This is a genomic window from Rhizobium esperanzae (assembly GCF_002204185.1).
GTDB lineage: Bacteria > Pseudomonadota > Alphaproteobacteria > Rhizobiales > Rhizobiaceae > Rhizobium > Rhizobium esperanzae.
Genome location: NZ_MXPU01000020.1, coordinates 56951 through 112207, shown reverse-complemented (window position 1 = coordinate 112207; position 55257 = coordinate 56951). Strand labels below are relative to the sequence as shown.

Here is a 55257-nt window from a genome sequence, read left to right as displayed (position 1 = left end):
TCGAAATTCCGCTGGCTGCTCGACCGTATTCCGGCCGGGCGATCGGTGCGGCTCGGCACGATCGACAGCTGGCTCGTCCACTGCCTGACGGGTGGGCGCCGGCACGCCTGCGACGCCTCGAATGCCGCCAGGAGCCAGTTGTTCGATCTCAGGGAGCAGAGATGGAGCGAGGAACTCGGCGAGATATTCGGCGCGGATATCGCGCTGCTGCCCGAGGTGCTCGACAGCTCCGCCGATTTCGGCAGAACGCAAGGATTGCCGGGGGTACCGAATGGCACTCCGATCGTGGCCGCGATCGGCGACAGCCACGCCGCCCTGTTCGGCCATGGGGCATTCGAACCCGGCGACGGCAAGGTGACCTTCGGGACCGGCTCTTCGGTCATGACGACGCTTTCGCAATTCATTCCTCCACGCAACGGCGTCACGACCACAGTCGCATGGCGTATCGGGGGAAAGCCGACTTTCGCGTTTGAAGGCAATATTCTCGTTTGCGCCGCCAGTCTTCCCTGGATGGCCGATATTCTCGGCCTTGCGGATGTGGCGGCCCTCGTCGAGCTTGCGGCGAGCGCCGAGCCGGGCGGACCCGGCTTCGTGCCGGCATTCGTGGGGCTGGGGGCGCCTTACTGGAATGCCGATGCCCGCGCCCTGTTCTCCCAGATCAACTTTAATACGACACGCGCGCAAATGGCCCGGTCGGTGACCGATTCCATCGCTTTCCAGGTGCATGACGTAATCGCGGCCATGCGGACGCAGAGCGGCGGCGAACTCGGCGCGCTCTATGTGGATGGCGGACCGAGCCAGAACCGCTTCCTGATGCAGTGTGTCTCGAACCTTATCGAACATCCCGTGATCCAATGCGAAGCACCCGAGGCATCGGCTTTGGGCGCTGCCTATCTGGCGGGGCTGTCACTCGGCTTGTGGAGCGATCTCGAAATTGTCGCGGCATTGCCGCGAAACACGCAAACCATCGAGCCGCAACCGGTGGATCGTGGGGTGCTTCTCGATACCTGGAATGATGCGCTCGCCCGCTCGACGTCCCGCGAAACAAAGGCTAAAGGTGAATAAAAATTCATTCTGGGATTAGCGATGACTCGCCTCAACGAACTCCGCCTCATTTCAAGGGTCGCCCAGATGTACCACATAGAGGGACGGCGGCAGGCGGAGATCGCAGAGCACCTTCGCCTGTCGCAGGCGACGGTGTCGCGCATGCTGAAGCGTGCCGAAGCTGAAGATATCGTGCGAACCAGCGTGATCCCGCCGGTCGGAACCTATAGCGAGCTCGAGGGCGCGCTTCGCGAAAAATACGGTCTGCCGGAGGCGATCGTCGTCGAATGCACCGAAGATCGGGACGGCGCCATCATGGCCCGCATCGGAGAGGCAGCGGCTCATCTCCTGGAGGTGACGCTTGCGCCGGGGGAGATCATCGGCGTTTCGAGCTGGAGCCAGACCATTTTCAAGATGGTCGAGAACATTCATCCCCAGAAGAGCGCTCAGGCGAAGTATGTCGTCCAGACCCTTGGAGGCATGGGCGATCCTTCCGTGCAGACGCATGCGACGCAGCTGACCACGCGGCTTGCACGGCTGACCGGGGCCGAGCCGAAACTGCTCCCCGTGCAGGGCGTGACGACGTCAAGGGAAGCAAAGCTTCTGATGCAGGCCGACCCGTTCGTCCGTGAGACGATGGACCTCTTCGGCAGCATAACGCTTGCAATCGTCGGCATCGGCGCCGTTGAACCGTCCGAACTTCTCGCACGCTCCGGCAACATCTTTTCCTCCCGCGAACTCTCCGATCTCGCGGAAGCAGGCGCCGTCGGCGATATCTCGCTTCGCTTCTTCGATAAGAACGGCAAGCCGGTCAAGACGCCGCTGGACGACCGCGTCATAGGCTTGCCGCTCGAGGATCTGGAGCGGGTGGACCGGGTGATTGCCCTTGCCGGTGGGGCCAAGAAGACCGACGCGATTGCCGGCGCGCTCCGCGTCGGGGTGATCGATATGCTTGTGACCGACAAGTTTACCGCGCAGCGACTGATTGACTGAGCCAGGCTGATTTTGCCGGCCTCAATGCGCCGTCCCATCGACGATCACATGATCGTGGTCCAGCGAGCATTTCTCCACCCGGGCTTCGACTCTGTAGATTTCCCGCAGCATTTCGGCGGTAACGACATCTCTTGGCGCTCCGCAGGCGCGCATGCGGCCGTTGGCGATGACCAGCACCTTGTCGGCGAAGCGCAGGGCCTGGTTGAGGTCGTGGATGGCGATCAGGACGAGCATGCCTTTGGCGCGGACCCGACGGCGCATGAAATCGAGGACTTCGATCTGGCGGTGGAGGTCGAGGGCGCTTGTGGGTTCGTCCATCAGCATGATTTCGGGTTCGCGGACGAGTGCCTGGGCGATCGAGACGAGCTGGCGCTGGCCGCCGGAGAGGGCGCCGAGATCGCGGAAGGCCAGCGCGGTGATATCGATCGCCGCCATGATCTCGTCGATCAAGCGTAGGTCGCTGTCGCCGACGGCCCAGGACTGGCCCTGTTTACGGGCGAGCAGGATGGACTCGTAGACGGTCAGCACCGCGTTTGCTGATGTATCCTGCGGCATATAGCTGATGGCGTTCTTCGCCTTCGAACCTTCGACGACGACATCACCCGGGCCCTTGAGCAGGCCGGTGATGCGTTTGAACAGTGTCGACTTGCCTGCAGCGTTTGGGCCGATGACCGCGATGATCTCACCCGATTTCATCACCGGCGTCGTCACGTTCTCGACGAAGAGCTTGCGGCCGTGATAGGCGCCGACCGATTGTAACTGAAGGGCTACCATGACCGGCTCCTGTTCGAGAGGATGAGCGAGAAGAAGAAGGGCACGCCGACCAGCGCGGTGATGATGCCGATCGGGAAGACGACGCCGGGAATGATCGACTTCGAGACGATCGAGGTCAGTGACAGCAGCAGCGCGCCCGAGAGAATCGAGCCCGGCAGGAAGAAGCGCTGATCCTCGCCGAGGATCATGCGTGCGATATGGGGACCAACGAGGCCGACGAAACCGATGGTGCCGACAAAGCTGACGGGGACTGCGGCAAGCAGCGAGACGACGAGCATGGTTTCCAGCCGGATGCGGCGGACATTGACGCCGAAGCTTGCGGCCTTGTCCTCGCCGAGTCGGATGGCGGTCAGCGCCCAGGCATTGCGGGCGAAGAGCGGAAGGGCAATCAGCAGAACGGTGAGCGTCACCCAGATCTTCGGCCAGGTGGCCTTGGTGAGGCTGCCCATCGTCCAGAAGACAACGGCCGAGAGCGCCTGTTCGGAGGCGAGATATTGCAGGAAGGCGAGCAGCGCATTGAAGGTGAAGACCAGGGCGATGCCGAGCAGCACCACCGTCTGCACCGAGACGCCGCGCGCCTGCGAGATGAAATGAATGAAGAGCGTGGCGATCAGCGCCATGATGAAGGCATTGACCGGCACGAGCAGGCCGGCTGCGACGGGCAGAAGCGGAACGCTGGTGACGATCGCCAACGCCGCGCCGAAACTTGCGGCCGCCGAGATGCCGAGCGTGAAGGGACTGGCCAGCGGATTGGCGAGGATCGTCTGCATTTGCGCCCCGGCGACGGAGAGCGAGGCGCCGACGACGATCGCCATGACGGCGACCGGCATGCGGATGTTCCAGACGACTGCCCGCACCTGATCGGAAACGGAGGAGGGGTCGAGGAGGGCGGCGATGACCTCAGCGAGGCTGTAGCGGGCGGGCCCCCAGGCGAGATCAACGGCGAAGGACAGACAAAGTGCTGCTGTGATGGCGAAAAGGATCAGCAGCTTGCGCCGGGCGAGGGCGCGGTAGCGCTCCCGCCCGGCTTCGGCTTCGATCGATATGGCGGCGATCTCGGCCATCGCGGATTACTTGCCCGCCTTGGCGTCGACCCAATAGCCCGGCTGATAGGCGACCGGCAGGAACTTCTCGTGGAATTCCTTGAAGGTGGCGTCCGGGTCGAGATCGGCAAACAGGTTGGGATGGAACCACTTCGCCAGCTGCTGGACGGCGACAAACTGGTAGGGGCTGGTGTAGAACTGGTGCCAGATCGCATGGACATTGCCGCCGGCCACTGCCTTGGAGCCAGTGAAGGCCGGGTTTTCCATCAGCGTGTTGAGCGCCTTGCGGCTGTCGCCGAGGGTGGCTGCGGCATTCGGGCCGACATTGACGAAATCCTTGGCATCCTTGGTCTGGCTCCAGTTGGAACCGGTGACGACGATGACCTCCGGATTAGAAGCGACGACCTGTTCGGCATTGATGGAGCCGGTGTAACCCGGCAGGAAATCGGAGCCGAGATTGTGGCCGCCGGCCAAATCGACCATCAGGCCGAAATTATCGGGACCGAAGGTGCCGCAGCATTCGACCAGGCCTGCGGCGCGATACATGAAAACGTTCGGCTTCGGCGGGTTGGCGGCCTTTAGCCTGTCGGTGACGCGCGCCATCTGCTCCTTCCAGAAGCTGGCGACGGCCTCGGCGCGGTCCTCATGGCCGAAGAGCTTGCCGAGAATCTTCAGGCTCGGCTCGGTGTTGGCGAGAATATGTTCGCGGAAATCGATGTAGACGATCTTGACGCCGATGCCATTCAGCATCTCTTCGAGCTTCACTTCGTCGGCGGCCGTCTTGTTGCCGATCGGCAGCAGCAGCACGTCCGGGTGCAGCTTGACGACCGTTTCGGTCTGCAGCGTGCCGTCGGTCAAGTTGCCGAGGAAGGGCAGGTCCTTGCCCTTCGGAAACCTCTCGACATAGGCGTTGAACCCATCCTTGTCGGTGGCCCAGAGGTCGTTGCGCCAGCCGACGATCTTGGCAAAGGGGTCTTCCTTCTCGATCGGCGCGACGGCGTAGAGCATGCGGCCTTCCCCGAGGATCACACGCTCGACTGGCTTGTCGAAGGCCACTTCGCGGCCGGCGACATCCTTGATGGTGAAGGACTGCGCCCAGGCCGAAAGCGGCATCGAACCGGCAATCGCAGCTGCGGACACTGCGAGCATTTTCACGAAACTCATCTGGAAATTCCCCTGACGTCTGAATAATGTCCGCAGGCATAAGAAATATGACTTTGTGAATCAAGTTATATGTTTTAGAGCATTTCCAAACTGATCCGACGCCGGGGCACTTGAGATGAATTCGATGAATGCAAATTATTCCATCCGCGATGAAATCCGCGATTTCTGGTCGGAAAGGGCGGCGACGTTCGACCAGAGCGTCGGCCATGAAATCTTCTCCGAAGCGGAGCGGAAGGGCTGGCAGCGGCTGATCCGAAAGCATCTCGGCGAGGGGCAGGGGCGTGCGGCGCTCGATCTCGCCTGCGGCACGGCCGTCATCTCGCATCTGATGAACGATGCCGGCTTCAAGGTGACGGGGCTCGACTGGTCGGATGCGATGCTGGCGCAGGCGCGCGCCAAGGCGAAGAAGCGCGGCACCGATATCCGCTTCGTTTCCGGCGACGCCGAGAATACCATGGAGCCGCGGGACAGCTACGACGCCATCACCAACCGCCATCTCGTCTGGACGCTGGTGGACCCGGCTTCGGCTTTCAAGGAATGGTTTTCAGTGCTGAAGCCGGGCGGCAAGGTGCTGATCCTCGACGGCAATATGGGCAAGGAGACGTGGGTCAAGGGCCTGCAGAAGCTCTGGACGAAAATTACGGGCAAGCCGCCGACGAGCCACATGTCGCCTGAAATGATGGCGCGCCATCAGAACATCCGCTCACGCGTGCACTTCGCCAAGGAGATGCCGGCCGAAGCAGTGGTCGATCTTCTCAGCAAGGCCGGCTTTACGGATATCGTGGTCGATCGCAAGCTCGCGGATATCCACTGGGCGCAGGCGCGCAAGATGCCGTTCCTGCGGGGGCTGGAGCGCATGGTGCAGGAGCGGTTTGCGATTTGCGCGCGTAAGCCTGGCTGATGGGTTGGAGCAACACCGGGTGGCTAGGCGCTGACCGTCGTGCCGTGAGGCTCTCGCAGGTGTTGCTGGACACTTCTGGATACTTGTGGAGTTTGGCGCTCCGGCCCTTCGCTTGGGCTCAGGGCGTTGGCTCCCCTGCAATGATCACTGGATCGATCGCTCCCCGCTTTGCGCAGACCGGGCCTCACCCGCCGGTGACGCTCATATGCCGCGCCACGGCCGGCCTGTTATGCGTCCGGTCGATGATGAAGTCGTGGCCTTTCGGTTTGCGGGTGATGGCCTCGTCGATGGCGGCATGGAGGAGGGCGTCGTCTTCGGTGGCGCGGAGTGCGGCGCGGAGATCGGCGGCGTCGTTCTGGCCGAGGCACATATAGAGCGTGCCGGTGCAGGTGAGGCGCACGCGGTTGCAGCTCTCGCAGAAATTATGGGTCATCGGCGTGATGAAGCCGAGGCGGCCGCCGGTCTCGGTAACCCTGACGTAACGCGCCGGGCCGCCGGTCTGGTAATCTATGTCGGTTAGCGTGAACTGACGTTCGAGATCGGCGCGCAGCTCGGAGAGCGGCAGATATTGATCGGTGCGGTCCTCGTCGATCTCGCCCATCGGCATGGTCTCGATGACGGTAAGGTCCATGCCGCGGCCATGGGCGAAGCGCAGGAGATGGGGTATCTCGGCGTCGTTGAAATCCTTGAGCGCCACGGCGTTGAGCTTGATCTTGATGCCGGCCTTCTGCGCCGCGTCGATGCCTTCCATGACCTTGGCGAAATCGCCCCAGCGGGTGACCTTGCGGAACTTGTCGGGATCGAGCGTATCGAGCGAGACGTTGATGCGGCGCACGCCGCACTCATAGAGTTCTTCGGCATGGCGCGACAGCTGTGAGCCATTGGTGGTCAGCGTCAGCTCGTCGAGGCCGGCGCCGATCTTTTCGCCGAGCTTGCGCACCAGATACATGATGTTCTTGCGCACCAGCGGCTCGCCGCCGGTCAACCTGATCTTCCTCACGCCCTTGGCGACGAAGGCGGAACAGAGCCGGTCCAGCTCTTCGAGCGTCAGCAGATCCTTCTTCGGCAAGAAGGTCATGTTCTCGGCCATGCAATAGGCGCAGCGGAAATCGCAGCGGTCGGTAACGGAGACGCGCAGATAGGTGACCGCCCGGCCGAAAGGGTCGATCATCGGATGTGCATCTGCCGCGAGCGGCGATGCGTTACCTATCGTTCCCACTCTCGTATTCACCAATTCCTCCGCGGCGGGATTTGAAGCTCGCCAAGCGGGATACCCCCGTTTTCAAGCGACATCTTTCTATTTGTGCATATGTGATTGCCGCGTCAAGGGAAACGGATTTTGCACACGCTAATTTGCGCTTGCCTCGAAAAAGCCGAACGCCTACTTCTCCAGGGGAAAGAGGGTGATTGAGATGAGCGATATCTGGCCGAGCGAACTTCGCGTTTCGAAAGACCGGCAGCGGCTGGTGGTGACCTTCAATGACGGCCAGAGCTTCGATCTGTCGGCCGAGCTGCTGCGAGTGCTCTCGCCCTCGGCCGAGGTGCAGGGCCACGGGCCGGGGCAGAAGGTGACGGTATCAGGCAAACGCAATGTCGCGATTATCTCGATGACGCCAACCGGCAATTACGCGGTGCGGATCGGTTTCGACGACATGCACGACACTGGCATCTACACCTGGACTTATCTGCGCGAACTCGGCGAACGGGGGGCGGAGCTGTTTTCGGCCTATGAGGACGAGCTCCGGGAAAAGGGCATGAACCGCGACACGTCGGAAAAGCCGCGCTGAATTTCAATCCATGGCCATCGGGGGACACATGGCGAAAGCGAATAGCAAGAACTGGCTGCGCGCCAAGGGCAGCGCCGCCGGCAGCAAGGTGACCTTCCTCGAACTGTTCTTCGACTTGGTCTTCGTCTTTTCGATCTCGCAGCTTTCGCATGCGCTTGCCGCCCATTATACGCCGCTGGGTGCTGCCGAAGCGGCGCTGATGACCTTCGCCGTCTGGTGGGTGTGGATCTTCACCGCCTGGGTGACGAACTGGCTCGATCCCGAAAAAATGCCGGTGCGCGGCATGCTGGTGGCGCTGATGATGCTCGGGCTGCTGCTGTCGGCCTCCATTCCCGAAGCCTTCGACAAGGGGCTGCTGTTTGCCGGCGCCTACGTGGCGATGCAGGTCGGGCGTTCGCTGTTTACGACCTATGCGATGACGCGCGTCGACCGGGCCAATACGCTGAATTTCGTGCGCATCACAAGTTGGCTTGCGGTCGCCGCCGTCTTCTGGATCGCCGGCGGGCTCATGGAGCATGAAGCCCGGCTGATTGCCTGGGTGATCGCACTTGTCATCGAATATGCCGGGCCAGCCGCAGGCTTTGCAGTGCCCGGGCTCGGCCGTTCGCTTCCAAGCGATTGGGACGTGTCCGGCGCGCATATGGCCGAGCGTTGCGCGCTCTTCGTTATCATCTGCCTTGGCGAAGCGATTCTCGTTTCCGGCCGTACCTTTTCCGAACTGCCGATCTCGGGACTGACGAGCATCGTCTTCGTCACCGGCTTCGTCGGCACGGTCGCCATGTGGTGGCTCTATTTCCACTTCGGCCACGGGCGCGCCGCCCATCGCATCGAACATGAGGAGACGCCGGGTGCCTTGGCGCGCCAGGCCTTCACCTATGGGCATATCCCGATCCTGGCCGGCATCATCGTGCATGCGGTGGCGGTTGAATTCATGTTCTCGCATCCGCACGAGACGGGCGATGTCGGCATCGCCGCAGCGGTGCTCGGCGGCTCCGGCCTATTCCTCGTCGGCAATCTCTGGTTCAAGGGCGCGACCAGCGGCCAGATGCCGCTGTCGCATCTTGCCGGCCTCGTGCTGGTGGTTCTGCTGGCCTTCGCGGCCCCCTTCATCGAGGTCTATCTGCTCGGCATCCTCGCGACGCTGGTGCTGATCATCGTCGCCGCCTGGGAATATCGCTCGCTGACCGGCACACCGACGGCGCCGTCGCTGCATTGATCAATCGTCGTCGCGCAGATCTTTCAGTAGTACGGCGATGATGCGCTCCATCGAGGTGGCGGTCGCCATGCATTGCTCGATCGGCTCCTCCGAGAGCGTGCGTTCGATGAGGTCGGTCTGGATCGCCATCGCTGCCTCGGTTACTTTGCGGCCTTCTCCGGTGAGATAAAGGCGCAGCACCCGCTTGTCACGCTCGTCGCCGCGCCGCTCGATCAGACCCCGTTGCTCCATCTGCGGCAAGAGCATGCTCATATTGGAGCGGCCGACGAGGAGCTTGCGCGCCAGCTCCTGCTGCGAGATGGCCTCGAAACGGTAGAGATTGACGAGGATATCGAGATGCGGCGGCTTGATGTCGAGATCGGCAAGCGAGCGCGCCAGGGACTGTTGCATGAGCTGGCAGGCGCGAGCCACCGCGATCCAGCTGCGAAAACGCGGATGATCCCAGGGTAGGGATTGATTTTTGTTCATCGTTGTACTTTATTGTTCAGTGTTGAACAGTCTTTTGGATTCCCACTATGGCAAATTTCGCGCTTGAGGTCACCCGCCTCGGATTTCGGCTTCTGCAGGTAATTTCGCAGCGGCTGGCGGGCAGGGTTGCATTCCGGCTGTTCTGCCGCACACCATCGCCGCGGCCGAAGGGCGAGAAAGCGAAGGCGGCGCATGTGGCGGGCGCGGCACGGCTTGCCGGCGCCGAGCGCTTCGTCCTCAGGCTTGCCGGCGGCGCCAAAGCACATGCCTACCGGTTGAACGGCGGGGCGCTCGGTCAGCGCAAGCGCTATCTCGTCACGCATGGCTGGGGCTCGAGCGCCGTCTACATGGCCGATCTCGTTTCGATGCTGGCGGCGACGGGTGCCGAGGTGATAGCGCTCGATTTTCCCGGCCACGGGTGCGCGGGCGGACGCTTCCTGCATATGGGGCTCGCGGTCGAGGCGATCGCGGCGGCAGGCGAGCGGTTCGGTGCATTCGATGCGGCGATCGGCCATTCCTTCGGGGGCGCGGCGCTGATGGTTTCGGCGGCGGGCCTGATCCCGGATGCGGTGCCCGTTACCGGCGAGCGACTGGTGCTGATTGGCTCGCCGAGCGAGATGGCCTGGCTCTTTACCGATTTCGGCCGGATGATCGGCCTTCGCCCCGTTGCCCAGGCCGCGCTGGAGGATGAGGTTCATCGTGTCACTGGACGGAGACTCGGGGATTTCGACGCGAGCAATACGGCGGGCTCGATCGGCCGGCCGGTTCTGGTGATCCATGCCGAGGACGACAAGGAGGTGTCAGCGGACCATGCCCGGCGTTACGGCGCGGCGGGAAATAGAGTGCGGCTGTTCTGGGCAAACGGATTCGGTCACCGGCGCATCATCGGAGCGGCTCCCGTGCTTGGCGCGATCGCAGCCTTTCTCGCAGGCAGCGCAGGCGAGGAAGCCGGCGAAAGCATCAAAAAAGATGCGGAGATCATTCCATTTTTTGAGCTTCCGGCGAGGCGCGCGGCATTGTAGCGTCCACCGCAAGATCAAGCCGCTGCGGAACGCCTCATGAAAATCATCGACAGCATCGAAGAGCTCAATACGATCTATGGCGCCGGCCTATCGCAGGCCTCTGTCGACAAGGTGACCAAGCGGCTGACGCCGCTCTATCGCGAGATGATCGAGATCTCGCCCTTTGCCGCGCTTGCGACCGTCGGGCCGGAAGGGCTCGATTGTTCGCCGCGCGGCGATCTCGGCGGCGTGGTGCGAGTCGTCGACGACGAGACGCTGTATCTGCCGGACTGGCGCGGCAACAACCGCGTCGATTCGCTCTCCAACATCGTGCGCGACCCCAGGCTTGCGCTGATGTTCCTGATCCCCGGCTCGAATACGACGATGCGCATCAACGGCCGCGGCGTCGTCTCCAACGACGAAGCGCTGCTTTCTAGCTTCGAGATGGACGGCAAACATCCCCGCACCGTCATCGTCATTTCGATCGACGAGGTCTATTTCCAGTGTGCGCGTGCGGTGATGCGAGCCGAACTCTGGAATGCCGAGCACTTTGCCGATCTCGCGGCGCTGCCGACGCCGGGCCAGATGCTGAAGGCCGCGGTCGGTGATTTCGATCAGGAAACCTACGACCGGGAATGGCCGGGACGGGCGGCGAAGACGATGTGGTAGGGATGCCGAGAGGCCGTGATGGCGAGAGGTGGCCACCCATCTCTCCTCCCGCTCCTGATATCGAAAAAGTAATATCGGTGGAGTGAACCGGACAACAGCTGATGCCGTCACCTGATGGCGACAGCGTGCTTATCATGAGGGGTCCGCGTCAGGCCTTGTATATCAGCCAGCTCTTGCTGAAGTCCTTTTGCATGCCGTCCTGATAAAGGACGATGCAGTTGCGGCCGGCGTTCTTGGCGCCGTAAAGGGCGATGTCGGTCTTGCTGTAGAGCTCGCCGGCATCCTCCGCATTCGAGGCCATGCAGATGCCGATCGAAACGGTGATCGGGCCGTAATTCACCCGGGTGCGGGAATTCTTGAACGGCGTGGTTTCGAGGGTGCGGCGGATGCGTTCGGCGATCGCCGTCACTTCCTCGGCTGTGTTGCCCTCGATGATCAGGGCAAATTCCTCGCCGCCGGCACGGGCGACGAAGACGTCTCGCCGAACATTGCCGCGGATGACGGAGGCGACAGTGGCGAGGATCTTGTCGCCGACGGGATGGCCGTAGGTGTCGTTTATCTTCTTGAAGTTGTCGATGTCGGCGAGCAGCAGGGCCGTCACCGGCCGCATGCCGGGATTGTTGAAGACCGCTGCCAAGCGGTCGTCGAAGGCGCGGCGGTTAGAAAGGCGCGTCAGCGAATCGGTGTTGGCGATGCGCTTGTATTCGTCGAGTTCCTTGCGGACCTGATCCATCTCCTGCGAACGCTGGACGACGTCCTCGACGGTGCGTTCGCCATGCGCCATGGTGTCGCCAGTCGCCTGGCTCAAAAGTTCGATGGCGCTTTCGATCAGTTCGACGCTGGCATTGCTTTTGGAGGTGATGCGCTTATGGGTCTCGCCGAGCAGCCTTGTGTAGCTTTCGAGTGAACTTTGCTCCTGCCTCAGAATCCGCAGCAGACCGTCGAGTTCGCCTGATATGCGCGAATGGGCATCGTCGAAGACGCGTGCGGGGCTGCCGGTGAAATACTGCGCGCCCAGCGCATCGAGTTCGGCCTGTGTGGCTTGGCTGCCAAGGGCTGCGAGTTCGCGGGTGAGGGCGGGATTGGAGCCGATATAAGCCTCGTAGAAGAGTTCGTAATTGCGCGGTATTGGCGCAACGCCCATCGAGCGCATGGCATAGGTGATCTGACCCGCGACGTCGGGAACCTGCACCTTGGGCGCGACAGCCGTATTCATCCGGCGAACTCCTCATATATTCAAAGGCAATATTTTAGTTGTTAGCTTAAATTTGTTGGGAAAAGATTAAAGCGACATATACCAAAGATTACATATGAAAGCTCAGAAGTGGGGCAATACATTGGGCATGCCTATGATTTTCCATAAAAAAATTTATCTTCTGTGGAGTAGTCCTACCCGCTTTGCGGGAATGGTGTTTAAAAAACTACAGTTCTTTTTCTCGCTGGAGATCGTATTCATCTTGTCGACATGAGCTTTTGGTCGTCTCCTATTTCAGCGTGAATGTTTCGGAAAGATATTTTCAGCACTAAACCCGACTGCTGCCAGAAAACCACGGCGTAAGATCATGGAAAGGCCCCGCGCCATTTCTTTCGCCCTTGTCGTTTTCTCCATCCTCGCAGGCGGCGCCTTGCCGCTGGAGCACACCGGCCTTTTTTCCGGCGCATTCCGGACGGAGATCCTGGCGAGGGTGGATGATGAGGACGTGGTAAGCGCTGCAGATATTCAGTAATGGTGCAGGTATCGGAAGGGGGTGCCGTGCGGCCCCCTCATCTGCCCGCCGGCATCTTCTCGCCGCTGGGGAGAAGGCACTCGTGGCAGCGCCTCACTTCCATTGAGACCTTTACGATAGGAAACGATGGACGGCGGCTTGCACCCTCTTCTTCCCTGCGGGCAGAAGGTGGCCCGAAGGGTTGGATGAGGGGGCTGCACGGCACGCCGTTGATTGCCCTTCACCTCAATGACCACATCACCCAGTCACCCCAGATTCAACTCCTGGAAGAAATCATTGCCCTTGTCGTCGATGACGATGAAGGCGGGGAAGTCTTCGACCTCGATCTTCCAGACCGCTTCCATGCCGAGCTCGGGATATTCGAGTACTTCGACCTTGCGGATGCAGTCCTGGGCGAGACGGGCGGCGGGGCCGCCGATCGAGCCGAGATAGAAACCGCCGTGTTTTTTGCAGGCCTCGCGCACGGCGCGCGAGCGGTTGCCCTTGGCAAGCATCACCATCGAGCCGCCGAAGGACTGGAACTGGTCGACATAACTGTCCATGCGGCCGGCCGTCGTCGGGCCGAAGGAGCCGGAGGCATAGCCGGCCGGCGTTTTGGCGGGGCCGGCATAGTAGACCGGATGATTCTTCAGGTAATCGGGCATGCCCTCGCCCTTTTCCAGCCGTTCGCGGATCTTGGCATGAGCGAGGTCGCGAGCGACGATGATGGTGCCGGTCAATGAAAGGCGCGTTTTGACGGGATGCCGGGAGAGTTCGGCGAGCACTTCGGCCATCGGCTTGTTGAGATCGATATGCACGGTCGATTCCGACAGTTTCGCCTCATCGATCTCGGGCATGTATCTCGACGGATCGGTTTCGAGCTGCTCTACGAAAACGCCGTCGCGGGTGATCTTGCCCTTGGCCTGGCGGTCGGCGGAACAGGAGACGCCCAGGCCGATCGGCAGCGAGGCGCCGTGGCGGGGCAGGCGGATGACCCGCACGTCATGACAGAAATACTTGCCGCCGAACTGAGCGCCGACGCCCATCTGCTGCGTCAGCTTGTGGATTTCCTTTTCCATTTCGATGTCGCGGAAGGCATGGCCGCTCTCGGAGCCTTCGGTCGGCAACTCGTCGAGGTAGCGGGTCGAGGCAAGTTTGACCGTTTTCAGGTTCATCTCCGCCGAGGTGCCGCCGATGACGATCGCCAGATGGTAGGGAGGACAGGCTGCCGTCCCCAACGTCAGGATCTTCTCCTTAAGGAAGTCGATCATCCGGTCATGCGTCAGGAGCGAGGGCGTACCCTGGTAGAGGAAGGTCTTGTTGGCTGAACCGCCGCCCTTGGCGACGAAGAGGAAGTCGTAAGAGTCGGTGCCTTCCTCATAGATATCGATCTGTGCCGGCAGATTGTTCTTTGTATTCTTCTCCTCGAACATTTTTATGGGCGCAAGCTGCGAATAGCGCAGGTTCTTCTTCTCATAAGCGTCGAGAACGCCTTTGGAGAGTGCTGCCGTATCCTCACCCTCGGTCCAGACCCGGCGGCCCTTTTTGCCCATGATGATCGCCGTGCCGGTGTCTTGGCACATGGGGAGCACGCCGCCGGCGGCGATATTGGCATTCTTCAGCAGATCGTAGGCGACGAAACGATCGTTGTCGGTCGCTTCAGGGTCGTCGAGGATGGCGGCAAGCTGCTTCAGATGGGCGGGGCGCAGCAGGTGATTGATGTCGGCAAAGGCGGTTTCGGCAAGCAGCCGGATACCCTCAGGATCGATCGTCAGGATTTGCTGGCCCTTGAAACTGTCGACCGAGACGTAGTCGCTGCTGATCTTGCGGTAGGGGGTGGCATCCTCGCCAAGGGGGAAGAGATCGTCAGCCATCCAAGTGACCTTTCTGCTGGGCGTGCGTCGCTAAAATTGGAACCGGTCTAAATCTGCTGCGAAGCAAATGCAATTGGGAACGGCGGAGTCTGGAGCTGGGGCTATGTCGTGCCACATTTGCAACCCGCCTGGCACACGCAATAAGGGAGCAGAAGTCGACATTTGTCGCGAAACGGCCGACTTCAGGTTGCTTTCAACTCGAGCCCAGTTCATATTTCCGGCAGCGTTAACCTGCCGGGGCTTCCAATGACAAATGCAAAGCCAACTGCTGTCGACGACCTTCTCGTTTTTTTCGAACATGACTGGATCAGGGGCGATCTGCTGCGCCTTGCCAGCGATCCCGAAGGAGCGGACATGTATGTTCGCTTCGTCAATGGCGTCCGCATCGACGCCAAACATGGGCCTGACCACGAAACGATCATTCAGGGCGAGTACGGAATCTTCAAAGTGAAACCTGATGGTCACTTCACATATGAGCTGGATTATACGCTCGACGTGGTGAAGAATTTGGGGAAGTACGATCAGCTCATCGAAAAGCTGAGTTACAAGATGTCCGACGGCTGGGGAGGCACGGATCTCGGCGTGCTGACGCTGGCGATCGACGGCGTCAACGAAGGCGAAAAATATCACGAAGTCCTGGATTTCGATGATATGGGCGTCTTATCGAGGGCGGATAATTTCTCTCTCCCCAATTACCGGGGCTTTGCGCTCTCGGTGAACGGCAGCCACGATGTGACGCTTCTGAACGGCATCGTCTATGATAGCATCCCGGGCGTCGACGCCATTACCGAAGACGGTTTCAGCGATACCGTTCTATCCCCCGGTTCTGCCCCCGTAAGCTTGAAACTGCTCGATGGCGGGGAGTTCACCTTTCAGAGCGTCTCGATCGCCGAATTGTCGGCATCGCCCTTTCACCTGACGCTCACAGCCCTGAATGACGGCCAGATCGTCTATCAGCAGGAGCTCGAGGTCACCGGCCCCAGTCTCGAGGTCGATATCGAAGACATCGAAGAAATCCGGTTCGACTTCATGGGCAATTCTGTCGTGATGGACAATTTTTCGTTGCTGGCTTGACATTGCTCCCCTGTCTGCACCAGGCAGACGAAGATCGCCCCTCACCCTAACCCTCTCCCCGTAAAGACGGGGCGAGGGGACGTGCCCTGCGAGAGGTTGGCGAGGGACGGCAGGCGGATCAGAGGCTGCGTATCGCGGCTCTTTTATTTCGGCCCGATCATCGTTTCCGGGCGCACGATCGCGTCATATTCTTCCGATGTCACCAGGCCGCTGGCAAGCGCCTCTTCCTTCAGCGTTGTACCGTTCTTGTGAGCCGTCTTGGCGATCTTGGCGGCGGCGTCGTAGCCGATCTTGGGGGCGAGGGCGGTGACCAGCATCAGTGAGCGTTCGAGGCCGGCTTTGATGTTGTCCTCGCGCGCCTCGATGCCGACGACGCAATTGTCGGTGAAGGAAACGGCGGCGTCGGCCAGCAACTGCACCGACTGCAGGAAGTTGTATGCCATCATCGGGTTGTAGACGTTGAGCTCGAAATGGCCCTGGCTATCGGCGAAAGTGAGCGCGGCGTGGTTGCCGAAGATGTGGATGCAAACCTGCGTCAGCGCTTCGCATTGGGTGGGGTTGACCTTGCCGGGCATGATCGAGGAGCCGGGTTCATTCTCCGGCAGCGCCAGTTCGCCGAGACCGGCGCGGGGGCCGGAGCCGAGCAGGCGGATGTCGTTGGCAATCTTGAAGAGAGCGGCAGCCGCCGCATTGATGGCTCCATGCGAAAAGACCATGCTGTCATGCGAGGCAAGCGCCTCGAACTTGTTCGGCGCGGTGACGAAGGGCATGCCTGTGATATCAGCGATCTCGTCCGCGACCTTCTCCGCAAAACCGACCGGTGCGTTGAGGCCTGTGCCGACGGCGGTGCCGCCCTGGGCGAGTTCGCAGAGGCCGGGCAGGGTCATCTCGATGCGTTTGATGGCGGAGCCAAGCTGGGCGGCATAGCCGGAAAATTCCTGGCCAAGCGTCAACGGCGTCGCGTCCTGGGTATGGGTACGGCCGATCTTGATGATGTGGCTGAATTCGGTGACCTTCATGTCCAGGGCGGCATGCAGGTGCTTCAGCGACGGCAGCAGGTGATGGGCGATCCGTTCGGCGCAGGCAATATGCATGGCCGTCGGATAGGTGTCGTTCGACGACTGGCTCATATTGACGTGATCGTTCGGGTGCACCGGCTTCTTGGAACCCATGACCCCGCCGAGCATTTCTATGGCACGATTGGAGATCACCTCGTTGGCATTCATGTTGGACTGCGTGCCGGAACCGGTCTGCCAGACGACCAGTGGAAAGTGCTCGTCGAGCTTGCCGTCGATCACTTCCTGGGCGGCGTCGACGATGGCCTTGCCCAGCGCCGGATCGAGCTGGCCGAGCGACATGTTGGCGCGGGCGGCCGCCTGTTTGACGATGCCGAGGGCGCGGACGATCGACAGCGGCTGCTTTTCCCAGCCGATCTTGAAATTGCCGAGCGAACGCTGCGCCTGGGCGCCCCAATATCGGTCGGCGGCGACGTCGATGGGGCCAAAAGTATCGGTTTCGGTGCGGGTTGCGGTCATGAGCCTTGCCTTCCTATCACATGCTGTTTTCTGGCATCTTCGAAAGATGTGGTCTTATAGGTTGGAAACCAGGGCAAGAAAACCGGATGCGGTGCGAAATATTGATGATCACAGTCATGTTTGTGCCTGCCAGGCGGCGTGCTTTTTCGGCCACGTTGGAAATTTTATGCATCGGCACGTTTTTGCCGTACTGGCCCGGCGGCGAAAATTCGGTAAAAAATTAACTAATAATTTCATAATTTTGTGTGAACTGCTGTGCGGCGCCGCGCAGGATTCCTCTCACATGAAATTAGTCCGCCGGCGCTGGCGGCGAAGGCCGGTTTCTGATCAATGAGGCCCTACGCTGCTTGAGTTTCGCGGGATTTGAGCTGAGAACAGCATGACATCGGGACTGGAATATATATGACGTTCGTTTTGAAAAGCGCGGTATCCGCATTGGCAGTTTCTTGCGGCCTGGCAATGATGGCCGCTCCCGCGCATGCCTATACGCTGATGGATATGCTGCGTGGCGACAGGCAGCGGACTCAGAGCACCATTTTCATGGATCAGATGCCGCCCGGGCGTGTGGCGCCGCGTGGCGGCGAAGGCGGATCGCTTGGCGGGCTTGACCCGGAGGCGCCGCTGCCGAAGGTCAGCGGTCCGCGTTATTACACCTACAAGACCGAAGCCCTGCAGTTCGTCGATACCAGCAAGTTCGCCGATCCCATCGTCACGGGTGCGGTTGCTGAGGTTTCGCCTGGGAGCGATTCCGAACCGGTGGTGCAGCGCCGCTTCCTGGCGCAGGCCAAGGTTCGCGCCAATGTCGACGTCGCCAAGGCGCTGGAAACCTATTATAGCGATAGCCGCAATCCGCTCGTCTGGGTCGACGGCAACCAGATCAACGAGCGCGCCCAGTCGGCAATGGCGGCGCTGGCCGATGCGGCTTCCGTGGGCCTCGACCCTGCCGATTACGCCGTGCAGGCGCCGGCGGTCGATCCGGCCAATCCCGATCCTGCCGCGCGCGACCGAGCGCTGACGCAGTTCGAGCTGGAACTTTCGGCCAAGGTGCTTGCCTTCGTGCAGGACACGGTCCGCGGCCGCATCGATCCGAACAAGATTTCTGGCTATCACGATTTCCAGCGCAAGGTCGTCAATCTGGCACCGGTGCTGAAGCTTGCGCGCATGAGCCCGAATGCCGGCGCCTATATCGCCAGCCGTTCGCCCGATAGCCCGCAGTTCGAGGCGCTGAAGGCGGAGCTTGCCAAGCTTCGCGCCGCCGACAGCAATGAGGAGCAGATCGTCATTTCGCTCCAAGGGCTGCTCAAACCCGGCGACAGCTCGTCCGAGATCGCCAATATCGTCAAGGCGCTGCAGAAGCACGGGTCCGAGACGCTGACGACCGATCATGCGGCGACGTTTGCAGCCTACGCGGGCGGCAGCGACTATTCGCCCGACATCGTCTCGCTGGTGGAGGACTTCCAGAAGGAGCACGGTCTGAAGCCCGATGGTGTCATCGGCCAGGCGACGGTGCGCGCCATGACCGGCGGTGACACCAATGCCTCGAAGATCGACAAGCTCGTCGTCGCCATGGAACAGGTGCGCTGGCTGCCGGAAGATCTGGGTTCCCGCTACGTCATGATCAATCAGCCGGCCTACATGGCCTACTACCATAATGACGGTAAGGAACAGCTGTCGATGCGCGTGGTGGTCGGCGGCAAGAACAACCAGACCTATTTCTTCAACGACGAGATCGAGACGGTGGAGTTCAACCCGTTCTGGGGCGTGCCACAGTCGATCATCATCAACGAAATGCTGCCGAAGCTGCGGTCGGATCCGAACTACCTCGATCAGCTCGGTTACGAGGTTGAGGTGAATGGCCATGCCGTCGCCTCGTCCAGCGTCGACTGGTACGGCTCGACCGCAAATGTTTCGGTGCGCCAGCCGCCAAGCAGCGATAACGCCCTCGGCGAACTGAAGATCCTGTTCCCGAACAGCCACGCGATCTACATGCACGATACGCCCTCGAAGAGCTTCTTCAAGCGCGACATGCGGGCGCTCAGCCACGGTTGTGTGCGCCTTGCCAATCCGCGCGCGATGGCAGCCGCCGTGCTCGGCACGACCGCCGACGATGTCGCCAGGCAGATCGCGAGCGGCCAGAATCATGCAGTGAAGGTGCCGCAGAAGATCCCGGTCTACGTCTCCTATTTCACCGCCTGGCCAAACAAGGATGGCGTGGTGGAGTATTTCGATGACGTCTACGGCCGTGACGCCTATGTCGACAAGGCTTTCGATGCGACGACCAAGGCGCGTGGGGCGCAGATCTGACGCCTAATTTGTGGTGATTTTTGACGGGCGGTCTTTGGGCCGCCCGTTTTGTTTTTGGGTGGTGGTGCTTCAGATAGGATGTGCCGTGTGGTACCCCCCTCTGTCCTGCCGGACATCTCCCCCACAAGGAGACACAAGGAGGGAGATTGGCCGGGAGCACCGGTTTCCCCAATCAATCGGCACCGCAAGCTGCGCAACGTTAGTGATGCGCGAAGGTTAGGCTTCTGGCCAATCTCCCCCCTGGTGGGGGAGATGGTCGGCAGACCAGAGGGGGGGCCTCACCGAATGCCGTCAGAGGACAAGAGCCAGCCTCGTCTCTAAACGGCAACTTTGGCCGCAGAACCCTTCAGCAAACCTTCCACCAATTCCGGCGTCAGTTCATCGTAATGGGTGATGATGACATCGGGATCGAGGCTTGAGACCGGCACATCCGAGTAGCCGAAAGGCACTGCAATCGACGGCACGGCGGCGTTCCTGGCCACTGCGATATCGTTGATGCTGTCGCCGATCATCACGGTTCGGGAAATATCGCCGCCGGCGCGCTCGATGGTGCCGGTGAGGTGGCGAGCGTCGGGCTTGCGGTATTGGAAGGTGTCGCCGCCGGTGACGGCTTCGAAATAGCTGACGAGTTCGAGCTTGTCGAGCAGACCGAGCGCGAGGCTCTCCATCTTGTTGGTGCAGACGGCGAGGCGGTAGCCAGCGGATTTCAGGCGGTTCATCGCGGCGACCAGACCGGGATAAGGTTCCGTATGGCCGGGCATGCTGCCGGCATAATGGGCGACGAAGCGTTCCACCAGCAGCGGCAGGCCATCTTCCGCGAGCGAATGGCCGCGCAGCCGGCAGGCGCGCTCGATCATCACCCGCCCCCCCTGGCCGACGAGATGGGTGAGGTCGTCATAACTGACCGGTTCGAGGCCGAGGGCTGCGATCGTATGGTTCAGGCTTTCGACGAGATCGGCATGGGTGTCGAGAAGGGTGCCGTCGAGATCGAAGACGACGAGCGGGGCGGGGGCAGGGGTCAAGGGTTTGCCTCTTTGTGCGATGGGCGTCTTGCGAGCGGTGTCGATGGAACGCGTCATTTCCGGGAATGATGATATTTTTCCTGAGGTAGGCGATCGCGGGGCGGAAAGCAACGGCCTGAGGATTAGCGGCAAGCCGCAGGCGTTTGTTTCGGCTTTTCATTTTCCGTGATGATTTTGACTTTCGTTTGCCAGGCGAGCCGTGTAAACAGCACATCCAACGTAATAATTCGGAGCTGGCGGCGCATGGATGCGCGCGAAATGAAGATCAAGGCCGCCGAGGCCGCGCTCGCCCATGTCGAAAGCGGGATGCGTCTCGGCATCGGAACTGGGAGTACAGCGGAAGAATTCGTCCGCCTGCTGGCGGAGAAGGTCGCAGGCGGCTTCCAGGTCGAAGGTGTTCCGACGTCCGAGCGAACGGCGCGGCTCTGTGTCGAGCTCGGTGTTCCGCTGAAGTCGCTTGATGAGCTGCCGGCGCTCGATCTGACGGTCGACGGCGCCGACGAGGTCGATCCGGCGCTCAGGCTGATAAAGGGCGGCGGCGGCGCGCTGCTGCGCGAAAAGATCGTCGCTGCCGCGTCGCAGAGGATGATCGTCATCGCCGACGAGAGCAAGCTGGTCGAAACGCTCGGCGCCTTCGCGCTGCCGATCGAGGTCAATCCGTTCGGTCTCGTCTCGACGCGGATCGCCATCGAAAAGGTTGCCGCCCGGCTCGGCCTTTCCGGCGAACTCAACCTGCGCCAGTCCGGTGACGGAGAGTTTACCACGGATGGCGGCCATCACATCATCGATGCATCTTTTGGCCGCATTCCTGATGCAGAGGCGCTTTCGAGCGAGCTGAATTCCATACCCGGCGTCGTCGAACACGGGCTCTTTATCAATATGGCGGCACTTGCGATCATCGCCGGTCCTGCGGGTGCGCGCACGCTGCAGGCAAACAGATAACAGGAGCATACACTTATGATGAACATTGCAGGTCTTGGCCGTCTTGCCGCTGCGACCATCGTTCTTTCCGGGCTTGCCTTCGGCCCCGCCGTCAAGGCGCAGGAAGTTTCCGAAGAGCAACTGAAAGCTGCGCGCGCGGCGATCGACGCGATCGGTGCTACGGCCCAGTTCGACAACATCCTGCCCGGCCTTGCCGAGCGCCTGAAAGCCGGCCTGATCCAGGATTCGCCGAACTACCAGGACGTTATCTCGTCGACCGTCGACGCGCAGGCGCTGAAGCTGGCGCCGCGGCGCGGGGATCTGGAAAAGGAGGCGGCGCTCACCTATGCCAAGGCCTTCACGGTCGACGAGCTGAAGGCGATTGCGGATTTCTATAATTCCGACGTCGGCAAGAAGTTACTGCGCGATGGTCCGGTCGCCTCCCGCGAAACGGCCAAGGCTGCCGACATCTGGGCGCAGGGCATTTCGCGAGACCTGGAAAAGCAGAGCAATGCCGAACTGTCCAAGGTCATCAAGGCGCCACCGCCGGCCACCGACAGCCCAGCGGCTCCGGCACCCACTCCGGCGCCGGCCCCGGCTGCCCAGAAGTAAGGGCTGCCTCCGCAGATTTGCAAAAGCCCGGCATCGTCCGGGCTTTTTTGCTATGATGGATCCGGCAATAGCGGCTAGGTTTTGGTGAGGCGATATGTCCGATCATGACGAGGCGGTGCGAGTGCGGATATCGGGCAGAGTCCAAGGTGTCGGTTTTCGCATGTGGACACGCGATGAGGCGCTGCGGCTCGGCGTAACGGGTTGGGTGCGCAACGAAGCGGACGGATCTGTCTCCGCCTTGATCGCTGGAGCGGACAACGCGATTTCGACAATGATCGAGCGTTTGAGGCGCGGACCTGCAGGGGCATCGGTTTCAAGCGTCGAGACGGAAGCGGCTCAGCTCGAGAATATGCCGAGGGATTTCCGCATTACCGGCTGAGAGCGGCAAATCCTCGAGAGAGAAAATACGCCAAGGGCGATCAGCCCCAGTCCTTCGAACTCTTGGCCAATTGCCATACGCCAGTCTCATCCGGCTCTACGCGCTTGTTGCCGCGGTAGAAGATCGGCAGCCCTGTTTTCTTGTCCATGGCAAAGCGGCTGGGCGTGAATTTCTCGCCCTCGTGGCCCTGGATGGCGAGGTTGAGCGCTTCCTTGAACTTGCCGGCCCTGCACAGGTTGGCGAAGAGAGTTTGATCCATCTTTTGCTCCGGCATCCTTTCAGTCTCGTGCATTGCCTGCCAGCCTCTGCCGACGCGGTCAACCGTAAACGGTGACCGAGGCAACTTCCGATCAAGATTCGGCAATGGAGTACGGAAAGACGCAGGAGCAGGGCTTTTGTTTTCATGATGATCGCCCCTATATCAGGAACGTCCTTCCTGCGATTCCCCTTCCGGAGCTTCTCATGTCTTCCTATGATTACGACCTTTTCGTCATCGGCGGTGGTTCCGGAGGTGTGCGCGCTGCGCGCGTCGCCGCCTCGCTCGGCAAGAGGGTGGCGATCGCGGAGGAATATCGCTATGGCGGGACATGCGTCATCCGCGGTTGCGTGCCGAAGAAGCTCTTCGTCTATGCTTCGCAGTTCCACGAGCACTTCGAGGATGCAGCGGGTTTCGGCTGGACGGTCGGCCAAAGCAGTTTCGACTGGAAGAAGCTGGTGGCCGCCAAGGATGCGGAGATCGCGCGGCTGGAAGGCCTCTACAAGAAGGGGCTCGCCGGCGCCAATGCCGAGATCCTGGAAACGCGCGCCGAGCTCGTCGATGCCCATACGGTGCGGCTGGTGAAAACAGGGCAGACGGTGACGGCCAAGACGATCGTGATTGCGACCGGCGGACGCCCGAACCCGCATGTCGCGCTTCCCGGTCACGAGCTTTGCATTTCCTCCAACGACGCCTTTCATCTCGAAGAACTGCCGAAATCGATCGTGATCGCAGGCGGCGGTTACATCGCCGTCGAATTCGCCAATATCTTCCATGGCCTCGGCGTGGCGACGACGCTGATCTATCGCGGCGCCGAAATCCTGTCTCGCTTCGACGAGGATCTGAGGCGGGGCCTGCACGAGGCAATGGTCGCCAAGGGCATCCGCATTCTCTGCCATGACACGCTGCAACAGGTTTCGAACGCCGAGGACGGGCTCGTGCTGGAGACGCTGAACAGCGGCACGTTGCAGGCCGATGTCGTCATGCTGGCGCTCGGGCGCGATCCGAATACGGAAGGCCTCGGCCTCGAGGCAGCCGGCGTCGCCACGGACGAGCGCGGCGCCGTCATCGTCGACGATTATTCCCGTACCAATATCGAAAATATCTATGCTCTCGGCGATGTCACCAATCGGGTACAGTTGACGCCGGTGGCGATTCACGAGGCGATGTGCTTCATCGAGACCGAGTACAAGAACAATCCGACCCGGCCGGACCATGAACTGATCCCCACTGCCGTCTTCTCACAGCCCGAGATCGGCACGGTCGGCCTGTCGGAAGAGGAGGCGGGCAAGCGGCACAGTGAGATCGAAGTATACCGCGCCCAGTTCCGACCGCTGAAAGCGACGCTTTCCGGCCGGTCCGAGCGGATGATCATGAAACTGATCGTCGATTCTGCGAGCCGCAAGGTGGTGGGGGCTCATATTCTCGGGCACGATGCCGGCGAGATGGCGCAGCTGCTCGGCGTCACGCTCAAGGCCGGCTGCACCAAGGACGATTTCGACCGGACGATGGCGCTGCACCCGACCGCGGCCGAAGAGCTCGTCACCATGTATGCGCCGAGCTACCGTATCCGCGATGGACAGCGCCTCTGAGCCTTGTTAACTGGTGATGCGCGGCGCGCGGATGACTTTGAGGAAAAGTGCTTTCATAGCGTCGGCAATGCCGTCGGTCGGCGTGACTTCGAAATAAAGGCCGGGTGAGGCGCAGGCCTGCATTTTGGTCGGTATCTCGCTCTGGAAGGGCTTGATCCAGGTATTGTACCAATTGTTGCTGGGCAGCGGCAGGTAAGTGGTATAGAGCACGGCGATCTTGACGCCGCGGTCCTTCAGCGGCTTGCAGAAACTCGTGTCGATCGGCTCCTGGCAGCGACCGCCGGTCGTCTTTTTAGTACATGTCGAGGGCTTGTAGCTGTCGCCGACGCCGTCGGCGACGAAAAACAGGATTTTTTCAGGGCTGATATTCGAGGTTCCGTCGCCCGCAGGGTCTATGATCGTGTTGATCTGCGTCATCGCGCTGTCGAAGCTCGTGAGCTGGTCACTGTTGTAATTCTGGTAAGGAATTGTCATCAGGTCGACCGCGTCGGTATAATTCTTGACCTTTGTCAGGTCGGAGGTGAGGCCGGAAATCGTCGTCAGCTTCGCGTCCTCGGCCTTGGTGCCGAAAGTGTAGACACCCATCCGAAACTGATCGCTGCTGACGCGCTCGGCCTTGGCCGTATCGGTCAGCGCCTGGGTTGCCTGGCGAACCACGTCGATACGCATAGTGACGCCGAGGCTCTTGGCTATGGTGTAGTTGTTGGTGCTCTGGTCCATCTGGTGACAGGCGAAAGCGCAGCCGGTCTTGGCTTGCAGCTTCGAAACGTCGGTTGCGGTCGCGCCGACGCCCATGGAAGGCGTGTTGTCGAGCAGGATGTAGAAATCCATGAAGGCGGCAGTCTGGTATTCAGCTGTCGCCGTGCCGGAGATGGTGATCGAATCCCGGCCAAAAATGCGCATGAAGGTCGTCGGCACGGTCGCGGTGAAGGAAACCTGCGAGTTCAGCTTATTGGCGGTCTTGGTGACGTCGATGCCGAGATCGATATGAATGTCGGTCAGCTCACCCGACGTCTGGGACATGAAGATGTTACGAGCGTCGGTTTTGCCAAGCGAGACCGTGCCGTTGCCGCTCATTGTCATTGCGGCGGCGACCGCGGCCGATTTTTCGGCGATCGAACCGACGGCCGCAGCATCGGCGGCGGCGTAGAGCTGCGTTCTCAGGCTCAGTGCGTGGGCCACATCCACCGCCATGCCGGCCGCACCCACGAGCGGCACCATCAGCAATGCCGTCATGATGCCGAAATTACCCGAGCGGTCTAATATGAAGCCGGGCGAAAGGATCGCCATGACATGTCCCCGATGTTGAAACTCCTTCAGCTTCTACATGCAAAGTCTGAAATATGGGGAAATCGACATGGTATATGCTGGTTTAAAGCTTCCGGTGATTGGCCTTTGCAAGCTTGATCTAAAGGTCTATAAGCCGCCGGATATTAAGACAGGGCATCCGAGGAATGGATGTGAGTGAGGTTAGTGAAATGGCAGAGAACTGGACCCCGAGCAGCTGGCGGCAGAAACCGATCCTGCAGGTTCCCGAATACCCCGACGCAGCTGCTTTGGCGGCGACGGAGGCCCAGCTCGCCAGCTATCCGCCGCTCGTCTTCGCAGGCGAAGCGCGCCGCCTGAAGAAGCATCTCGCCAACGTCGCCGAAGGCAACGGTTTCCTGCTGCAGGGCGGCGACTGCGCCGAGAGCTTCGCCGAACACGGCGCCGACAATATCCGCGACTTCTTCCGCGCCTTCCTGCAGATGGCTGTCGTGCTGACGTTCGGCGCGCAGCTGCCGGTCGTCAAGGTCGGCCGCATCGCCGGCCAGTTTGCCAAGCCGCGCTCGTCGAATGTCGAGAAGCAGGGCGACGTGACACTGCCCGCCTATCGCGGTGACATCATCAACGGCATCGAATTCACCGAGGAGTCGCGCATTCCGAACCCGGAACGGCAGGCCATGGCCTATCGCCAGTCGGCCGCGACGCTGAACCTTCTGCGTGCCTTCGCGATGGGCGGCTACGCCAATCTCGAAAACGTGCATCAGTGGATGCTCGGCTTCGTCAAGGACAGCCCGCAGGGCGAGCGTTACCGCAAGCTTGCCGACCGCATCAGCGAAACCATGGATTTCATGAAGGCGATCGGCATCACCTCGGAAAACCAGCCGGCGCTCCGCGAGACCGATTTCTTCACCAGCCATGAGGCGTTGCTGCTCGGCTACGAGGAGGCACTGACCCGCATCGATTCCACCTCCGGCGACTGGTATGCTACGTCAGGCCACATGATCTGGATCGGCGACCGTACGCGCCAGGCCGACCATGCGCATGTCGAATATTGCCGCGGCATCAAGAACCCGATCGGCTTGAAATGCGGCCCGTCGCTGCAGGCCGACGATCTGCTGCAACTGATCGACATCCTGAATCCGGGCAACGAAGCCGGCCGCCTGACGCTGATCTGCCGCTTCGGTCATGAAAAAGTCGCCGAGAACCTGCCGCGCCTCATCCGCGCTGTCGAGCGTGAAGGCCGCAAGGTCGTCTGGTCCTGCGATCCGATGCACGGCAATACGATCACGCTCAACAACTACAAGACCCGTCCCTTCGAACGGATCCTGTCGGAAGTCGAAAGCTTCTTCCAGATCCACCGCGCCGAAGGCACGCATCCCGGCGGCATCCATATCGAAATGACCGGCAAGGACGTAACGGAATGCACCGGCGGCGCTCGCGCAGTCACCGCCGACGACCTGCAGGACCGCTATCACACGCACTGCGATCCGCGCCTCAACTCTGATCAGGCGCTCGAGCTCGCCTTCCTGCTCGCCGAGCGCATGAAGGGCGGCCGCGACGAGAAGCGCATGGTCGCCAACGGCTGAGGACAGGCCGAAACGGATGACAAAAACCCGGCGTGACGCCGGGTTTTTTATTGCTTTTCAGATACTCGTCTGAACGCTGTGCAGGTTGGCATAGACGCCGCCTTGCGCCATGAGCGCGTCATGCGTTCCCTCTTCAACGATGCCATCGCCCGTCAGGACCAGGATGCGGTCGGCATGGCGGACCGTCGAGAGGCGGTGGGCGATGACCAGGGTGGTGCGGCCGTTCGCCAAGCTCAGGAGCGCCTGCTGCACCGCCCGTTCGCTCTCGTTGTCGAGCGCGCTGGTCGCCTCGTCGAAGATCAGGATTTCCGGATCTTTCAGGAAGGCACGGGCGATGGTGATGCGCTGGCGCTGGCCGCCGGAGAGCTTGACGCCGCGCTGGCCGATGTCGGTGTCATAGCCATTGGGCAGGGCCATGATGAAATCATGCGCATTGGCGGCGCGGGCGGCCGCTTCGAGCTCGGCATCGGTCGCATCCGGCCTGCCGTAGCGCAGGTTTTCAGCAACAGTGCCGGCAAAGAGATAGACATCCTGCTGCACCACCCCGACATGGCGCCGCAGTGACGCCAGCGTGACGTCGCGGATATCGCTTCCGTCGATGCGGATTGCGCCAGCTTCGACATCGTAGAAGCGTGGTATCAGCGCGCAAAGCGTGCTCTTGCCCACTCCCGAAGGGCCGACCAGGGCGACAAACTCTCCGGGGGCGATGGTGAGAGAAAGCCGCTCCAGCACCCTCGGACCATCGGCTTCGTAGCCGAAGGCGACGTCGGAAAAACTGATCTCGCCTCTCGGCGCCGGCATCGGACGCGCATTCGGCCGATCGGTGATATCGGGATCGATCTCGAGAATTTCCATGGCCCTGATGAAGCCGGTGTAACCCTCCTGCCAGAGGCGCACGAAATTCGCGAGCCGCTGCACCGGATCGACCAGCACCCCGACGCAGAGCAGGAAGGTCAGCATATCCGGGACGGTCAGGTCCGCCGTCAGGATGCGCAGGCCTCCTGCGATGATCACCAATATGGTGACGAGCTGGGCGAAGGTTTCGGTGCCGACGGAAAACCAGGCCTCGCTGCGGTAGCCCTCGGCGCGGCTTTGCAGGAAACGCTGGTTCTGCGCCACGAAGCGCTGCCTTTCCAGCGCCTCGTTGGCGAAGGACTGGACGACACGGATGCCCGCGAGCGCATCCTCGACGCGCTCATTGACGGCGGCGATCTGCCGCTTGCTGTCTTCGAGTGCGCGGTTCATGCGCCGGTTGAAATAGAGTGCGTAGGCCACCGCCACCGGAGTGAGCAGCAGGATGAGGGTCGCCAGCAGCGGGTCGATCAAGAACAAGACCAGCATGGCGCCGCCATATTTCAGAACGGCAATGGAGAGATCCTCGGGGCCGTGGTGAAAGAGCTCGCCCAGCCAGAGGGAGTCATTGGTGATGCGGCTCATCAGCTGCCCGGTGCGCTGGCGATCGTAGAAGCTGAAGGACAGCTTCTGGCAATGCTCGAAGAGTTCCTGCCGCACCGTCGCTTCGATGCGGGCGCCCATGACATGGCCGCGATAATCGACGAAGAAAATCGCCGCTATCTGGACAGCGAGAACGGCCAGCATCACACCGCCCATGGCAAGAATCTGCGCGAAGGCCTCGGGGGCATCGGGCAGAGCCAGAAGCCGGCTCGTGACGATGTTGGCGCAGAGGGGCAATGCCACGGCGGTGCCGGCCACGAGTATGGCGCAAAGCAGATCCGCCAGCAGCAAAGGCAGATGCGGGCGGTAATAGGAGATGAACTTGCGCATGCGCAACCAGCGCTGCTCGGGTTCAGTCGAATAGTCGCGGAAGAAGTTCAGAAAGAGGTTATAGCGTCGCGAGCTTTTCCTCGCGCGAGAGAATGGCGTGTGCATGAAGCAGAATGTCCTTGTGGGCGATGTTTCCTTTCTGTCTGGACAGGGTCGCTCTCATGTCAGTCTCCCGGCGGTTGAATAAATTGAGCCATCAGTATCACCGAGAATAACGTCTGGTTCAACGCGGTGATGAGAGGAGGTCGGCGGGTGTTGTCAACGGGCAACATCCGAGGGCCGCCGCCACCCGTGAACGCTTCAAGATTTCTGATCATTCGTTCAGGGGAATGGATTTGACGACGAGGTCTCGTGGCCGCAAGTTTGTCCAGGAGCGAGGGGAGAGCGATGATGAGCGAACACCATACAGGCGGTTGTCTTTGCGGCGCCGTGCGATTTTCAATTCGGGCAAAGCCAGGACCTGTCATCGGTTGCCACTGTTCCCAATGCCGCCGGCAGACGGGACTCTATTATGCCGCTGTCAACGTGCCGCGCGTGGCGCTTTCGGTGGAAAATCCCGGCGCCGTCCGCTGGTATCGGTCGAGCGCTGAGGCGCAACGCGGCTTCTGCGCCAATTGCGGCTCCGCTCTGTTTTGGCAGGGGGATGAAGCGGTGGAGGTTTCGGTCCTGGCAGGCGCCTTCGACGAACCGAGCGGCCTTGCCTTCAGCCATCACATTTATTGCACCGACAAAGGTGATTTCTACGAGATAACAGATGGCCTGCCGCAATATGACAGGTATCCGCCCCGTTGATTTGGGGGTGCCCCGCCTCAGGTCTTGGCCGCAAGCGCTGCGCTGAGACGAGCGACGTCTTCGCGCAGCGCCGTCAGTTCGGTCAGGACGCGCATGTCGATCTTCTGGTGCAGGGAGAGCACTTCGAGTTCGGCCTTGAGATTGACTTCGTAATCTTTGGCCGCCTCGAAGCGGTCGCGCTCGGCCTGGCGGTTCTGCGACATCATGATGATCGGCGCCTGGATGGCGGCGAGCATCGACAAGATTAGGTTCAGGAAGACGAAGGGATAGGGATCGAAAGCGCCACTCGCCAAAACGATGGTGTTGATTATCGTCCAGACGACGAGGAAGGCCAGGAAGCCGAGAATGAAGGACCATGAGCCGCCAACACGGGCGATGCTGTCGGCGATACGTTCTCCAAAAGAGGCCTCGGCAGAAAAGGCGGCGTTGACATCGGTCGAGATGATCTTGCGCTCGTGGGCTTTCGCCAGCACGCGCTTTTCCGTGTCGCCGAGTTCGTCGGCAGGTTTGTCGAAATGATGGTGCACGAAATTCGAAAAATTATTCATGGCCTGTTTCCGATGACCGTTAACGATGCTGTCGCTTTCGTGCGTCAGTATTCCGCTCCGCCGGTAAATTGCAATGCATCGCTGCCGTAAGCCTCCAGCGCGCCTGTTCACCAAAAAAATCGTGAGCTCGGTGCAACGCTTTGGTCGCGAACGTGTTGCGGTAACGGGAGCCGCAGGCTAAACAAATGACATGACACAGGAAAACGCTCTCTCCGATATCTTCCGCATCGCTATCGGCCAGCTCAATCCCACGGTCGGCGATGTCGCCGGCAATCTTGCCAAGGCACGTGAAGCACGCGCTGATGCAGGCCGAGAGGGCGCGCATCTGCTCGTATTGACCGAGCTTTTCATCTCCGGCTATCCGCCGGAAGACCTGGTGCTGAAGCCGGCCTTCATCCGTGCCTGCTGGAAGGCGGTGGAAAGCCTTGCGGCCGATACCGCCGATGGTGGGCCGGGGGTCGTCATCGGATTCCCCAGGCAGGACGAGAGGGGGCGCTATAATTCCGTCGCCGTGCTCGACGGCGGCAAGGTTATCGCGGTGCGCGACAAGGTCGATCTGCCGAATTACGGTGAGTTCGACGAGAAGCGGGTCTTCGTGCAGGGGGCCATGCCGGGGCCGGTGAATTTCCGCGGCGTGCGGCTCGGCATTCCGATCTGCGAAGATATCTGGGGTGATCTCGGCGTTTGCGAGACGCTGGCCGAAAGCGGGGCGGAGATCCTGCTGTCGCCGAACGGGTCTCCCTATTATCGCGGCAAGGTCGATATCCGTCACCAGGTGGTACTGAAGCAGGTGATCGAGACCGGCCTGCCGCTGATCTATGCCGCCCAGCTCGGAGGGCAGGACGAGCTCGTGTTCGACGGGGCGAGCTTCGCCTTCAACGCCGACAAATCGCTCGCCTTTCAGATGAGCCAGTTCGAGACGGCACTTGCAGTGACGACATGGAAACGTGGGGAAGCCGGCTGGCACTGCGCCGAAGGGCCGATGGCGCGTATCCCCGAGGGTGAGGAGGCCGATTATCGCGCCTGCCTGCTCGGCTTCCGCGATTACGTCAATAAAAACGGTTTCAAAACTGTCGTTCTCGGCCTTTCCGGCGGCATCGACTCAGCGATCTGCACAGCGATCGCGGTCGATGCTCTCGGAGAGGAGCGGGTGCGAACGGTGATGCTGCCCTATCGTTACACCTCGGAAGATTCACTGAAGGATGCAGCCGACTGCGCCAGGGCGCTCGGCTGCCGCTATGACATCGTGCCGATCGAACAGCCGGTAACCGGCTTCAGCAGCGCGCTGTCCAACCTCTTCGAGGGTACAGAGAGCGGAATCACCGAGGAGAACTTGCAGAGCCGCACGCGCGGCGTCATCCTGATGGCGATCTCCAACAAATTCGGCGCGATGGTGGTGACGACGGGCAACAAATCGGAAATGTCGGTCGGCTACGCCACGTTGTATGGCGACATGAACGGCGGCTTCAATCCGATCAAGGACCTCTACAAGATGCAGGTCTATGCGCTGGCGCGCTGGCGCAACGAGAATGTGCCCCCGGGTGCGCTAGGCCCCTCGGGTGAGGTGATCCCGCACAATATCATCGACAAGGCTCCGTCGGCCGAGCTGCGCCCCGATCAGAAGGACCAGGATTCGCTGCCGCCTTATCCCGTTCTCGACGATATTCTCGAGTGCCTGGTGGAGAAGGAAATGGCGGTCGAGGAGATCGTCGCGCGCGGCCACGACGTGGCGACCGTTCACCGGGTCGAGCATCTGCTCTATCTCGCCGAATATAAGCGCCGGCAATCGGCGCCGGGCGTGAAGATTACCAAGAAGAATTTCGGCCGCGACCGGCGCTATCCGATCACCAATCGATTCCGGGATCGCTGACCCAATCGACATGTCAGGGAGGCAATATGCGCAGCTCGGTCGAGATCTACAATGTCGGGACGGGCAGGGCTCGCGAGGTCTGGCAAACGGAAAGGCTGGTGGAAGCGCCGAACTTCTCGCCTGATGGTTCCTACCTGCTGCTCAACGGCGACGGGCTGCTCTTCCGGCTGCCGCTCGATGGCGGCGAGGTGATCAGGGTCGACACTGGCTTTGCCGTCAATTGCAATAACGATCACGGCATTTCACCTGATGGCACGAAAATCCTCATCTCGGACAAGACCGAATTCGGCAAGTCGGCCATCTATATCCTGCCGATCGAAGGCGGCACACCGCGGCTCGTCACTGAAAACCACCCCTCCTACTGGCATGGTTGGTCGCCGGACGGGCGTCAGCTCGCCTATTGCGGCATCCGCGACGATCTCTTCGACATCTATACGATCTCCGTTGACGGCGGCGCCGAGACGCGGCTGACGCACGGCGAGGGCCGCAATGACGGGCCGGATTATTCCGCCGACGGGCAATGGATCTATTTCAACTCCAGCCGCACCGGGCTGATGCAGATCTGGCGTATCCACCCCGACGGCACGGGCCTAGAGCAGGTAACATCGGATAATCAGGGCAACTGGTTCGCCCATCCGTCGCCGGGAAATGACAAGGTGCTGATCCTGTCCTATGACCCCTCGGTTTTCGATCACCCACGCGATCTCGATGTGCGGCTGCGGCTGATGGATATGGATGGCGGCAATCTGAAGACGCTGTTCGAGCTTTTCGGCGGGCAGGGCACGATCAATGTGCCCTGCTGGTCTCCTGATGGCGAAGAATTCGCCTATGTCAGGTATTTTCCGGTGAGTTCTTGAGACGGGCGCACCGCGATTTTGTGACAGGGTGGCGAGTATCTGATGATATCGAGAGGCCGCCCTACTCGAACACTTGCTGGAAACCGTTTCAGAAGCGGAATGTCTTTCAACGCAAATATGAAGATGACCCTGGAGGTATGGACTTGCTGGCGGTCTTGAGATGCGCGTGGACGCTGCGTGGTTTCACGATCGCCGGCTCCGTGGTGGCAATGGGTTTCACGCTCGCAGGATGTTCATATCTTTTTGTCCGTGGTGTCGAGGGAAGCTACCTCGCAACGGGTACTCCGGTGCTCGGAAAGGTGATCGCAAGTAACGAGAGTGAGCAGATGGGGGGAACGATTGAGATGGGCTCGGCCGAACGGCAGCAATGCAAGGGTCGCTACAGCGTGTCGCAGGTGAAGACAAATTTCTGGAAGCTGGAGACCGGCGAGCGAACCTATCGCGGGAAGATCTACTGTCTGGATGGTCGAGCAGGGGCGTTTGAACTCATATCGAAGGATAAGGGGAAAACCGGCTCGATCACCGGCGAAATCAATGGCGAGGCATTTCAACTCGATATGTTCGAATCGAAGAGCCGTGAGTGCATGACGGACGAATGCAGATGGGGCTTGAAGTGGACTTACGAAAAAGAGCGTGACGATATGCGTACCTATTACAGGGTCGCGACTGAACACGAGCCCGACTCAGTGGATCCACGGCTGCTCTATTGAATCTGCTCCTATTCCGCGTGCCGATGATCCGGCCTCGGGCTCCACCCATGATGGCGGGGCGGTTGGTTGGTAGCCTCACGTTGCTCATACCAGTTTTCAAATCGGAACTTGGATCGATCATCCGGGCGTGAGTTATGAAACCGTATCCGGTAGACGTACCCGTGAGATAACCAGGTTGGCCCCACCGCCCTGTTGGGCGGCGGGTGTCTGCCCGCCGCGCTTGATGTTGTCTATCAGGCTGCGACGGCTGCCTTGCGCCGCGCGCCAGCGGCTTTCGCCAAGTCTTCCAATACTGTTACCGACATGTCCCAGTCGATGCAGCCATCGGTGATCGACTGGCCGTAGACCAGCGGCTTGCCGGGAACGAGATCCTGGCGGCCGGCGACGAGGTTGCTTTCTAGCATCATGCCCTTGATATGATGGTTTCCGGCGGCGATCTGCGAGGCCACGGAATGGACGACGAGCGGCTGGTTCATCGGGTCCTTGCCGCTGTTGGCATGGCTGGCGTCGATCAGGATGCGCGGGGCCACGCCGAGTTTAAGGCATTCGGCTGTGACGGCTTCGACATCGGTCGCCTCGTAATTCGGCCGCTTGCCGCCGCGCAGGATGATGTGGCAGTCCTCGTTGCCCTTTGTCGAGGCGATTGCCGCCTGTCCGTCCTTGGTGACGGCGGGGAAGTGATGCGGCTGCGACGCGGCGAGGATCGCGTCGAGCGCGACGCGGGCGCCGCCATCCGTGCCGTTCTTGAAGCCGATCGGGCAGGAGAGGCCGGAGGCGAGCTGGCGATGGATCTGGCTTTCGGTCGTACGCGCGCCGATCGCGCCCCAACTGACAAGGTCGGCGATGTATTGCGGCGTGATCGTCTCGAGGAATTCGACGCCAGCGGGCAGGCCCATTGCGTTGATGTCGAGCAGCAGGCGCCTGGCAATGCGAAGCCCTTCCTCGATGCGGTAGCTGCCGTCGAGATGCGGGTCGTTCATCAGACCCTTCCAGCCGACCGTGGTGCGGGGCTTTTCGAAATAGACGCGCATGACGATTTCCAGATCGCTGGAGAGGCGCTGCCGCTGTTCCGCCAAGCGCTCGGCATATTCGCGTGCTGCAGCAGGATCGTGGATGGAGCAGGGGCCGATGACGACGATCAGGCGGTCGTCTTCTCCCTCGAGGATCTGATGGATCGCATGACGGTTGCTGGTCACCGTCTCGCTGACGGCAACGGTTCGGGGAATTTCCGCGATGATATCGGCGGGTTTGGTCAGCGGGGTGATCTCGAGGATACGCAGATCATCAATGGTATCGGGCACGGTGTGGCTCCTGTTTGGTCATACCGTGCGGAAACAAAAAAGCCGCCAGGTAGACTAGCGGCTGTTCGGGTTGTCGTCGTCTCGAATTCAGTTACGCACGGACCCGCATCCGCTGGGAGCAGCGGTACGAATAAAATCGCGAGGCGTAGACAGAAGTGATCGACATGCTGCGTGTTTAGCGTGGCGGCCTTCCGTTGTCACGCAGAATCTGCGGCCTGAAAGCGGGCTTGGGCGCGCAGCAGTCTCCAATGCATCGAGCGTGGTCGTGACCAGCCGCCGCCTGTTCACCGGCACGTCAGGCGGAAAAATCGCTGTTTGCCTAACGGCCTCATCGGGCTCGGCTGCCTCCGCTTGCCCGCGAAGCGCTTTCCTGAAATAGATACCTCGTCAGGTGCCCGCTTTCACGCGGGAGAATCGGGAATCCGGTGCAAGACCGGAACGTGCCCAACGCTGTAAGGCCGACGCCCGCCGCTTCATCATGCCACTGGCTATTGCCGGGAAGGCTGCGGCAGACGGATGACGCCAAGTCAGAAGACCGGCCTGGCAAGATAGACCCAACCCGCGCGGACAGCGGGCGGTTGCGTTGTTGGGAATTTGACGATGCGACCCTTTGATGCGGATGCCCTTTCGGCGGCATCCGGTTTTTCCATGGCCGAACGTGACGCCGTCTATCACGCAATCATGACGCGGCGGGACGTGCGCAGCCAGTTCCTGCCCGATCCCTTGCCCGACGACCTCGTGGCGCGGCTCCTGACAGCCGCCCATCATGCGCCGTCGGTCGGCTTCATGCAGCCATGGAATTTCATTCTGGTGAAAAGTGCAGCCGTCCGTGCGCGCGTGCGCGACGCCTTTGCCAAGGCTAACGAAGAGGCGGCGTCGATGTTTGAAGGCGAGCGGCGGCAGGCTTATCGATCCCTCAAGCTCGAAGGCATCGTGGAAGCGCCGCTCGGCATATGCGTGACCTGCGATCCCACCCGCGGCGGCAGCGTGGTGCTGGGACGGACGCACAATCCGCGGATGGATTCCTACTCGACCGTTTGCGCCATCCAGAATCTCTGGCTTGCGGCCCGCGCCGAAGGCGTCGGCATTGGCTGGGTCAGCATCTTTCGTGAAGGCGACCTGAAATCAATTCTCGGCATACCCGAGCATATCGAGGTGGTCGCCTGGCTCTGCGCCGGCTTTGTCGACCGGCTTTATGACGAACCGGAACTCTCGGTCAAAGGCTGGCGGCAGCGGCTGCCGCTCGAGGAACTGGTTTTCCACGACGGATGGGGACGTAACGACCCGTAGCCATTACTGCTGTTGTGGTTGTGGGCCCGGCGTCGCCGGATTGGCAAGGTCGATCGAGCCCTGGTCGCCGGCGAGGAATTGCGGGCCGACCTGACGGACCTTGTTCTGCGTGGGGTCATAGGGACGTTCGGGGACGGATGACTGCGGCGGGGCTGCTGCTGCAGTATCTTTCGCCGGCGGATTGGTGCGGACCGTCGTGATCGAGCCTTGCTGCGGCGGTTCGCTCAGGGCCTGCTTCCCGCGCATCTCCTCGTAATAGGCAGTGAGATTGCAGGCGCAGGAATTTTTCTCACCAGGCGCGCGGTTCTTGTAAGCGAAAGCGTTCTTCATGGCGCTATAGGGCGCGCCCGTTGCGGCCGAGATCATGTTCGAGGCGTCCGTGCTGGTCACGTCGCGATAGAAGAGCTCGGTCTCGATGCCGGGGCACATCTTGGCGCAGGTCTGGGCATCGCGGTCGAAATCGACCGAGGTGGTGTTCGAACTGATCGGGAAGAAGCCGCCGTCGCAGCTGCGAACGCAGATGGTGCTGACCGGCGAAAACATTTCGGTCCTCGGCAGACCATTACGCGGATCGGCCTCTTCACCGCCGCCGAGCGGGATGAATGTGTCGGTGCGCATCGCCTGTTCCTCGACGCTTGGGGCGGGCTCGCTGGCGCTGCGCTCTGTCGGGGTATAGAAATTTTCGCTGTTGCAGCCATTGCGTTCGAGTGCCGCCGTCAATTCTCGGCGCGCGTCGTCATCGCCGGCCTGGCTGCGCAGCTCGTTGCGGCGGTCCTGGAGATAGCGGATATTGTCGATCATCCGGGCCTCGGCGTCAGAAAGCTCTGCGCAAAAATCGGCATTCTCACCGCCGATCACGACCATGCTGCCCGAGGTGCAGCCATAGCTGCGCAGATCGTTGCGGACCTTGCGCAGCTCAAGGTTTTGCTCGGCGATTGCGCTGGCATATTGGCGCGCTTCCGGACCGTTATTGTTGCCGATCGATCGTGGTAGGTCGGCCAGGCGACCACGCAGGTCGTTGCAGACGGCGCTGCTCTGTGCGGCGGCCGGCGATGCCAGCGCAAGCACAAGAGCAAGAGACAGGTTTCGGCGTTTCACGGCATCGTCCGGGAATGAGAAAGTGGCGATCGGTCAAAGGTGGCGTCCATCCGCCGTACCTTGTCTCTTAACGTGTTTCTCTTAATAAGCTTGGATCAATTCCTAGCGCATTTTCGAGATTTTATCCAGAAAATGCGGGCAACAGCGTTGCCCGGAGACGGACACTGCAGCCGTTAACAGCAGTTCCCTTCTTCATCCGATTGTATTCTCGCCGCTCGCTCCTGCTGGGGACTGGTTTTCACTGGGGATAAGCAAATGCGCTACATGCTGATGCTGCATGCGGACGAAGCTGCCGGGAGGTCCATAGCGCCTGAAGATATGGCGCGCGTCATGGACCAGATGTATGCCTATCAACAAGCGCTGGAGAAAGCGGCTGCATTCGTCTCCAGCAATGCGCTCGGCAGTTCCTCTGAGGCCAGTCTCGTTCGTGTTCAAGGAAATGAGGTCAGTGTTCTGGACGGCCCATTCAGTGGCGTAACATGGGCGGGGCCGGCCTGCAGGTCTGGAAGGATGATAAACGCGCGGGCAACGGGATCATAACGATCGTCGTCCCCGAGCTCGAGGTTGAGCTCGAAAGGCTTTCGCGTCAGGGATTGCGGCTCGCCAAGAAAATCGAAGGCGACTTTGGGCTCGTGGCTCAGATATTCGACGGTGAGGGCAACCGGATCAACCTGGCTGAGCTTCCCAAGCGATTTGCGAACTGGCTTCGCCGTTGCCACCCCCAAACTTTAAGCCTTTGGCCCAGAGCAATGCCTGCTTTCGGCCAAGACCGGTGATGACTGAGTGGCACCAGAAGCGGCTGCCGGACTATCGGCGCCGCTGACATCAGCAGTTGACACAACGGAAGGTACAATTCCAATGTCTCCTTCGGCCAACGGGCTTAGCGAAGGCGAAAATGGCAGGCATTTCCAACGAGCTATGCTCCCCCGCAATGACAGCCGGGATACCGGAAGCTCAACACGGTCTCCATGTCTTCGCGGACGGTTGTTATGACCCCGATTCCGGGCACGGCGGCTGGGCCTTTGTCGCCTATCGCGAGGCTGCGGAAATCGCGTCCAGCTTCGGCGGTATGCGTGATTCCGCTAATAATTCGATGGAATTGACCGCCGTCTTGAAGGCAGTCACGTGGATCAATAGCGAAGCAACGGGCGAAGCCGCGACCATTTGGTCGGATTCCATCTATGCCGTCAAAGGCTGCAACGACAGGCGGCACATTTGGAAGAACAACGGCTGGAAGAAAAGCGATCCGAATGGGAACGCCCGAAGCCGGACGATCGCCAATGCGGAACTCTGGAAAGCGGTCGATCTTCAACTATCACAGAACGCCCTGCTAACCATTGCCTGGTGCAAGGGCCATTCCGGCATCGCCGGCAACGAACGCGCGGATGAGCTTGCGGATGGAGGACGGCTGTCGGTACGGGGTTCGTAACATCTCCAGCATCACGAAATGGGCCCCGCCCGACTTTATCAGCCTGCAGCTCTCACGCCGGCTGCGATGCCTCGACGACGGCGAGTGCGGCCATGTTGACGACGCCGCGAGAGGTGACCGAGGGAGCGAGAATGTGAGCGGGCAGGGCAGCGCCAAGCAGGATCGGGCCGACATGCAGGCCGTCGGTCATCGACTTCACAACGCCGAGCGTGATGTTGGCGGCATCGAGGTTCGGGAAGACGAGGAGGTTCGCCTCGTCATGCAGCGTGGTGTGCGGCATCACGCGCTTGCGTAGCGCTTCGGTGATGGCGCTTTCGCCGTGCATTTCGCCGTCGACTTCGAGATCGGGCGCAGTTTCGCGAATGAGTTGCAGGGCGTTGCGCATCTTGGTCGCACTTTCGGATTCGCGCGAGCCGAAGTTGGAATGCGAGACGAGGGCAGCGCGCGGCGTGATGCCGAAACGGCGGATTTCCTCGGCCGCCATGACAGTCGCCTCGGCGACTTCCTCTGCGGTCGGGTTGAAGGTCACGTAGGTGTCGGTGAAGAAGGTGGCGCCACGCTGCGAGATCATCAGGCTCAGCGCCGAGAAATCGCGGACATCCTTGCGTTTGCCGATGATCTGACGCACGTCGCGCAGGTGCTTTTCATAACGGCCTTCGAGGCCGCAGATCAGCGCATCGGCCTCGCCGCGCCGCAGCGCCAGCGCGCCGATGACGGTCGTATTGGTGCGCACGATGGTACGGGCGGCTTCCGGGATGACGCCGCGGCGGCCGACGAGCGAGAAATAGAGATCGACATATTCGCGGAAGCGCGGATCGTCTTCCGGATTGATAACCTCGAAATCCTGCAGGGGGCGGATGCGCAGGCCGTAGCGCTTGAGGCGTGTTTCGATGACCTGCGGGCGGCCGATCAGGATGGGTTTGGCCAAGCCTTCCTCCAGCAGCACCTGGGCGGCGCGTAACACGCGCTCGTCCTCGCCTTCGGAGAAGATGACGCGCTTGCGCTCGGCGGCCTTGGCGGCGGCAAAGATCGGCTTCATGACGAAGCCGGAGCGGAAGACGAAACGGTTCAGCTGATCGAAATAGGCGTCAAAATCCTGGATCGGGCGGCGCGCGACGCCGCTCTGTTCGGCGGCTTTGGCAACGGCCGGCGCGATGCGCAGGATGAGACGCGGATCGAAGGGCGAGGGGATCAGATAATCCGGGCCGAAGACCGGGGTCTCGCCGGAATAGGCGCGGGCAGCGACATCGGAGGGTTCTTCGCGGGCAAGCGCTGCGATGGCGCGCACGGCCGCCATTTTCATTTCCTCGTTGATCGTCTCGGCGCCGCAATCGAGCGCGCCGCGGAAGATATAGGGGAAGCAGAGGACGTTGTTGACCTGATTGGCGAAATCCGAGCGGCCGGTGCAGATCATCGCATCCGGACGGGCGGCGCGGGCGAGGTCCGGCATGATCTCCGGCGTCGGGTTGGCAAGCGCCATGATCAGCGGCTTGTCCGCCATCTGCGCCAGCAGCTCCGGTTTCAGAACGCCGGCGGCTGACAGACCGAGGAAGACATCGGCGCCGCCGATGTTTTCGGCGAGCGTGCGCGTGTCGCTCTTCTGCGCGTAGACGGACTTCCATTCGTCCATCAGTTCGGTGCGGCCCTCGTAAACCAGGCCTTCAATATCGTGGACCCAGATGTTTTCACGCTTGGCGCCGAGCGTCACCAGCAGATTGAGGCAGGCAAGGGCGGCGGCTCCCGCGCCCGAGGCGACGATCTTGACGTTGTCGATCGCCTTGCCGGCAAGTTCCAGCCCGTTCAGGATCGCGGCGGCGACGATGATCGCCGTGCCGTGCTGGTCGTCGTGGAAAACCGGGATTTTCATCTTCTCGCGCAGGCGCCGCTCGACCTCGAAACATTCCGGTGCCTTGATGTCTTCGAGGTTGATGCCGCCGAAGGTCGGCTCCAGCGAGGAAACGGTTGAGACCATCTGTTCGACGCTCGCGGCGTCTATCTCGATGTCGAAAACGTCGATGCCGGCAAATTTCTTGAAGAGCACGGCCTTGCCCTCCATGACCGGCTTCGAAGCCAGCGGCCCGATATTGCCGAGACCGAGCACGGCGGTGCCGTTGGAAATGACGGCGACGAGATTGGCGCGCGAGGTATATTCGGCCGCCATCTCCGGATTGTCGCGGATGGCAAGGCAGGGGGCGGCAACACCAGGCGAATAGGCGAGCGCCAGGTCGCGCTGATTGCCGAGCGGCTTGGTCGCCTGGATCTCCAGCTTGCCGGGGCGAGGATAGCGATGGAAGAAGAGCGCCTGCTCGTCGAGATCGCCGCCCGGCAGGTTCTTGTCCGTCTTGGATTTATCCTGGTGATCCATTGCCGCCTCCGTGCACGTCTTTTTCTGGAGTTCCCTCCATACATCAATCGGATACGGGCGACAGTATGGAAATGAGGGATGGTAGAAGTTTTCGTCGAGAGCGAATGCTGTGTACTGCGGGTAGGCCTGACGGATCCTCATCCCTGGTACTAATCCTTTTGGAAAACTTGTTTGACGCCCCCTGCGAGCGCAAGATGCCGGCCGCGACGGTGCGGGGCGCCGGTCGCATGGAGGAAATCATGGACAATTTGAACCTCACGACCCTGCAACGGGGTCAGACGATGGTCAATGACGTGGCCATGGATGCGTTTGCCGCTGGTTTTCGCGGCAGTCTCCTGACCAGCAAAGACATGAATTACGGCGAGGCGCGGGCGATCTGGAATGCGATGATCGATCGCCGGCCGGGTCTGATTGCGCGCTGCGCCGGGGCGGCTGATGTGGTGCGCGCGGTGCGCTTTGCACGCGACAACAATCTGCTCGTTTCGGTGCGCGGCGGCGGGCACGGCATTGCCGGCAATGCGGTCTGCGAAGGTGGTGTCGTTATCGACCTGTCGCCGATGAAGTCCGTGCGGGTCGATCCCGAGATACGCCGCGCCAGGATCGAACCCGGCGCCACGCTCGGCGATGTCGACAAGGAAACGCTGGCCTTCGGGCTGGTGCTGCCAACCGGTATCAATTCCACGACCGGCATAGCCGGCCTGACGCTCGGCGGCGGTTTCGGCTGGCTCACCCGGAAATTCGGTCTGACGCTCGACAATCTGATTTCCGTCGATGTGGTGACGGCCGATGGCGAACTGGTGAAGGCGAGCGAGACGGAGCGGCCGGACTTGTTTTGGGCGCTGCGCGGCGGCGGCGGCAATTTCGGTGTCGTGACCTCCTTCGAATTCCAGCTCAACCCGCTCCATCCCGAAGTTTTCGCCGGACTGGTGGTGCATCCGTTCGCCGATGCGGAAGAAGTTCTCAGGGAGTATCGGGAGGCGCTGGAAACAGCACCCGACGAGCTGACCTGCTGGGTGGTGATGCGCCAGGCGCCGCCGCTGCCGTTCCTTCCGGCTGAGTGGCATGGCAAGGAGATCGTGGTGCTCGCCATGTGCTATTGCGGGGACATGGCGGCGGGCGAAAAGGCGGCGGCTGGATTGCGCGGGATCGGAAAGCCGATCGCCGACATCGTCGGCCCAATGCCGTTCATCGGCTGGCAGCAGGCATTCGACCCGCTTCTAACGCCAGGCGCCCGTAACTATTGGAAGAGCCAGGATTTCGCCTCCCTTTCCGACGCGGCGATCGAGGTTCTCATCGATGCGGTGCGGAAGCTGCCGGGGCCGGAATGCGAAATATTCATCGGCCATGTCGGCGGCGCCGCCGGTCGCGTGCCGACCGAAGCCACGGCATTTCCACAGCGCAGTTCGCATTTCGTCATGAATGTCCATGCACGCTGGCGGGAAACCGAGATGGACGGAAACTGCGTTGGCTGGGCGCGCGAACTTTTCGAGGCAACCAAGCCGCATGCTGTGGGTACTGCCTACATCAACTTCATGCCAGAGGACGAGACCGACCGGGTCGAAATGGCTTACGGGGCCAATTACGCGCGCCTTTCGGAAATCAAGCTGCGCTACGATCCCAACAACCTGTTCCGGATGAATCAGAACGTGAAGCCGATGGCGGCAGTGCGAGCTGCGTGAAGAGCGTAGAAGACCCCGCCCAACCCCTCCCCACAAGGAGGAGGGGTTGGGATGCCGCACCGTCCTTCTTTAACTCATCGTTTCATCCGCGGAGAGGCCGGGGTTTATCACCGTTGATGCCGCTCGTTAGTCCCTCGCCCTTGTGGGGAGGGGTCTATCCGCCGCGCTTCGGCGTCATCGTCACATCAGCGCCATATGCATCGCGCAGTCTGTCCTCCTGCCCAGGCTGCCGGTCGGCGGCCTGGTGCAGCAGTGTGGTGTCGTAGCCTTGCAGACGCGTTCCCTCGATCAGCGTGACGTCGGAATTCCCAGGATTGTCGGAGCGCTCGAACCAATCGACGGAGTGGTGCAGGAAATTCATTTCGACCGCCCGGTTGGTGACGCCATGGCCGACGATTGCGACATTGTGGTTGCCGCTTTCGGCCTCGCGCATGACGGTCTGGAGGAAGAGACGGACCCGCTGCGCCACATCTGCCCGGCTTTCGCCGTCCGGCGGCCGCGCATAGAACTTGCCGCTATTATTGCGCAGTCTCGCCCATTTTTCGAATTCCTCGGGGAATTTCTGTTTCCGCTCGGCATGGTCGTAGATTTCGGTGAAGAGGCCGAAATCCTGCTCGCGCAGGAGATAATCTTCCCTGACGTCGCCGACGAAGTTTTCCGGCAGCGCTTCGAGCAGCGCATCCTTGCTCTGGCGCGTGCGCAGAAACGGCGAATACCAGATATGCAGCTTCTGAAATCCCTGGCTCGGCAACCCTCTCAGGTACGAGGCGATGACAGCGCCTGCCTCCGCCGCTTGGCGATAGCCCCATTCCGTCAGCGGAACGTTATGATCGCCGAACTGGCGGTAGGCCTGCTCGTTGATATTGCCGAGGGATTCGCCATGGCGAACGAGAAAGAGACGCATCGGCCATCCCACTTTTTCGGATATGAAATCGTCGTCATCATGAACGCGCTCGATCGGCAGGGCAACATCGCCGGCCGAAAGAGGGGCGAGCGTCCAGTGGCCGCTTTCCCCCCAATCCGCTTGGCCGTCGAACTTGTTCACGTCGGTTTCAAAAACGACGAGCAAGAGGCCGTCTTCCGGGCTATCAGCGGCCCTGGAAGATCTTGATGAGCTTTGGCGTAAACCGGTGAGCCTTGATGTCGAGCAGATCCTGATACGTGGCGCGACCGGAGGTCGCGGCCGTCAGATATCGCTGGCAGGCGACCCTCGGAGCGTCCTTGTCGGAGGCGTTTGTCACGATCCCTGCGGTGCGACGCGCATTTGCATCGAAATCCTTTGCGCACACTTTGACGAACGCACTTCTCGCTCTCGCGCTGCCTTGCAGCAGCGTGACTGTCGCATCATAGTCCTGCTGCGTCGGTGCGCAGCCTGCAAGCAGTGCAATAGAAATCATTATTGTCGCGGTGTGGGCGCGCATCATCAATCCCCCAGGTTACGCCTTGATCGGCAGCTGCTGTTAATTTGATTCTCGGTATGCGGGAAAGATCCATAGCCTCGCGGCGATAAATTATGACGATGGGACAGGTGTCGGTGTTGCGAGCTTCGCCACCGACGAGATCGGCGTTTACCATCCGGACCGAATCGGTGGGGTCTGAAGGGCTTTTCCCCAACTTGTCATTTTCCTGAAACACGAGTCTGGTTTTGGAAGGCTAGATGAAAGATGGGGCATGAGCGGCAGCTCGTGATAGACATGATGGAACCCAGACATTTCCGCACGCTCTTCATTTCCGATGTCCATCTCGGCTCGAAGGCCGCGAAGGCGGACTTCCTGTTGGATTTCCTGCGCTACCACGAGGCGGACACGATCGTGCTCGTCGGCGACATCGTTGACGGCTGGCGCCTGAAGCGCAGCTGGTATTGGCCGCAGGTCTGCAACGACGTCGTTCAGAAGCTGTTGCGCAAGGCGCGCAAGGGCACGCGCGTCGTCTACGTCCCGGGTAATCACGACGAATTTCTGCGCGACTTCCCGGGCATGCATTTCGGCGGCATCGAGGTCGTCGAGCGTATGATGCATGACGGCGCGGACGGCAAGAAATACCTGATCCTGCACGGCGACGAGTTCGACGTCGTCGTTCGCAACGCCCGCCTGCTCGCCTATCTCGGCGACTGGGCCTATGATACGGCGATTCGAATCAATATCCTGCTCGCGGCCGTACGCCGCCGCCTCGGCATGCCCTATTGGTCGTTCTCCGCCTGGGCGAAGCTGCAGGTCAAGCATGCGGTCAATTTCATCGGCGAGTTCGAGCGCGTCGTGGCCGAAGAGGCCCGCAAGAGCGGCGCCGACGGCGTGATCTGCGGTCACATCCACCACGCGATCATCCAGGACATGGACGGCATTCGCTACATCAACACGGGTGACTGGGTGGAAAGCTGCACGGCGGTTGCCGAACATGCCGACGGCACCTTCGAACTGATCACCTGGCGGGCGCTTGCCACCGCCGTACCGGCGCTTACCGCCGTCGAGCGTCCCGAAGAGGCGGAACTCGCCCCGCAGGCGGCTTGATTTTAGCACCGTCGCAGTCGTGGCGGCTCTCCAGCAATTTAGCCGTTACCGCGAGGTGACAGGCCCAATTTATTTCTTAAAACGTTTCTGGACGGCTATTTCTCGCAATAGTCGCCTTCCGGGTGGTGTGTTAGGACAACGTCCAGTTTCCTTCAGGTCCACCCATGATTCCCGCTCAACATTCCTCGGGTGAGGGAGCGCCGCAGCGCTTCCGGCTGCTCAGCGCGCTGTCCTATTGCGCGCCGCTGCTCGTCAACGGCGTCGTGCTGCCGTTCTTCCCCGTTTGGCTGGAAACCCACAGTTTCAGCGATCATGAGATCGGCATCATCCTTGCCATACCAATGGTGGTTCGTGTCCTGGTGGCGCCTGTCGTCGCCATGATCGCCGACCGCCTAAAGGAGCGCGCCGACGTGTTGCTGTGGTCGGGCGGCCTGTCGCTGCTGACCGCAATCGCACTTTATTGGACGACGAGCTTCTGGCCGGTGACGATCGTCTTCGCGCTGCAGGGCGCCACCTTCGCGCCCTATCTGCCGGTCGTCGAATCGATCGTCATTTCGGGTGTGCGCCGCTGGGGGCTCGACTATGGGTCGATGCGGGTGTGGGGGTCGATCGCCTTCATCATCTCGACGCTCCTCGGCGGTCAGCTGATCGGTCGGTGGGGCGGCGGCATGGTGCTCGTCGTGATGGTGTTCGGCTTCACGATGACCGTGGTGATGGCGATCTTCTGTCCGCGGATCGGACCGACGCGGCGGCGCGGCCAGCCGATCGATCTTCCGGCCGCCACCGGGCGCGGTCTGAGCGAGCCGCATTTACTGCTGCTTCTGATCGGCGTCGCCATCCAGCAGTCGAGCCATGCGGTGCTTAATGCTTTTTCCTCGATCTATTGGCATCAGCTCGGCTTTTCCGGCACGCAAGTCGGCGTGCTCTGGAGCGCCGGCGTTGCCTCGGAGGTAACGGTGTTCTTTCTGTCGAAGCGTCTCAATCGGCGCTTCACTGCGTGGACGCTTATCCGTTTCGGCTGCGCCGTCAGCGTCTGCCGCTGGATCCTGTTTCCCATGAATGCCGGTTTTGCCGGCTTCTTCCTGCTGCAATGTTTCCACGGCTTCACCTATGCCTTCGTGCATACCGGCGTACAGCGGCGGATCATGGCGACGGTGCAGGAAACACAGGAGGCCTCGGCCCAGGGCGCCTATTTCTTTTATGTCGGCATGGCGATGGGGTTGATGACCATCGCTTCGGGCTATCTTTACGCCTGGCTCGGCCTCGTCAGCTATTACGTCATGGCGCTCGTCGCGCTTTCCGGCCTCGGGCTCGTTATCTCTGCCTATTATCTTCAGCCCCAGAGGGCGCTTTCCGGTGGAAAGACCAGGGAAGTGGCGTAGCGCAGGCCGGGCTCGCGGTCGCGGGCAAGCAGAAGCGGGCCGTCGAGATCGACGAAATCGGCATTCTGCGCGAGCAGCACGGCCGGCGCCATGGCGAGCGAAGTGCCGACCATGCAGCCGATCATGATCGAAAAGCCGAGCCTCTCGGCTTCGGCCTTCATCGCCAAGGCCTCGGTGAGGCCGCCTGTCTTGTCGAGCTTGATGTTGATCGCATCATAGCGGTCGGCAAGACTTGCGAGATCGCCGGTGTGATGCACGCTCTCGTCGGCGCAGACCAGCAGCGGGCGGCGGATTTCGGCAAGCAGCGCATCGCGGCCCGCCGGCAGCGGTTGCTCGACGAGGGCAACGCCCGCCTCTGCGGCGATCTGCAGATGACGTTCCAGCACCGCCTCCGGCCAGCCCTCATTGGCGTCGAGAATGATGGCGGCGTCGGGTGCGGCCGCGCGGACGGCGCGGATGCGGCTTTCATCGTCGCCGGTTCCGACCTTCACCTTGAGCAGAGCGCGACCGGCATGTTCGCGTGCGTGCGCGGCCATCACTTCCGGCTCACCGAGCGAGATGGTGTAGGCTGTCGTGAGCGGTTTGAGGGCGGTGAGGCCGAGGCGGGCAGCGACCGTTTGGCAAGTCCGTTTTGCTTCGAGATCCCAGAGAGCGCAATCAACGGCGTTGCGTGCCGCACCCGGCGGCATCGCCGACAAGAGATCGTCGCGCGAAATGCCGGATTCGACCAGCGGGCGCGCTGCCTCGATCTGCGCGAAGACGCTCTCCATGGTCTCGCCGTAGCGGCGGTAGGGCACACATTCGCCGTGTCCTCGCGCGCCTTCTTCTGTGACTGTGCAAGTAATGACCTCGGCCTCTTTCTTTGCGCCGCGCGAGATGGTGAAGGTCCCGGCAATCGGAAAGGAATTCATCTGGATATCTAGGGTGCGTGGCATTATTGCTATCCTGCGAGCATGGAAATTGGACGTTGCTTCTGTATATTGACGCGCCGGCGGCGACGATCCGCTTCGCGAGTCGGCAATGTCGCCGTAAGCCTTGAAAGACACAAGTATCTTGAACGCCGAGAATCGCAACGCCGCCTCGCTGCAAGTGGACGACCGGTCAGATGGTTCGGGGCAGCATGTTCGTCTCAGCGGCAACTGGCGCAGCGCCTATGTGCATCTTGTGCTGCGCGACTTCGAAAAGCTTCAGCGAGAGAAGACCGGCAATCTGACGCTCGATCTCTCCGATGTATCAGACATCGATACCGCCGGTATCTGGCTTCTGTGCCGGCTAAAGAAGGAGGCGGAGGCGGCCGGACGCACGGTGCGCTTCGTCGGCACCAATCCGCATATCGACGAAATGCTGGAGATGTTTTCCGAGGAACCGGCCAAACCGGAGCCTGAACAGAAGGAAAAGGTCTCGATTGCCGCGCGTATCTTGGCGCCGGTCGGCAAGATGACCTATGACATCTGGGACAATCTCGCCGCCTCGATGTATATCCTCGGCTCTGCGGTGCGCGGGGCGCAGATGAAGCTCGGCCGCGGCAGCGGCGTTTCGCCGGCCTCGATCGTCAACCAGATCGATCACATGGGCGTGCGCGCCGTTCCGATCATCCTGCTGATGTCGTTTCTGATCGGTGCAATCATCGCTCAGCAGGGCGCCTTCCAGCTGCGGTATTTCGGGGCGGAGGTGTTCGTCGTCGATCTCGTCGGCATTCTGCAATTGCGCGAAATCGGCGTGCTGCTGACCTCGATCATGATCGCCGGCCGCTCCGGCAGCGCGATCACCGCCGAAATCGGCTCGATGAAGATGCGCGAGGAGATCGACGCGCTGAAAGTGATGGGGCTGAACCCGATCGGCGTGCTGATCTTCCCGCGGCTCGTGGCGCTGACCATTGCCTTGCCGCTTCTGACGGTGCTGGCGAACTTCGCGTCGCTCGCCGGTGCGGCGGTTGTCGCCTGGGGCTATTCCGGCATCACCTTCGCCAATTTCCTGTCGCGGCTGCATGAGGCGATTACGCTGTCGACCGTGCTGTCGGGCATGATCAAGGCGCCGTTCATGGCGCTCGTCATCGGTATCGTCGCCGCCGTCGAAGGGCTGAAGGTCGGCGGCAGTGCGGAGTCGCTCGGCCAGCACGTGACGGCCTCGGTGGTGAAGGCGATTTTCGTCGTCATCCTGATGGATGGGCTTTTTGCGATGTTCTATGCAGCGATCGACTTCTAGCATGGCGGGCAGCGTGGACGAGCAACCGATCGAAAACGAAGGACAGGGCAGGGATGTCGTGCTTTCGGCGCGCGACGTCACCGTCGCCTTCGGCTCCAAGGTGGTGCTCGACAGACTGAACCTCGATATTTATCGCGGCGAGATCCTCGGCTTCGTCGGTGCGTCGGGCACCGGCAAATCGGTGCTGATGCGCACGGTGCTGAGGCTGCTGCCGCGCCGCTCCGGCACGATCAAGATTCTCGGCCAGGACTTTGACGAGCTCAACGAGCCGCAGCGCAACGCGCTCGACATGCGGCTCGGCGTGCTCTTCCAGCAGGGCGCATTGTTTTCCTCGCTGACCGTCAAGGAAAACATCCAGGTGCCGATGCGCGAATATCTCGATCTGCCGCACTCGCTGATGGATGAGCTGGCGCATCTGAAGATCCGCATGGTGGGGCTGGCGGCCGATGCCGCCGACAAATATCCGTCCGAGCTTTCGGGCGGCATGATCAAGCGTGCCGCGCTTGCCCGCGCCCTGGCGCTCGATCCCGAGCTCGTCTTTCTGGATGAACCGACTTCAGGTCTCGATCCGATCGGGGCGGCCGAGTTCGACGAACTCATCGCCAATCTGCGCGATAGTCTCGGACTGACCGTCTATATGGTGACGCACGATCTCGACAGCCTGTTTTCGGTTTGTGACCGTATTGCCGTGCTCGGAAAGAAGCGGGTAATGGTGGAAGGCACGATCGACGACATGCTGGCCTATGACGATCCGTGGGTGCAGGCCTATTTTAGAGGTAAGCGAGCACGGTCGATCGTGCCGCAGGACAATGGCGCGCGGCACGATAACGGCAGCGGCGGGAAGTGATCGGATAGATGGAAACCAAAGCCAATTATACGATTGTCGGTTTTTTCACGGTGCTGGTGATCGCGGCCGCCTTCGGCTTTGTCTACTGGATGGCCGAATATGGCCGCGGCGGCCCGATGACGGAACTGATCGTGCGTATTCCCGGCTCGGCCAACGGGCTCAGCGTCGGCTCGCCGGTGCGCTTCAACGGTATCCAGGTGGGATCGGTGCAGACGCTGTCGATCGATGCCGACGATCCCCAATATTCGCTCGCCTTCACCCAGGTGCGCACGGACGCACCGATTTATCCCTCCACCAAGGCCGCGCTGGAAATTCAGGGCCTGACGGGAGCCGCCTATATCGAACTGTCGGGTGGCCGTAAGGGTGAGGAGAGTATCCTTAAACATGCGATCGAAAACGGCAAACGCGCCGTTATCGTCGCCGACCAGTCGAGCGTCACCAATCTTCTGGCGACCGCCGACAAGATTCTTGATCGCGCCAATGACGCGGTCGGCGAACTTCAGGGTTTCATCGAAGATTCGCGTGCTCCGCTGACCCAGACGTTCAAGAATGCCGAAACCTTCTCAGATGCGCTGGCCAAGAATTCCGACAATATCGACGCCTTCCTGCAGAGCGTCGGTGAGCTCTCCAAAACGGTGAAGGCGGTTTCCGGGCGTGTCGATTCGACGCTTCAGGCCGTGGAATCGCTGGTCAGGGCCGTCGACGCGCAGAAGGTCGATAATATCGTTTCCAATGCCGAGAAGATCACCGCCAATGTCGCCGATGCCTCGAGCGATCTCAAGGGCGCGATCCAGAAGTTCGACGAGACCGCCACCACCTTCAACGATTTCGGCAAGCAGGCGCAGGCAACGCTCGACCGCGTCGACACGCTCGTCGCCCAGATCGACCCGGCGAAGATCAAGGGTTCGGTCGACGATATCTCGCAAGCCACAAAGGATGCGCGTGCGGCCGTCGCCTCGATCCGCGACGTCGCCAACACGGTTTCGTTGCGCCAGAAAGATATCGACCAGACGATCCAGGACGTGTCGCAGCTTGCCAACAAGCTGAATTCGGCCTCGACACGCGTCGACGGCATTCTCATCAAGGTCGATGCGCTGCTTGGAACCGACAACACACAATCGCTGTTCGCCGAGGCGCGCGGTACGCTGGAATCCTTCAAGAAGGTGGCCGATAATCTGAACTCGCGAATCGGTCCGATCGCCGATAATCTTCAGAAGTTCTCGAGCGGCGGCTTGCGCGACGTGCAGACTCTCATCAACGACATGCGCGGAACCGTGAGCAATCTCAACGATACGATCAGCAACTTCGACCGCAATCCGCAACGCCTGATCTTCGGCGGGGACACGGTCAAACAGTACGACGGCCGGACGCGGCGTTAACAGGGAAAGTCAGGGGTAGCCCAGTATGGTCGCATCGTATCTGTTGTCGCGCCGTTCGTGGATCAGGGGAACGGCGATCGCGCTGCCGCTGACTGCGTTGATCCTGTCGGGTTGTGGCACTTCAGCCAAGAACGATACCTATGATCTCTCTGCGTCCGTCGATGGCGATGGGCCTGCTGCCAAATCCCGCCAGATCCTGGTCGCCGGCCCGACGGCACTCAGATCGCTCGATAGCGAGCAGATCGTCATCCGCGTCTCCTCGTCGGAAATCCAGTATCTGTCCCGGGCGCAGTGGGGCGACAAGCTGCCGCGCATCGTGCAATCGAAACTGGTCGAGGCCTTCGAGAATTCCGGCAAGCTCGGCGGAGTCGGCATGCCGGGGCAGGGGCTGGCGATCGACTACCAGATCGTCACCGATATCCGCGCATTCGAGATCGACGCTTCGAATGGCAACCAGGCGGTAGTCGAAATCTCCGCCAAGATTCTGAACGACCGAAACGGCTCGGTGCGCGCCCAGAAGGTGTTCCGCGCCATGACGCCCGCCGGCGGCGACAATGTCGGCTTCGTCAAGGGTCTCGACCGCGCCTTTTCGACGGTGGTTTCGGAGATCGTCAGCTGGACGCTGCGCTCAATCTGACAAGACGTTTGTTAAACGCTGCGCCGACGTCAAAGATTGCTGATCGCGGAAAATATTGGCCCCATCAGGTTGGAGCGGCCACCCTATTTAAATTTCTTCAAGAATTTGTGAGCTTGACTTGCCGGCTACTTCGTCGGCTGCGCATCCGTCATCGTCGCTGCAGGCTGGCTGCCTGGGATGGTGGAGGCGGTGGCGGTTGGTGATGACGGCAGGGTGCTGTCGAGGAGGCCCGCCATCTTGTCGTCGCGCAGGCTTGCAGTCTTTTCACCCATGACGACGCCGACAACGCGGCGGCCATCCTTCAGCGCCGAGGTCACGACATTGTAGCCGGATGCATCGGTATAGCCCGTCTTGATGCCATCGACGCCGTCATAACGATACATCAGATTGTTATGGCCGCGCAGTTTCATGCCGCGGAACTGAAAGCCGCGCATCGAGAAGAGCTTGAACTCCTCTGGAAAGTCCCGCATCAACGAAAGGCCGAGCGTAGCCATGTCGCGCGCCGTGGTAACCTGCTCCGGATCGGGAAGGCCCGACGGGTTCTTGAAGACCGTGTCCTTCATCCCCAGCTGGCGCGCCTTGTCGGTCATCGTTCTGGCGAAAGCCGGTTCCGAGCCGCCGAGCTGTTCAGCGATTGCCACGGCGGAATCGTTGGCAGACAGCACGACGATGCTTTCGACCGCTTCACGCAGCGTTACCTTGCGGCCGGCGCCGACGGCAAGCTTGAAGGGTTCCTTGCTCTCGGCATTTTCCGACATGGTGAGCTTCTGATCCCAGGTGAGGCGTCCGTCGTGCAGCGCCTCGAAAGCAAGATAAAGCGTCATCATCTTGGTCAGCGACGCGGGATAGTTGAGATCATCCTGGTTGGAGGCTTCAAGGACCTGACCGGATTGCGCATCAATGACGAAGCTTGCCTGACCGGCCTTAGCCGGAATGAAAGCGCCCATCAGCAGGGTGGACGAGAGCGCGATGGCAAGGAGCCGGGATGTTGCCGTGGTCATCGGTATTGCTGTCTCTTTCGTTGCACGGCCGAAGGGCCGTTGGCTTTAAACGCAAGCGGATCAAAAAAGTTTGTGACGGAATGAAGGACGGTGGGCAATAAAAAAGGCCTATCCACAGCTGATACCTTTGTCTCGGCCCCTGCGGTTTTGACAATCGCGGGTTGCCTCTGTGTGTCTAGCAGGCCGGCAAGTCCTACCCCCGCGAGCAGGAGCAGCCGACGAAACACATGCGGCTGAAGGAATTTTGGCAGCTCGAATTTCAATGCGCCTTCACCGCCGACAGCGGCAACGACTATCACGCGGCGTGCCTTGAGCCGGTGCGCCGCATGATCGCCTCGCTGATCCATCTGCCGACGCGGGTCGTGCCCTCCGACCGGCTGCCGGCCTATTCGGAGGTGACGATGGATGTCGAGGTCGATAATGGCGACAGGTGGATGGAGGTCTGCTCGATCTCGCGGCGTACCGACTTTCCATCCCGTTACCGGTCGCAGCCCCGGAAGGCAGCGGCCGTCGATCACAACGTCCTCGTGCTCGAAATCGCCATCGGCCTCGACCGTTGCGGGTACAACTGGGGCATAGCGGCCGAGGCGTGAGGGGCGGAAAACCGGGACCGCATGGCGATCCCGGGTTTAGCTGCAGTTGTTCGGAAGATATAAGCGGTTGTTGCCGGAGCCTTATGAAAAGGCAATGTCGGCGGCTGGGCGGACATTCACAATCGCCTTGCCCGCATCGAAACCATCAAGCGTTTCGTTGTGGTGGGCGACAATCTCGGAGAATTTAAGGGTCGCCGTGTCGCCAGTTGTATGGCCGTCGGCAACCAAGGTCACGTCATAGCCGAGCGAAACGGCCCGCCTGACGGTCGTGTCGACGCAGAATTGAGACATGCAGCCGCCGACGATGAGGTGGGTAACCGATCGCTCTTGCAAGCGGTCGGGAAGATCGGTCCCGAAGAAGGAGTCGGCGCTTTTCTTGCGCACGACGACCTCACCCGTTTGCGGCGCAATCTCCCGGCGCAGCGCCCATCCTGGCGTGTCCACGGCCAATCGGTGACCGCTGTCGCCATCATGCTGCACCAGCACGACCGGCACGCCGGCCTGACGCGCCTTTTCCTTGAGCAACGCCAATCGAGCGACGGTCTCATCAAGTGCGGAATCGACCTCGGGCTGGCGCTCCGGCGTGGCCTTTCCGGAGAGAATTGCGATCTGTACGTCGATAATCAGAAAGGCCTTGGTCATTTCGTTCGCGGTTCCGGGCTGGGCAGCAGATTATATCCCCATCATCAGGGAAAGCCGCCTGACACATGTTCAGGCGGCTTCAGCTCCACGATATCGGCCAGACTCTATCTCAGCCTGCCCGCTGCATGGGCGAGCATGGTATAAACCTTGCCCGTATCCGAAGTCAGATAGGACTGTGTGACTGTCTGGTTCGGGTCGGTTCGGGCGACGTCGGCAAGCAGCTTTTCGAAATCGCCGATATAGCGGTCGACGGCGGTGCGGAATTCCGGTTCGCGGTCGTATTTGCGCTTGATCTCGTCGAAGGTCTGCTGGCCCTTTAGCGTGTAGAGGCGGCGGGTGAAGACGTCGCGCTCGCCGCGTTGGTAGCGGCGCCAGAGATCGACCGAGGCATCGTGATCGATGGCGCGGGCGATATCGACGGAGAGCGAATTCAGCGATTCCACGACATGGCGTGGATTGCGGCTGTCGTTGCTGCGTGCTGCCGGTGCGGCTGTTTCCGCTGGGCGCGCGGGAGCACGGGCCGGCGCCGCGTCCGCGGCGTCTTCGCGGGATGCGCCTCGCAAAAGATCGCTGATCCAGCCACCGCTTTCCCGCGCCGGTTCCTGGCGGCCCAATTCCTGGCGAGTGGGGGCTGGCTGCTGGGCGGGCCGCTGAGGAGCGGCGGCCGGAGCGGATGGCGCAATCGTCCCGCGCAGACCGGTGGCTTCGATCGGCGGAGGCGCTGCCGGCTGCGGCGGCTGGGCTGCGATCGGCGGGGTCGGGCGCGGAGCCGGCTGCGCCTGGGCAACCGAGCGGGCAGCGGGCTCGGAGATTTCGAGCTGCTGGCTGGAGCGGCCGACAAGCTGCGAGATATCCTGCAGGGCCTTGATCTGTTCGGCGACGGCGCGGCGCATGGCCGAGGCGCTTTCCTTGGCTTCCTCGGGCAGGTCGAAGGCGCCGCGCTTCAGTTCGGCGCGGGTGGCGTCGAGTTCGCTGCGGATGTCGGCAGCGGAGCGGCGGATGTCCTCGGTGGCGCCGGAGAAGCGACCGACGGCATCCTCGATCGCTTCACGCAACGATTCCCGCATGTGCTGGGCAGCACCGTCGGAGGCGCGGCCGGCTTCGCCGAGCATGCGCTCGACTTCCGACAGCGAGGCGGTGAGGCCGCCGCGAA

General features: G+C 61.2%; 53 protein-coding genes, 1 pseudogene and 1 riboswitch (2 of these 55 only partly in view). Of the genes and pseudogenes, 32 read left to right on the top strand and 22 right to left on the bottom strand.

What is annotated here, in order from left to right:
• Positions 1-1065, top strand: the 3' portion of a protein-coding gene (locus B5E41_RS25315) for an FGGY family carbohydrate kinase (protein WP_088396553.1). Its footprint begins 402 nt before the window's first position; 1065 of the gene's 1467 nt are visible here — the last part of the coding sequence; its start codon lies off the left edge, out of view; the stop codon is at positions 1063-1065.
• Positions 1066-1086: 21 nt separating this feature from the next.
• Positions 1087-2037, top strand: a complete 951-nt coding sequence (locus B5E41_RS25310; protein ID WP_064810526.1) for a sugar-binding transcriptional regulator — start codon at positions 1087-1089, stop codon at positions 2035-2037.
• Between the two features lie 21 nt (positions 2038-2058).
• Here the strand turns inward: B5E41_RS25310 and B5E41_RS25305 are convergent, their stop codons facing one another.
• From B5E41_RS25305 to B5E41_RS25295, 3 genes are read right to left on the bottom strand one after another with little or no spacing between them, the layout of a single operon-like run.
• Positions 2059-2811, bottom strand: coding sequence for an ABC transporter ATP-binding protein (locus B5E41_RS25305; RefSeq protein ID WP_088396537.1), 753 nt, complete (start codon positions 2809-2811; stop codon positions 2059-2061).
• The gene (locus B5E41_RS25300) at positions 2805-3875 is read right to left on the bottom strand and encodes a FecCD family ABC transporter permease (protein ID WP_088396536.1); all 1071 of its coding nucleotides are present in this window, start codon (positions 3873-3875) and stop codon (positions 2805-2807) included. The genes B5E41_RS25305 and B5E41_RS25300 overlap by 7 nt, the downstream gene beginning before the upstream one ends.
• 6 nt (positions 3876-3881) lie before the next feature.
• Entirely contained in the window at positions 3882-5018 is a 1137-nt protein-coding gene (locus B5E41_RS25295; protein WP_088396535.1) for an ABC transporter substrate-binding protein, read from the bottom strand.
• A 115-nt stretch (positions 5019-5133) separates the two neighbouring features.
• On the opposite strand from B5E41_RS25295, the gene B5E41_RS25290 reads away from it, so the two are divergent.
• Positions 5134-5919, top strand: coding sequence for a class I SAM-dependent methyltransferase (locus B5E41_RS25290; RefSeq protein ID WP_088396534.1), 786 nt, complete (start codon positions 5134-5136; stop codon positions 5917-5919).
• A 184-nt stretch (positions 5920-6103) separates the two neighbouring features.
• Here B5E41_RS25290 and moaA read toward each other — a convergent pair whose 3' ends face one another.
• On the bottom strand, positions 6104-7150 hold the full coding sequence (moaA, locus tag B5E41_RS25285; protein WP_088396533.1) for a GTP 3',8-cyclase MoaA: 1047 nt from the start codon (positions 7148-7150) through the stop codon (positions 6104-6106).
• A gap of 181 nt (positions 7151-7331) precedes the next feature.
• Between moaA and B5E41_RS25280 the strand changes: the two genes are divergently transcribed.
• Both B5E41_RS25280 and B5E41_RS25275 read left to right on the top strand, forming a co-directional pair.
• On the top strand, positions 7332-7706 hold the full coding sequence (locus B5E41_RS25280; RefSeq protein WP_064803049.1) for a gamma-butyrobetaine hydroxylase family protein: 375 nt from the start codon (positions 7332-7334) through the stop codon (positions 7704-7706).
• A 28-nt stretch (positions 7707-7734) separates the two neighbouring features.
• Positions 7735-8922 carry a low temperature requirement protein A gene (locus B5E41_RS25275; protein WP_088396552.1) on the top strand — a complete coding sequence of 396 codons (1188 nt, stop codon included), beginning with the start codon at positions 7735-7737 and terminating at the stop codon, positions 8920-8922.
• Here the strand turns inward: B5E41_RS25275 and B5E41_RS25270 are convergent, their stop codons facing one another.
• On the bottom strand, positions 8923-9390 hold the full coding sequence (locus B5E41_RS25270; RefSeq protein WP_064803048.1) for a MarR family winged helix-turn-helix transcriptional regulator: 468 nt from the start codon (positions 9388-9390) through the stop codon (positions 8923-8925).
• 47 nt (positions 9391-9437) lie between these two features.
• Here B5E41_RS25270 and B5E41_RS25265 point away from each other — a divergent pair, with 47 nt between their 5' ends.
• Together B5E41_RS25265 and B5E41_RS25260 are read left to right on the top strand one after the other, a co-directional pair.
• Complete coding sequence (locus B5E41_RS25265) at positions 9438-10412, top strand: alpha/beta hydrolase (protein WP_088396532.1); 975 nt, start codon at positions 9438-9440, stop codon at positions 10410-10412.
• A gap of 36 nt (positions 10413-10448) precedes the next feature.
• Entirely contained in the window at positions 10449-11060 is a 612-nt protein-coding gene (locus B5E41_RS25260) for a pyridoxamine 5'-phosphate oxidase family protein (protein WP_088396531.1), read from the top strand.
• A gap of 148 nt (positions 11061-11208) precedes the next feature.
• Here the strand turns inward: B5E41_RS25260 and B5E41_RS25255 are convergent, their stop codons facing one another.
• On the bottom strand, positions 11209-12276 hold the full coding sequence (locus B5E41_RS25255) for a GGDEF domain-containing protein (protein WP_088396530.1): 1068 nt from the start codon (positions 12274-12276) through the stop codon (positions 11209-11211).
• A 346-nt stretch (positions 12277-12622) separates the two neighbouring features.
• Here B5E41_RS25255 and B5E41_RS31890 point away from each other — a divergent pair, with 346 nt between their 5' ends.
• On the top strand, positions 12623-12787 hold the full coding sequence (locus B5E41_RS31890; protein WP_176439485.1) for a hypothetical protein: 165 nt from the start codon (positions 12623-12625) through the stop codon (positions 12785-12787).
• A 245-nt stretch (positions 12788-13032) separates the two neighbouring features.
• Here the strand turns inward: B5E41_RS31890 and B5E41_RS25250 are convergent, their stop codons facing one another.
• Positions 13033-14640 (bottom strand): fumarate hydratase, encoded by a 1608-nt coding sequence (locus B5E41_RS25250; protein ID WP_088396529.1) that lies wholly within the window; start codon positions 14638-14640, stop codon positions 13033-13035.
• Between the two features lie 246 nt (positions 14641-14886).
• On the opposite strand from B5E41_RS25250, the gene B5E41_RS25245 reads away from it, so the two are divergent.
• Complete coding sequence (locus B5E41_RS25245; RefSeq protein ID WP_088396528.1) at positions 14887-15714, top strand: VCBS domain-containing protein; 828 nt, start codon at positions 14887-14889, stop codon at positions 15712-15714.
• A gap of 143 nt (positions 15715-15857) precedes the next feature.
• Here B5E41_RS25245 and fumC read toward each other — a convergent pair whose 3' ends face one another.
• Positions 15858-17249: a class II fumarate hydratase gene (gene fumC / locus B5E41_RS25240; protein ID WP_064803037.1), complete on the bottom strand. Its 1392-nt coding sequence runs from the start codon at positions 17247-17249 to the stop codon at positions 15858-15860.
• On the opposite strand from fumC, the gene B5E41_RS31885 reads away from it, so the two are divergent.
• Together B5E41_RS31885 and B5E41_RS25235 are read left to right on the top strand one after the other, a co-directional pair.
• Positions 17248-17583 (top strand): hypothetical protein, encoded by a 336-nt coding sequence (locus tag B5E41_RS31885; RefSeq protein WP_176439483.1) that lies wholly within the window; start codon positions 17248-17250, stop codon positions 17581-17583. The genes fumC and B5E41_RS31885 overlap by 2 nt on opposite strands.
• A 68-nt stretch (positions 17584-17651) precedes the next feature.
• Positions 17652-19553: a L,D-transpeptidase family protein gene (locus B5E41_RS25235; protein ID WP_088396527.1), complete on the top strand. Its 1902-nt coding sequence runs from the start codon at positions 17652-17654 to the stop codon at positions 19551-19553.
• Positions 19554-19870: 317 nt separating this feature from the next.
• Here the strand turns inward: B5E41_RS25235 and B5E41_RS25230 are convergent, their stop codons facing one another.
• Positions 19871-20575 (bottom strand): HAD family hydrolase, encoded by a 705-nt coding sequence (locus tag B5E41_RS25230; protein ID WP_088396551.1) that lies wholly within the window; start codon positions 20573-20575, stop codon positions 19871-19873.
• Positions 20576-20618: 43 nt separating this feature from the next.
• Between B5E41_RS25230 and B5E41_RS32590 the strand changes: the two genes are divergently transcribed.
• The 4 genes from B5E41_RS32590 (at position 20619) to B5E41_RS25215 (ending at position 22487) form a co-directional block, all read left to right on the top strand.
• Positions 20619-20744, top strand: coding sequence for a hypothetical protein (locus B5E41_RS32590; RefSeq protein WP_257784612.1), 126 nt, complete (start codon positions 20619-20621; stop codon positions 20742-20744).
• Positions 20745-20818: 74 nt separating this feature from the next.
• Positions 20819-21517, top strand: coding sequence for a ribose-5-phosphate isomerase RpiA (gene rpiA / locus B5E41_RS25225; protein WP_011425639.1), 699 nt, complete (start codon positions 20819-20821; stop codon positions 21515-21517).
• 15 nt (positions 21518-21532) lie between these two features.
• On the top strand, positions 21533-22108 hold the full coding sequence (locus B5E41_RS25220; RefSeq protein WP_088396526.1) for a DUF2059 domain-containing protein: 576 nt from the start codon (positions 21533-21535) through the stop codon (positions 22106-22108).
• A 94-nt stretch (positions 22109-22202) separates the two neighbouring features.
• Positions 22203-22487, top strand: a complete 285-nt coding sequence (locus tag B5E41_RS25215) for an acylphosphatase (RefSeq protein ID WP_088396525.1) — start codon at positions 22203-22205, stop codon at positions 22485-22487.
• Positions 22488-22527: 40 nt separating this feature from the next.
• Here the strand turns inward: B5E41_RS25215 and B5E41_RS25210 are convergent, their stop codons facing one another.
• On the bottom strand, positions 22528-22746 hold the full coding sequence (locus tag B5E41_RS25210) for a hypothetical protein (RefSeq protein ID WP_041678876.1): 219 nt from the start codon (positions 22744-22746) through the stop codon (positions 22528-22530).
• 203 nt (positions 22747-22949) lie between these two features.
• On the opposite strand from B5E41_RS25210, the gene gor reads away from it, so the two are divergent.
• Positions 22950-24335, top strand: coding sequence for a glutathione-disulfide reductase (gene gor / locus B5E41_RS25205; RefSeq protein ID WP_088396550.1), 1386 nt, complete (start codon positions 22950-22952; stop codon positions 24333-24335).
• Positions 24336-24341: 6 nt separating this feature from the next.
• Here gor and B5E41_RS25200 read toward each other — a convergent pair whose 3' ends face one another.
• Positions 24342-25625: a Tad domain-containing protein gene (locus tag B5E41_RS25200; protein WP_088396524.1), complete on the bottom strand. Its 1284-nt coding sequence runs from the start codon at positions 25623-25625 to the stop codon at positions 24342-24344.
• Positions 25626-25813: 188 nt separating this feature from the next.
• Between B5E41_RS25200 and B5E41_RS25195 the strand changes: the two genes are divergently transcribed.
• Positions 25814-27187, top strand: a complete 1374-nt coding sequence (locus B5E41_RS25195) for a class II 3-deoxy-7-phosphoheptulonate synthase (RefSeq protein WP_088396523.1) — start codon at positions 25814-25816, stop codon at positions 27185-27187.
• Between the two features lie 57 nt (positions 27188-27244).
• Here B5E41_RS25195 and B5E41_RS25190 read toward each other — a convergent pair whose 3' ends face one another.
• Positions 27245-29077 (bottom strand): ABC transporter ATP-binding protein, encoded by a 1833-nt coding sequence (locus B5E41_RS25190; RefSeq protein ID WP_088396522.1) that lies wholly within the window; start codon positions 29075-29077, stop codon positions 27245-27247.
• A gap of 285 nt (positions 29078-29362) precedes the next feature.
• On the opposite strand from B5E41_RS25190, the gene B5E41_RS25185 reads away from it, so the two are divergent.
• The gene (locus B5E41_RS25185) at positions 29363-29764 is read left to right on the top strand and encodes a GFA family protein (protein ID WP_088396521.1); all 402 of its coding nucleotides are present in this window, start codon (positions 29363-29365) and stop codon (positions 29762-29764) included.
• A gap of 17 nt (positions 29765-29781) precedes the next feature.
• On the opposite strand, the gene B5E41_RS25180 is transcribed toward B5E41_RS25185, so the two are convergent.
• Positions 29782-30312, bottom strand: coding sequence for a DUF1003 domain-containing protein (locus B5E41_RS25180; RefSeq protein ID WP_064810513.1), 531 nt, complete (start codon positions 30310-30312; stop codon positions 29782-29784).
• Between the two features lie 190 nt (positions 30313-30502).
• Between B5E41_RS25180 and B5E41_RS25175 the strand changes: the two genes are divergently transcribed.
• From B5E41_RS25175 to B5E41_RS25165, 3 genes are all read left to right on the top strand, one after another.
• Entirely contained in the window at positions 30503-32182 is a 1680-nt protein-coding gene (locus B5E41_RS25175; protein ID WP_088396520.1) for an NAD+ synthase, read from the top strand.
• A 26-nt stretch (positions 32183-32208) separates the two neighbouring features.
• A complete protein-coding gene (locus tag B5E41_RS25170) occupies positions 32209-33039 on the top strand; it encodes a TolB family protein (RefSeq protein ID WP_088396519.1) in 831 nt (276 codons plus the stop codon).
• Positions 33040-33182: 143 nt separating this feature from the next.
• Positions 33183-33749: a hypothetical protein gene (locus tag B5E41_RS25165; RefSeq protein WP_088396549.1), complete on the top strand. Its 567-nt coding sequence runs from the start codon at positions 33183-33185 to the stop codon at positions 33747-33749.
• Between the two features lie 233 nt (positions 33750-33982).
• On the opposite strand, the gene B5E41_RS25160 is transcribed toward B5E41_RS25165, so the two are convergent.
• Positions 33983-35050, bottom strand: coding sequence for a 3-deoxy-7-phosphoheptulonate synthase (locus B5E41_RS25160; protein ID WP_088396518.1), 1068 nt, complete (start codon positions 35048-35050; stop codon positions 33983-33985).
• Positions 35051-35422: 372 nt separating this feature from the next.
• A riboswitch (cobalamin riboswitch) is annotated at positions 35423-35608 on the top strand.
• 42 nt (positions 35609-35650) lie between these two features.
• Between B5E41_RS25160 and bluB the strand changes: the two genes are divergently transcribed.
• Positions 35651-36340, top strand: a complete 690-nt coding sequence (gene bluB / locus B5E41_RS25155) for a 5,6-dimethylbenzimidazole synthase (RefSeq protein WP_088396517.1) — start codon at positions 35651-35653, stop codon at positions 36338-36340.
• 3 nt (positions 36341-36343) lie between these two features.
• Here bluB and B5E41_RS25150 read toward each other — a convergent pair whose 3' ends face one another.
• Positions 36344-37438 (bottom strand): DUF2865 domain-containing protein, encoded by a 1095-nt coding sequence (locus B5E41_RS25150; RefSeq protein ID WP_088396516.1) that lies wholly within the window; start codon positions 37436-37438, stop codon positions 36344-36346.
• 255 nt (positions 37439-37693) lie between these two features.
• On the opposite strand from B5E41_RS25150, the gene B5E41_RS25145 reads away from it, so the two are divergent.
• Together B5E41_RS25145 and B5E41_RS25140 are read left to right on the top strand one after the other, a co-directional pair.
• Positions 37694-37978: a YciI family protein gene (locus tag B5E41_RS25145; RefSeq protein ID WP_088396515.1), complete on the top strand. Its 285-nt coding sequence runs from the start codon at positions 37694-37696 to the stop codon at positions 37976-37978.
• A 355-nt stretch (positions 37979-38333) separates the two neighbouring features.
• Complete coding sequence (locus B5E41_RS25140; protein WP_088396514.1) at positions 38334-38867, top strand: ribonuclease H family protein; 534 nt, start codon at positions 38334-38336, stop codon at positions 38865-38867.
• Positions 38868-38919: 52 nt separating this feature from the next.
• On the opposite strand, the gene B5E41_RS25135 is transcribed toward B5E41_RS25140, so the two are convergent.
• Positions 38920-41232: an NADP-dependent malic enzyme gene (locus B5E41_RS25135; RefSeq protein ID WP_088396513.1), complete on the bottom strand. Its 2313-nt coding sequence runs from the start codon at positions 41230-41232 to the stop codon at positions 38920-38922.
• 239 nt (positions 41233-41471) lie between these two features.
• On the opposite strand from B5E41_RS25135, the gene B5E41_RS25130 reads away from it, so the two are divergent.
• Complete coding sequence (locus tag B5E41_RS25130) at positions 41472-42911, top strand: FAD-binding oxidoreductase (protein WP_088396548.1); 1440 nt, start codon at positions 41472-41474, stop codon at positions 42909-42911.
• 154 nt (positions 42912-43065) lie between these two features.
• Here the strand turns inward: B5E41_RS25130 and B5E41_RS25125 are convergent, their stop codons facing one another.
• Together B5E41_RS25125 and B5E41_RS25120 are read right to left on the bottom strand one after the other, a co-directional pair.
• Positions 43066-43815: a histidine phosphatase family protein gene (locus tag B5E41_RS25125; protein WP_088396547.1), complete on the bottom strand. Its 750-nt coding sequence runs from the start codon at positions 43813-43815 to the stop codon at positions 43066-43068.
• A gap of 184 nt (positions 43816-43999) precedes the next feature.
• Complete coding sequence (locus B5E41_RS25120) at positions 44000-44332, bottom strand: hypothetical protein (protein ID WP_088396546.1); 333 nt, start codon at positions 44330-44332, stop codon at positions 44000-44002.
• Between the two features lie 243 nt (positions 44333-44575).
• On the opposite strand from B5E41_RS25120, the gene B5E41_RS25115 reads away from it, so the two are divergent.
• Both B5E41_RS25115 and B5E41_RS25110 read left to right on the top strand, forming a co-directional pair.
• A complete protein-coding gene (locus B5E41_RS25115) occupies positions 44576-45418 on the top strand; it encodes a UDP-2,3-diacylglucosamine diphosphatase (protein WP_064802994.1) in 843 nt (280 codons plus the stop codon).
• 164 nt (positions 45419-45582) lie between these two features.
• Positions 45583-46800, top strand: a complete 1218-nt coding sequence (locus B5E41_RS25110; RefSeq protein WP_088396512.1) for an MFS transporter — start codon at positions 45583-45585, stop codon at positions 46798-46800.
• Here B5E41_RS25110 and dgcA read toward each other — a convergent pair.
• On the bottom strand, positions 46752-47735 hold the full coding sequence (dgcA, locus tag B5E41_RS25105; RefSeq protein ID WP_088396511.1) for an N-acetyl-D-Glu racemase DgcA: 984 nt from the start codon (positions 47733-47735) through the stop codon (positions 46752-46754). The genes B5E41_RS25110 and dgcA overlap by 49 nt on opposite strands.
• Before the next feature lie 100 nt (positions 47736-47835).
• Between dgcA and B5E41_RS25100 the strand changes: the two genes are divergently transcribed.
• From B5E41_RS25100 to B5E41_RS25085, 4 genes are read left to right on the top strand one after another with little or no spacing between them, the layout of a single operon-like run.
• The gene (locus B5E41_RS25100) at positions 47836-49005 is read left to right on the top strand and encodes an MlaE family lipid ABC transporter permease subunit (protein ID WP_176439484.1); all 1170 of its coding nucleotides are present in this window, start codon (positions 47836-47838) and stop codon (positions 49003-49005) included.
• A 1-nt stretch (position 49006) separates the two neighbouring features.
• Positions 49007-49852: an ABC transporter ATP-binding protein gene (locus B5E41_RS25095; RefSeq protein ID WP_088396509.1), complete on the top strand. Its 846-nt coding sequence runs from the start codon at positions 49007-49009 to the stop codon at positions 49850-49852.
• An 8-nt stretch (positions 49853-49860) separates the two neighbouring features.
• Complete coding sequence (locus tag B5E41_RS25090; protein ID WP_088396508.1) at positions 49861-51231, top strand: MlaD family protein; 1371 nt, start codon at positions 49861-49863, stop codon at positions 51229-51231.
• A gap of 25 nt (positions 51232-51256) precedes the next feature.
• Positions 51257-51868: an ABC-type transport auxiliary lipoprotein family protein gene (locus tag B5E41_RS25085; protein ID WP_088396507.1), complete on the top strand. Its 612-nt coding sequence runs from the start codon at positions 51257-51259 to the stop codon at positions 51866-51868.
• Positions 51869-51993: 125 nt separating this feature from the next.
• Here the strand turns inward: B5E41_RS25085 and B5E41_RS25080 are convergent, their stop codons facing one another.
• Entirely contained in the window at positions 51994-52869 is an 876-nt protein-coding gene (locus B5E41_RS25080; protein ID WP_088396506.1) for a D-alanyl-D-alanine carboxypeptidase family protein, read from the bottom strand.
• Between the two features lie 161 nt (positions 52870-53030).
• On the opposite strand from B5E41_RS25080, the pseudogene B5E41_RS25075 reads away from it, so the two are divergent.
• Positions 53031-53462: pseudogene (locus B5E41_RS25075) on the top strand (class-II aminoacyl-tRNA synthetase family protein); the annotation flags it as partial.
• An 81-nt stretch (positions 53463-53543) separates the two neighbouring features.
• On the opposite strand, the gene B5E41_RS25070 reads toward B5E41_RS25075, so the two are convergent.
• Positions 53544-54104, bottom strand: coding sequence for a cysteine hydrolase family protein (locus B5E41_RS25070; RefSeq protein WP_088396505.1), 561 nt, complete (start codon positions 54102-54104; stop codon positions 53544-53546).
• A gap of 104 nt (positions 54105-54208) precedes the next feature.
• On the bottom strand, positions 54209-55257 hold the end of the coding sequence (locus B5E41_RS25065) for an apolipoprotein A-IV repeat region-like domain-containing protein (RefSeq protein WP_088396504.1). It continues 5926 nt past the right edge of the window; the window shows 1049 of its 6975 coding nt (coding positions 5927-6975); the start codon falls outside the window, past its right edge; the stop codon is at positions 54209-54211.

What these genes read in the sequence shown, in the direction of transcription:
- B5E41_RS25290 (WP_088396534.1), top strand. Translation starts at nt 5,134, where the DNA reads ATGAATTCGATGAATGCAAATTATTCCATCCGCGATGAAATCCGCGAT.
- rpiA (WP_011425639.1), top strand. Translation starts at nt 20,819, where the DNA reads ATGGATGCGCGCGAAATGAAGATCAAGGCCGCCGAGGCCGCGCTCGCC.
- B5E41_RS25115 (WP_064802994.1), top strand. Translation starts at nt 44,576, where the DNA reads ATGGGGCATGAGCGGCAGCTCGTGATAGACATGATGGAACCCAGACAT.
- B5E41_RS25120 (WP_088396546.1), bottom strand. Translation starts at nt 44,332, where the DNA reads ATGCGCGCCCACACCGCGACAATAATGATTTCTATTGCACTGCTTGCA.
- B5E41_RS25305 (WP_088396537.1), bottom strand. Translation starts at nt 2,811, where the DNA reads ATGGTAGCCCTTCAGTTACAATCGGTCGGCGCCTATCACGGCCGCAAG.
- B5E41_RS25280 (WP_064803049.1), top strand. Translation starts at nt 7,332, where the DNA reads ATGAGCGATATCTGGCCGAGCGAACTTCGCGTTTCGAAAGACCGGCAG.
- B5E41_RS25125 (WP_088396547.1), bottom strand. Translation starts at nt 43,815, where the DNA reads ATGCGTCTCTTTCTCGTTCGCCATGGCGAATCCCTCGGCAATATCAAC.
- B5E41_RS25170 (WP_088396519.1), top strand. Translation starts at nt 32,209, where the DNA reads ATGCGCAGCTCGGTCGAGATCTACAATGTCGGGACGGGCAGGGCTCGC.
- B5E41_RS25200 (WP_088396524.1), bottom strand. Translation starts at nt 25,625, where the DNA reads ATGGCGATCCTTTCGCCCGGCTTCATATTAGACCGCTCGGGTAATTTC.
- B5E41_RS25070 (WP_088396505.1), bottom strand. Translation starts at nt 54,104, where the DNA reads ATGACCAAGGCCTTTCTGATTATCGACGTACAGATCGCAATTCTCTCC.
- B5E41_RS25220 (WP_088396526.1), top strand. Translation starts at nt 21,533, where the DNA reads ATGATGAACATTGCAGGTCTTGGCCGTCTTGCCGCTGCGACCATCGTT.
- B5E41_RS25135 (WP_088396513.1), bottom strand. Translation starts at nt 41,232, where the DNA reads ATGGATCACCAGGATAAATCCAAGACGGACAAGAACCTGCCGGGCGGC.
- B5E41_RS25300 (WP_088396536.1), bottom strand. Translation starts at nt 3,875, where the DNA reads ATGGCCGAGATCGCCGCCATATCGATCGAAGCCGAAGCCGGGCGGGAG.
- B5E41_RS25245 (WP_088396528.1), top strand. Translation starts at nt 14,887, where the DNA reads ATGACAAATGCAAAGCCAACTGCTGTCGACGACCTTCTCGTTTTTTTC.
- B5E41_RS25175 (WP_088396520.1), top strand. Translation starts at nt 30,503, where the DNA reads ATGACACAGGAAAACGCTCTCTCCGATATCTTCCGCATCGCTATCGGC.
- bluB (WP_088396517.1), top strand. Translation starts at nt 35,651, where the DNA reads ATGCGACCCTTTGATGCGGATGCCCTTTCGGCGGCATCCGGTTTTTCC.
- B5E41_RS25235 (WP_088396527.1), top strand. Translation starts at nt 17,652, where the DNA reads ATGACGTTCGTTTTGAAAAGCGCGGTATCCGCATTGGCAGTTTCTTGC.
- B5E41_RS25195 (WP_088396523.1), top strand. Translation starts at nt 25,814, where the DNA reads ATGGCAGAGAACTGGACCCCGAGCAGCTGGCGGCAGAAACCGATCCTG.
- B5E41_RS25095 (WP_088396509.1), top strand. Translation starts at nt 49,007, where the DNA reads ATGGCGGGCAGCGTGGACGAGCAACCGATCGAAAACGAAGGACAGGGC.
- B5E41_RS25185 (WP_088396521.1), top strand. Translation starts at nt 29,363, where the DNA reads ATGAGCGAACACCATACAGGCGGTTGTCTTTGCGGCGCCGTGCGATTT.
- B5E41_RS25260 (WP_088396531.1), top strand. Translation starts at nt 10,449, where the DNA reads ATGAAAATCATCGACAGCATCGAAGAGCTCAATACGATCTATGGCGCC.
- B5E41_RS25190 (WP_088396522.1), bottom strand. Translation starts at nt 29,077, where the DNA reads ATGCACACGCCATTCTCTCGCGCGAGGAAAAGCTCGCGACGCTATAAC.
- B5E41_RS25085 (WP_088396507.1), top strand. Translation starts at nt 51,257, where the DNA reads ATGGTCGCATCGTATCTGTTGTCGCGCCGTTCGTGGATCAGGGGAACG.
- B5E41_RS31890 (WP_176439485.1), top strand. Translation starts at nt 12,623, where the DNA reads ATGGAAAGGCCCCGCGCCATTTCTTTCGCCCTTGTCGTTTTCTCCATC.
- B5E41_RS25090 (WP_088396508.1), top strand. Translation starts at nt 49,861, where the DNA reads ATGGAAACCAAAGCCAATTATACGATTGTCGGTTTTTTCACGGTGCTG.
- B5E41_RS25265 (WP_088396532.1), top strand. Translation starts at nt 9,438, where the DNA reads ATGGCAAATTTCGCGCTTGAGGTCACCCGCCTCGGATTTCGGCTTCTG.
- gor (WP_088396550.1), top strand. Translation starts at nt 22,950, where the DNA reads ATGTCTTCCTATGATTACGACCTTTTCGTCATCGGCGGTGGTTCCGGA.
- B5E41_RS25270 (WP_064803048.1), bottom strand. Translation starts at nt 9,390, where the DNA reads ATGAACAAAAATCAATCCCTACCCTGGGATCATCCGCGTTTTCGCAGC.
- B5E41_RS25110 (WP_088396512.1), top strand. Translation starts at nt 45,583, where the DNA reads ATGATTCCCGCTCAACATTCCTCGGGTGAGGGAGCGCCGCAGCGCTTC.
- B5E41_RS25255 (WP_088396530.1), bottom strand. Translation starts at nt 12,276, where the DNA reads ATGAATACGGCTGTCGCGCCCAAGGTGCAGGTTCCCGACGTCGCGGGT.
- B5E41_RS25140 (WP_088396514.1), top strand. Translation starts at nt 38,334, where the DNA reads ATGGCAGGCATTTCCAACGAGCTATGCTCCCCCGCAATGACAGCCGGG.
- B5E41_RS25215 (WP_088396525.1), top strand. Translation starts at nt 22,203, where the DNA reads ATGTCCGATCATGACGAGGCGGTGCGAGTGCGGATATCGGGCAGAGTC.
- B5E41_RS25145 (WP_088396515.1), top strand. Translation starts at nt 37,694, where the DNA reads ATGCGCTACATGCTGATGCTGCATGCGGACGAAGCTGCCGGGAGGTCC.
- B5E41_RS25295 (WP_088396535.1), bottom strand. Translation starts at nt 5,018, where the DNA reads ATGAGTTTCGTGAAAATGCTCGCAGTGTCCGCAGCTGCGATTGCCGGT.
- B5E41_RS32590 (WP_257784612.1), top strand. Translation starts at nt 20,619, where the DNA reads ATGGAACGCGTCATTTCCGGGAATGATGATATTTTTCCTGAGGTAGGC.
- fumC (WP_064803037.1), bottom strand. Translation starts at nt 17,249, where the DNA reads ATGACCGCAACCCGCACCGAAACCGATACTTTTGGCCCCATCGACGTC.
- B5E41_RS31885 (WP_176439483.1), top strand. Translation starts at nt 17,248, where the DNA reads ATGAGCCTTGCCTTCCTATCACATGCTGTTTTCTGGCATCTTCGAAAG.
- B5E41_RS25080 (WP_088396506.1), bottom strand. Translation starts at nt 52,869, where the DNA reads ATGACCACGGCAACATCCCGGCTCCTTGCCATCGCGCTCTCGTCCACC.
- B5E41_RS25275 (WP_088396552.1), top strand. Translation starts at nt 7,735, where the DNA reads ATGGCGAAAGCGAATAGCAAGAACTGGCTGCGCGCCAAGGGCAGCGCC.
- B5E41_RS25310 (WP_064810526.1), top strand. Translation starts at nt 1,087, where the DNA reads ATGACTCGCCTCAACGAACTCCGCCTCATTTCAAGGGTCGCCCAGATG.
- B5E41_RS25180 (WP_064810513.1), bottom strand. Translation starts at nt 30,312, where the DNA reads ATGAATAATTTTTCGAATTTCGTGCACCATCATTTCGACAAACCTGCC.
- B5E41_RS25210 (WP_041678876.1), bottom strand. Translation starts at nt 22,746, where the DNA reads ATGGATCAAACTCTCTTCGCCAACCTGTGCAGGGCCGGCAAGTTCAAG.
- dgcA (WP_088396511.1), bottom strand. Translation starts at nt 47,735, where the DNA reads ATGCCACGCACCCTAGATATCCAGATGAATTCCTTTCCGATTGCCGGG.
- B5E41_RS25250 (WP_088396529.1), bottom strand. Translation starts at nt 14,640, where the DNA reads ATGGCTGACGATCTCTTCCCCCTTGGCGAGGATGCCACCCCCTACCGC.
- B5E41_RS25130 (WP_088396548.1), top strand. Translation starts at nt 41,472, where the DNA reads ATGGACAATTTGAACCTCACGACCCTGCAACGGGGTCAGACGATGGTC.